Source organism: Streptomyces sp. NPDC058741 (assembly GCF_042746715.1).
In the GTDB taxonomy this organism is placed as follows: Bacteria; Actinomycetota; Actinomycetes; order Streptomycetales; family Streptomycetaceae; genus Streptomyces.
Genome location: NZ_JBHYQH010000009.1, coordinates 1 through 53331 on the forward strand (window position 1 = coordinate 1; position 53331 = coordinate 53331).

47 protein-coding genes and 5 pseudogenes are annotated in these 53331 nt (G+C 73.2%); 22 read left to right on the plus strand and 30 right to left on the minus strand.

The genetic code is table 11. The features are described from left to right. Positions 1-1815 (minus strand): FAD-dependent oxidoreductase (locus tag ACFW6P_RS09750; RefSeq protein WP_386423355.1); only part of this gene is annotated, 1815 nt, incomplete at its 3' end. 171 nt (positions 1816-1986) lie between these two features. Between ACFW6P_RS09750 and ACFW6P_RS09755 the strand changes: the two genes are divergently transcribed. Then, complete coding sequence (locus ACFW6P_RS09755) at positions 1987-2949, plus strand: LLM class F420-dependent oxidoreductase (RefSeq protein WP_386354832.1); 963 nt, start codon at positions 1987-1989, stop codon at positions 2947-2949. Positions 2950-3062: 113 nt separating this feature from the next. Beyond that, a pseudogene (locus ACFW6P_RS09760) lies at positions 3063-3369 on the plus strand (hypothetical protein); the annotation flags it as partial. Positions 3370-3455: 86 nt separating this feature from the next. Here the strand turns inward: ACFW6P_RS09760 and ACFW6P_RS09765 are convergent. Both ACFW6P_RS09765 and ACFW6P_RS09770 read right to left on the minus strand, forming a co-directional pair. Further along, positions 3456-4481 carry an SDR family oxidoreductase gene (locus tag ACFW6P_RS09765; RefSeq protein WP_386354830.1) on the minus strand — a complete coding sequence of 342 codons (1026 nt, stop codon included), beginning with the start codon at positions 4479-4481 and terminating at the stop codon, positions 3456-3458. Between the two features lie 11 nt (positions 4482-4492). After that, positions 4493-4951: a phage holin family protein gene (locus ACFW6P_RS09770; RefSeq protein ID WP_386354827.1), complete on the minus strand. Its 459-nt coding sequence runs from the start codon at positions 4949-4951 to the stop codon at positions 4493-4495. A gap of 56 nt (positions 4952-5007) precedes the next feature. Here ACFW6P_RS09770 and ACFW6P_RS09775 point away from each other — a divergent pair, with 56 nt between their 5' ends. Continuing rightward, positions 5008-5355, plus strand: coding sequence for a VOC family protein (locus tag ACFW6P_RS09775; RefSeq protein WP_386354824.1), 348 nt, complete (start codon positions 5008-5010; stop codon positions 5353-5355). Between the two features lie 18 nt (positions 5356-5373). Here the strand turns inward: ACFW6P_RS09775 and ACFW6P_RS09780 are convergent, their stop codons facing one another. From ACFW6P_RS09780 to ACFW6P_RS09820, 9 genes and pseudogenes are all read right to left on the minus strand, one after another. Beyond that, positions 5374-5934 (minus strand): GNAT family N-acetyltransferase, encoded by a 561-nt coding sequence (locus ACFW6P_RS09780; protein ID WP_386354821.1) that lies wholly within the window; start codon positions 5932-5934, stop codon positions 5374-5376. 69 nt (positions 5935-6003) lie between these two features. Then, entirely contained in the window at positions 6004-6225 is a 222-nt protein-coding gene (locus ACFW6P_RS09785) for a hypothetical protein (RefSeq protein ID WP_386354940.1), read from the minus strand. Further along, positions 6218-6583, minus strand: a pseudogene (locus tag ACFW6P_RS09790) (CocE/NonD family hydrolase); the annotation flags it as partial. The gene ACFW6P_RS09785 and the pseudogene ACFW6P_RS09790, both read right to left, overlap by 8 nt. A gap of 130 nt (positions 6584-6713) precedes the next feature. Next, complete coding sequence (locus tag ACFW6P_RS09795; protein WP_386354818.1) at positions 6714-7646, minus strand: LD-carboxypeptidase; 933 nt, start codon at positions 7644-7646, stop codon at positions 6714-6716. Next, entirely contained in the window at positions 7643-9607 is a 1965-nt protein-coding gene (locus ACFW6P_RS09800) for a S9 family peptidase (protein ID WP_386354815.1), read from the minus strand. Before ACFW6P_RS09800 ends, ACFW6P_RS09795 begins: the two co-directional genes overlap by 4 nt. Before the next feature lie 4 nt (positions 9608-9611). Then, positions 9612-10925 (minus strand): M20/M25/M40 family metallo-hydrolase, encoded by a 1314-nt coding sequence (locus tag ACFW6P_RS09805; protein WP_386354812.1) that lies wholly within the window; start codon positions 10923-10925, stop codon positions 9612-9614. Further along, positions 10918-11751, minus strand: coding sequence for a M55 family metallopeptidase (locus ACFW6P_RS09810; protein ID WP_386354809.1), 834 nt, complete (start codon positions 11749-11751; stop codon positions 10918-10920). The genes ACFW6P_RS09805 and ACFW6P_RS09810 overlap by 8 nt, the downstream gene beginning before the upstream one ends. Positions 11752-12234: 483 nt before the next feature. Further along, positions 12235-12545: pseudogene (locus ACFW6P_RS09815) on the minus strand (MFS transporter); the annotation flags it as partial. Between the two features lie 155 nt (positions 12546-12700). Next, the gene (locus ACFW6P_RS09820) at positions 12701-13144 is read right to left on the minus strand and encodes an SRPBCC family protein (RefSeq protein ID WP_386354807.1); all 444 of its coding nucleotides are present in this window, start codon (positions 13142-13144) and stop codon (positions 12701-12703) included. 534 nt (positions 13145-13678) lie between these two features. Here ACFW6P_RS09820 and ACFW6P_RS09825 point away from each other — a divergent pair. Continuing rightward, a complete protein-coding gene (locus ACFW6P_RS09825; protein ID WP_386354804.1) occupies positions 13679-14206 on the plus strand; it encodes a GNAT family N-acetyltransferase in 528 nt (175 codons plus the stop codon). A 2-nt stretch (positions 14207-14208) separates the two neighbouring features. On the opposite strand, the gene ACFW6P_RS09830 is transcribed toward ACFW6P_RS09825, so the two are convergent. Further along, complete coding sequence (locus ACFW6P_RS09830; protein WP_386354802.1) at positions 14209-14784, minus strand: adenylosuccinate lyase; 576 nt, start codon at positions 14782-14784, stop codon at positions 14209-14211. A gap of 395 nt (positions 14785-15179) precedes the next feature. On the opposite strand from ACFW6P_RS09830, the gene ACFW6P_RS09835 reads away from it, so the two are divergent. From ACFW6P_RS09835 to pssA, 9 genes are all read left to right on the plus strand, one after another. After that, entirely contained in the window at positions 15180-16985 is a 1806-nt protein-coding gene (locus ACFW6P_RS09835; RefSeq protein ID WP_386423357.1) for a 3-hydroxyacyl-CoA dehydrogenase family protein, read from the plus strand. A gap of 112 nt (positions 16986-17097) precedes the next feature. Continuing rightward, positions 17098-17925, plus strand: coding sequence for a TetR family transcriptional regulator (locus tag ACFW6P_RS09840; RefSeq protein WP_386354796.1), 828 nt, complete (start codon positions 17098-17100; stop codon positions 17923-17925). A 397-nt stretch (positions 17926-18322) separates the two neighbouring features. Then, complete coding sequence (gene ccrA / locus ACFW6P_RS09845) at positions 18323-19660, plus strand: crotonyl-CoA carboxylase/reductase (RefSeq protein WP_386354932.1); 1338 nt, start codon at positions 18323-18325, stop codon at positions 19658-19660. 18 nt (positions 19661-19678) lie between these two features. After that, positions 19679-21727: a protein meaA gene (locus ACFW6P_RS09850; protein ID WP_386354793.1), complete on the plus strand. Its 2049-nt coding sequence runs from the start codon at positions 19679-19681 to the stop codon at positions 21725-21727. Further along, positions 21724-22686, plus strand: a complete 963-nt coding sequence (locus ACFW6P_RS09855) for an HpcH/HpaI aldolase/citrate lyase family protein (protein ID WP_386354790.1) — start codon at positions 21724-21726, stop codon at positions 22684-22686. Before ACFW6P_RS09850 ends, ACFW6P_RS09855 begins: the two co-directional genes overlap by 4 nt. Before the next feature lie 16 nt (positions 22687-22702). After that, positions 22703-23215, plus strand: a complete 513-nt coding sequence (locus tag ACFW6P_RS09860) for a MaoC family dehydratase (protein WP_062930087.1) — start codon at positions 22703-22705, stop codon at positions 23213-23215. 2 nt (positions 23216-23217) lie between these two features. Next, complete coding sequence (locus tag ACFW6P_RS09865; RefSeq protein WP_386354786.1) at positions 23218-24423, plus strand: acyl-CoA dehydrogenase family protein; 1206 nt, start codon at positions 23218-23220, stop codon at positions 24421-24423. A 170-nt stretch (positions 24424-24593) separates the two neighbouring features. Further along, positions 24594-25250 carry a phosphatidylserine decarboxylase gene (locus ACFW6P_RS09870; RefSeq protein ID WP_386354783.1) on the plus strand — a complete coding sequence of 219 codons (657 nt, stop codon included), beginning with the start codon at positions 24594-24596 and terminating at the stop codon, positions 25248-25250. A 58-nt stretch (positions 25251-25308) separates the two neighbouring features. Beyond that, complete coding sequence (gene pssA, locus ACFW6P_RS09875; protein WP_386354929.1) at positions 25309-26091, plus strand: CDP-diacylglycerol--serine O-phosphatidyltransferase; 783 nt, start codon at positions 25309-25311, stop codon at positions 26089-26091. 213 nt (positions 26092-26304) lie between these two features. Here the strand turns inward: pssA and ACFW6P_RS09880 are convergent, their stop codons facing one another. Further along, positions 26305-27465: a glycerate kinase gene (locus tag ACFW6P_RS09880; RefSeq protein WP_386354780.1), complete on the minus strand. Its 1161-nt coding sequence runs from the start codon at positions 27463-27465 to the stop codon at positions 26305-26307. A gap of 153 nt (positions 27466-27618) precedes the next feature. Here ACFW6P_RS09880 and ACFW6P_RS09885 point away from each other — a divergent pair, with 153 nt between their 5' ends. Further along, complete coding sequence (locus ACFW6P_RS09885) at positions 27619-28716, plus strand: ADP-ribosylglycohydrolase family protein (protein WP_386354778.1); 1098 nt, start codon at positions 27619-27621, stop codon at positions 28714-28716. A gap of 59 nt (positions 28717-28775) precedes the next feature. Beyond that, complete coding sequence (locus ACFW6P_RS09890) at positions 28776-29132, plus strand: CU044_2847 family protein (protein ID WP_386354775.1); 357 nt, start codon at positions 28776-28778, stop codon at positions 29130-29132. Between the two features lie 174 nt (positions 29133-29306). Here the strand turns inward: ACFW6P_RS09890 and ACFW6P_RS09895 are convergent, their stop codons facing one another. Further along, positions 29307-29795, minus strand: a complete 489-nt coding sequence (locus ACFW6P_RS09895) for a methylated-DNA--[protein]-cysteine S-methyltransferase (protein ID WP_386354772.1) — start codon at positions 29793-29795, stop codon at positions 29307-29309. After that, the gene (locus tag ACFW6P_RS09900; protein ID WP_386354769.1) at positions 29792-31285 is read right to left on the minus strand and encodes a DNA-3-methyladenine glycosylase 2 family protein; all 1494 of its coding nucleotides are present in this window, start codon (positions 31283-31285) and stop codon (positions 29792-29794) included. Before ACFW6P_RS09900 ends, ACFW6P_RS09895 begins: the two co-directional genes overlap by 4 nt. Before the next feature lie 130 nt (positions 31286-31415). Here ACFW6P_RS09900 and ACFW6P_RS09905 point away from each other — a divergent pair, with 130 nt between their 5' ends. After that, on the plus strand, positions 31416-31778 hold the full coding sequence (locus ACFW6P_RS09905; protein ID WP_386354767.1) for an ArsR/SmtB family transcription factor: 363 nt from the start codon (positions 31416-31418) through the stop codon (positions 31776-31778). A gap of 71 nt (positions 31779-31849) precedes the next feature. Then, positions 31850-33323, plus strand: a pseudogene (locus ACFW6P_RS09910) (SpoIIE family protein phosphatase); the annotation flags it as partial. 82 nt (positions 33324-33405) lie between these two features. Here the strand turns inward: ACFW6P_RS09910 and ACFW6P_RS09915 are convergent. The 3 genes from ACFW6P_RS09915 to ACFW6P_RS09925 form a co-directional block, all read right to left on the minus strand. After that, positions 33406-33855: a hypothetical protein gene (locus ACFW6P_RS09915; RefSeq protein WP_386354764.1), complete on the minus strand. Its 450-nt coding sequence runs from the start codon at positions 33853-33855 to the stop codon at positions 33406-33408. Between the two features lie 69 nt (positions 33856-33924). Beyond that, positions 33925-34362 (minus strand): SHOCT domain-containing protein, encoded by a 438-nt coding sequence (locus ACFW6P_RS09920; protein ID WP_386354762.1) that lies wholly within the window; start codon positions 34360-34362, stop codon positions 33925-33927. An 81-nt stretch (positions 34363-34443) separates the two neighbouring features. Beyond that, entirely contained in the window at positions 34444-34788 is a 345-nt protein-coding gene (locus ACFW6P_RS09925) for a hypothetical protein (RefSeq protein ID WP_386354759.1), read from the minus strand. Between the two features lie 11 nt (positions 34789-34799). Between ACFW6P_RS09925 and ACFW6P_RS09930 the strand changes: the two are divergent. From ACFW6P_RS09930 to ACFW6P_RS09940, 3 genes and pseudogenes are all read left to right on the plus strand, one after another. After that, a pseudogene (locus ACFW6P_RS09930) lies at positions 34800-34970 on the plus strand (IS110 family transposase); the annotation flags it as partial. Between the two features lie 205 nt (positions 34971-35175). Beyond that, positions 35176-35784, plus strand: coding sequence for a potassium channel family protein (locus ACFW6P_RS09935; protein ID WP_386354757.1), 609 nt, complete (start codon positions 35176-35178; stop codon positions 35782-35784). Then, on the plus strand, positions 35781-37190 hold the full coding sequence (locus ACFW6P_RS09940) for a DUF2252 domain-containing protein (protein WP_386354754.1): 1410 nt from the start codon (positions 35781-35783) through the stop codon (positions 37188-37190). The genes ACFW6P_RS09935 and ACFW6P_RS09940 overlap by 4 nt, the downstream gene beginning before the upstream one ends. Positions 37191-37286: 96 nt before the next feature. On the opposite strand, the gene ACFW6P_RS09945 is transcribed toward ACFW6P_RS09940, so the two are convergent. After that, positions 37287-37496: a hypothetical protein gene (locus tag ACFW6P_RS09945; RefSeq protein ID WP_386354752.1), complete on the minus strand. Its 210-nt coding sequence runs from the start codon at positions 37494-37496 to the stop codon at positions 37287-37289. A gap of 115 nt (positions 37497-37611) precedes the next feature. After that, positions 37612-40281, minus strand: coding sequence for a LuxR C-terminal-related transcriptional regulator (locus tag ACFW6P_RS09950; protein ID WP_386423359.1), 2670 nt, complete (start codon positions 40279-40281; stop codon positions 37612-37614). Positions 40282-40826: 545 nt separating this feature from the next. Here ACFW6P_RS09950 and ACFW6P_RS09955 point away from each other — a divergent pair. Further along, positions 40827-41660 (plus strand): class II glutamine amidotransferase, encoded by an 834-nt coding sequence (locus ACFW6P_RS09955; protein ID WP_386354746.1) that lies wholly within the window; start codon positions 40827-40829, stop codon positions 41658-41660. A gap of 16 nt (positions 41661-41676) precedes the next feature. Here the strand turns inward: ACFW6P_RS09955 and ACFW6P_RS09960 are convergent, their stop codons facing one another. The 4 genes from ACFW6P_RS09960 to ACFW6P_RS09975 all read right to left on the minus strand — a co-directional run bounded on the left by ACFW6P_RS09960 (position 41677) and on the right by ACFW6P_RS09975 (position 46552). After that, positions 41677-42186 (minus strand): O-acetyl-ADP-ribose deacetylase, encoded by a 510-nt coding sequence (locus ACFW6P_RS09960; protein WP_386354743.1) that lies wholly within the window; start codon positions 42184-42186, stop codon positions 41677-41679. Next, positions 42183-43592 (minus strand): phytoene desaturase family protein, encoded by a 1410-nt coding sequence (locus tag ACFW6P_RS09965; RefSeq protein WP_386354740.1) that lies wholly within the window; start codon positions 43590-43592, stop codon positions 42183-42185. The genes ACFW6P_RS09960 and ACFW6P_RS09965 overlap by 4 nt, the downstream gene beginning before the upstream one ends. Positions 43593-43790: 198 nt before the next feature. Continuing rightward, a complete protein-coding gene (locus tag ACFW6P_RS09970) occupies positions 43791-44636 on the minus strand; it encodes an inositol monophosphatase family protein (protein WP_386423360.1) in 846 nt (281 codons plus the stop codon). A gap of 89 nt (positions 44637-44725) precedes the next feature. After that, on the minus strand, positions 44726-46552 hold the full coding sequence (locus ACFW6P_RS09975; protein WP_386423362.1) for a gamma-glutamyltransferase family protein: 1827 nt from the start codon (positions 46550-46552) through the stop codon (positions 44726-44728). 274 nt (positions 46553-46826) lie between these two features. Between ACFW6P_RS09975 and ACFW6P_RS09980 the strand changes: the two genes are divergently transcribed. Then, on the plus strand, positions 46827-47489 hold the full coding sequence (locus ACFW6P_RS09980) for a hypothetical protein (protein WP_386354732.1): 663 nt from the start codon (positions 46827-46829) through the stop codon (positions 47487-47489). A gap of 21 nt (positions 47490-47510) precedes the next feature. Here ACFW6P_RS09980 and ACFW6P_RS09985 read toward each other — a convergent pair whose 3' ends face one another. The 5 genes from ACFW6P_RS09985 to ACFW6P_RS10005 form a co-directional block, all read right to left on the minus strand. Next, complete coding sequence (locus tag ACFW6P_RS09985) at positions 47511-48530, minus strand: TIGR03842 family LLM class F420-dependent oxidoreductase (RefSeq protein WP_386354729.1); 1020 nt, start codon at positions 48528-48530, stop codon at positions 47511-47513. A gap of 11 nt (positions 48531-48541) precedes the next feature. Continuing rightward, positions 48542-49945, minus strand: a complete 1404-nt coding sequence (hydA, locus tag ACFW6P_RS09990) for a dihydropyrimidinase (RefSeq protein WP_386354726.1) — start codon at positions 49943-49945, stop codon at positions 48542-48544. Positions 49946-50122: 177 nt separating this feature from the next. Further along, complete coding sequence (locus ACFW6P_RS09995) at positions 50123-51409, minus strand: aspartate aminotransferase family protein (protein WP_386354724.1); 1287 nt, start codon at positions 51407-51409, stop codon at positions 50123-50125. Continuing rightward, on the minus strand, positions 51406-52248 hold the full coding sequence (locus tag ACFW6P_RS10000) for a nitrilase-related carbon-nitrogen hydrolase (protein ID WP_386354721.1): 843 nt from the start codon (positions 52246-52248) through the stop codon (positions 51406-51408). The genes ACFW6P_RS09995 and ACFW6P_RS10000 overlap by 4 nt, the downstream gene beginning before the upstream one ends. A gap of 172 nt (positions 52249-52420) precedes the next feature. Then, positions 52421-53098 (minus strand): hypothetical protein, encoded by a 678-nt coding sequence (locus ACFW6P_RS10005; protein WP_386423364.1) that lies wholly within the window; start codon positions 53096-53098, stop codon positions 52421-52423. Between the last annotated feature and the right edge of the window lie 233 nt (positions 53099-53331).

Sequence of the window (53331 nt, forward strand, 5' to 3'; positions counted from 1 at the left end):
GCCACCGAGATAGGTAGCCTTCTCGTTGGCTCGGAGATCTGTATAAGTGACAGTCGCAGGCTCACCACCCGGCTGGTTCTTCGCAGGCTCACCACCCGACCGGCTCCGCGCGGGCTCACCACCCGACCGGCTCCGCGCGGGCTCGCCGCCCGACCGGCCGCCGGCCTGGTCGTCCGCACCACCGTGTCCCTTGCCGGACGGGCGGGCCGGGTGGCCCTTCGCCGTGTCGGCCTCGGACGGGCGCAGCTCGGCGCCGCCCGGGCCGGGCCGCTCGCCCTCGTCTCGGGCGAGGCGGCCCTTCGCGGTGTCGGCCTCGGTCGGCCGCAGTTCCGCGGCTCCGGGTCCGGGCCGCACCTGCGTCGCCCCGGACCCGGAGTGCCCCTTCGCGGGCTCTTCTCCGGCACGGCCCCCGCCGGGCTGCCCCGTACCGGGCCCCCCGCCATGGACGTCCGCCTCGACCGCCGCGCCCGGCCCGGACCGGGCGTCGGCCCCCTCCCGTCGGCCCGGTCCGCCCGGCACCCGGGCCACCTCGGGCGACGAGGTGTCCAGCGGCACCGACCAGGACCGCACCAGCCCCAACTGCACGGCCTGGCGCGGCAGTACGGCGCCGAGGAGCCAGTCGGCGGCGACGCGGACGCGGTTGCCGGGCATCGCGGCGAGGTGGTAGCCGCGCGCGACCACACCCGCGGGCAGGCCCGACAGGGCCACGCCGAGCGGATTGGCCGCAGCCTTCGCGCCGCCCAGGTCGACGACGAAGCCCAGGTCGCGATGGCGGTAGGGCTTGCGCGCCCCGCCCAGCCCCAGCGACGCGGCGACGTTCTCGGCCGCGACCTTGCCGTGCCGCCAGGCGTGCTGCGCGGTCATCGCCGTGTAGCTGCCCGGATTCTCCAGATCGGGCACCGCCGCCACGTCACCGCACGCGAACAGCTCGGGCCGGCCCGGCACCTGCAGGTGCGGGTCGACCAGCAGCCGCCCCTTCTCCATCGGCAGCCCCAGGGACTCGACCAACGGGTCGGGCCGTACGCCCACGCACCACACGAGCGTGCGGGTGGCGACGCACTCGCCGTCGGTCAGCACGACCCCCTCGTGCGTGGCCTCCCTCACGGAGGTGCCCATCCGCACGTCCACACCCCGCTGCCGCAGTACGCGGTCGGCGGTGGCGGACAGCTTCTCGTCCATCTCGGGCAGCACGCGCGGCGCCACGTCCAGCAGCATCCAGCGCGGCCGCATGCCCTGCCGCAGCGGATGCCTGCGGACCTGCGCGTCGGTGAACATCTGCCCGTGGGCGGCGACCTCGGTCCCGGTGTAGCCGGCGCCCACCACCACGAAGGTGCAGCGCGCGGCGCAGGTGTCGCGGTCGTCGGCCCCGGCGGCCAGCTCCACCTGCCGCGTCACGTGGTCGCGCAGGTACAGCGCCTCGGGCAGGCCGCGGAACCCGTGCGCGTGCTCGGCGACGCCGGGGATGGGCAGCAGCTTGTTGACGCTGCCCGCGGCGAGCACCAGCCGGTCGTAGGCGAGCGTGCCGCCCTCGCCCTCGGGCCCGGTGTAGTGCACGGTCCGGTCGTCGAGGTCGACCCGGTCGGCCTCGCCCAGGACCAGCCTCACGTGCGGCAGCGAGGCCGACAGCGAGACCGTGACCCGGCGCGGCTCCAGGATGCCGGCGGCGACCTGGGGCAGCAGGGGGAGGTACAGGAAGTAGTCGGTCGGGTTCAGCAGGGTGATGTGGGCCCGGCCCCGGGTGAGCCGGGAGAGGGTGCGGGCCGTGCGGTATCCGGCGAAACCGGCACCGACGATCACGATGCGGGGTCGACTCACGGTTGGCTCGCCTCCGGCGCTGTCGCATGGCTCGGGAGCCTTCCGCGTCCCCCTGGCCAGGGCGCCCAAACGTCGGCGGGCGTCCGCCGGGCCGGACCCGCCGGTTTCCGGCCCGGCGGCCGGGAAACCCGGTGCGGGACACGGACCGCCCACCTCGCGGAGGCACTCCTCATGGCCGACTACGGTTACTTCCTCTCGTGCGAGCAGTACGGACCGGCCGAGCTGATCGAGCAGGCGCGGATGGCCGAACAGGCCGGGTTCCAGGCGCTGTGGATCTCCGACCACTACCACCCCTGGAACGACGAGCAGGGCCAGAGCCCGTTCGTGTGGTCGGTGATCGGGGCGCTGTCGGAGGCGGTCTCCCTGCCGATCGAGACGGCGGTGACCTGCCCGACGGTGCGGATGCACCCGGCGGTGGTGGCGCAGGCGGCGGCGACCAGCGCGGTGATGACGAACAACCGTTTCCGGCTCGGCGTCGGCTCCGGCGAGGCGCTCAACGAGCACATCCTGGGCGACCACTGGCCCCCGGCGCACGTCCGGCTGGAGATGCTGGAGGAGGCCATCCAGGTGATGCGCCGGCTGTTCTCCGGCGAGGAGGTCAACCACCGCGGTCCGCACTACACGGTGGAGAACGCCCGGCTGTACACGGTCCCGGACGAGCCGATCCCGATCGACATCTCCGGCTTCGGCCCGGCGGCGACCAAGCTCGCCGCACGGGTGGGCGACGGCTACATCTCGATCATGCCGGACGAGTCGATGGTGGAGCAGTACCGCAAGGGCGGGGGCGGCGGGAAGCTCGTCAGCGGTGGCACCAAGGTCTGCTACGGCACCGACAAGGACGAGGCCGTGGCGGCCGTGCACCGGCTCTGGGCGAACGAGCAGCTGCCGGGCGAGCTGAGCCAGGTGCTGCCCTCCCCGAAGCACTTCGAGCAGGCGCAGCAGATGGTGACCGAGGACATGGTGCGCGCGAACCGGGTGTGCGGCGACGACGTGGACGAGCACGTCGCGGAGCTGAAGCAGTTCACCGACGCCGGATTCGACCGGGTCTACGTCAACCAGATCGGGCCGGACCTGCGCGGCTTCTTCGACTTCTACCGCACGAAGGTGCTGCCGCAGCTCCAGCAGGGCGCCTGACGACTCCGGCAGGGCGCCTGACGAGGAGCAGGAGCGGGAGGCGCGGTGCCGGGTCGCCTAGAGTCGCCCGCATGTCCTTACGTCTGCGTCTGCGTGACGCCCTTCCGACCGCGATGCGAGCCCGTGACAAGGCCGCGGTGAGCGCCCTGCGGGGCACGCTGGCCGCGCTGGACAACGCCGAGGCGGTGCCCGTGGGCGAGACCGTGCCCGGTGCCGCGGCTCTGGAGGCCTCGCCGGGCCGGCGCCGGTGCGACGGAGGCGGCCCGGCGCGAGCTCGGTGAGCGCGAGACGCCGGACATCGTCCGCGCCGAGGCCGCCGAACGACTGGAGGCGGCCGATCTCCTGACCGCGCCCGCGCACGCCGAACGGGCCGCGCGGCTGCGCGCGGAAGCCGCGGTGCTGCTCCGCTTCCTCGACGCCGACGGCGACAGCGACAGCGACAGCGACAGCGACAGCGACAGGAACGAGAACGGAACCGGGAACGGGAGCGTTGTTGCGGACCGAACTCAGCGGCGGACCGCCCCGGCCGACCTGCGTACCGCGAGGGCGCCGGCCCCGGCGGTGAGGGCGGCGCCCCACCACGCCCGGTTGCGGGACATCCACTGCTGCGGGCTGTGGCTCCTGGCCTCGTCGTCGAAGCGCCCGTGCGCGCCGAAGTCCCTGCCGTGCGGCCCGTCCACGGGTGCCCACAGGTTCGCGGGTCCCTCGTGCGAGCCCGGGTCCTGCTGGGCGTCGACGTTCGTGCGGGCCAGGTAGCGGTCGAGCAGTCCGGGGGCGACCGCGTTGACGACGAGCGCGGCGGCGGTTGCGCCGCCCACCCAGTACTCGCGGCGGCGGGGGTGCGACGCGGCGTGCACGATGGCGCGGGCGGCGACCTCCGGCTGGAACACCGGCGGTACGGGGCGGGCCCGGCCCGGCATCCGGTTCAGTACCCACTCGAACTGCGGCGTGTTGACGCCGGGCAGCTGCACCATCGTCGTACGCACGCCGCTGCGGTCGTGCAGCAGCTCGCAGCGCAGGGACTCGTTGAACCCCTGGATGGCGTGCTTGGCCCCGCAGTACGCCGACTGCAGCGGGATGCCGCGGTAGGAGAGGACGGAGCCGACCTGCACGATCGCGCCGCTGTCGCGCGGCAGCATGTGCCGCAGCGCCGCCCGGGTGCCGGACACGTAGCCCAGATAGGTCACGTCGGTGACGCGGCGGAACTCCTCCGGGGAGATCTGCGGGAACGGCGCGATCACCCCGGTGAAGGCGTTGTTGACCCAGACGTCGATGTGCCCGAAGGCGTCCACGACCTGCCGGGCGGCGTCCTCGACGGCCTCGGCGTCGGACACGTCCACGCCGACGACGAGGGCCTCGCCCCCGGCGCGCCGCACGTCGTCCGCGGCGGCGGCGAGGCCCTCGCGCCCGCGTGCCAGCAGGGCGACCCTGTCGCCGCGGGCGGCGAAGGCCCGGGCCGCGGCCCGTCCGACGCCGCCGGTGGCCCCGGTCACCACGACCACGCGGCCGCGCCGCCGGGGTGCCCGGGTCACGCGCACCGGTCTCACGCCTCGCGCCGCGGTACGTCCGGGGCCCGGGCCGGCCGCGGGGGCACGGAGTCCGGGGCGGGTCCGGCGGGCGGGGCCGGCGGCACGGGCGGGTAGGGCAGACCGCCTGCCGCGGCGGCGGCCTGCCCCGCTCCCTGGTGCCCGGGGACCCCGTCGCCCGGGCGGGACGGCCGGGCCCTCGCACGCAGCACGAACGCCGCGGCACCCAGGACGGCGGCGGTGATCAGCGCCGCGGCCCAGTCGGGCGGGGCGAGGGCGAGGGCCAGGCCCACGGCGAGCGCGAGGGCGAGGCCGGCGTAGAGGGTGAGGGCACCGGAGGCGGCGTACAGCGCGGCCTTGCGGCGCTGCTTGCGCGTCTGCTCGCGCAGTTCGTCCCGCACGGTCTCGCGTGCCACCCGTGCGAGTTCGTCGACCAGGTGCCTGTCCAGGTGCTCCAGGTGCTCCAGGTGCTCCAACCGCTTCATGCCCGATCGGGTACCCTCGCCCCCTGTGCGTAACTAGGCTCGCCACCATGGAGATTCTTGGTGCGACCCTGCGCGTCTGCGTCGACGACCTCGAGACCGCGATCCCCTTCTACGAGCGGCTGGCGGGCGGCAGAGCCCAGCGCTTCGAGCGGGGCGGGGTACAGGTGGCGGCGATCGGCTGCTTCCTGCTGATGAGCGGTCCGCCGGCCGAGCTGGAGGTGCTGCGCAAGGTCGCCGCGACCATCGCCGTGTCGGACGTCGAGGAGACCCACAAGGTCCTCACCGGGCTGGGCGCCCACGTCGTGGCGGGCCCGATCGCCTCCCCGGCGGGCCGCAATCTGATCGCCCTGCATCCGGACGGTTCGGTCTACGAGTACGTCGACCGCCACGTCTGATCCCGCCCGGGGCCGGGGTCAGCGCCGCCCCGGCCCCTCGACCATCTCGCTGGTGATCGCCCAGCGCTCGTGGTCGCGCCAGGCTCCGTCGACGAAGAGCATCTTCGGCGAGAAGCCCTCCCGGCGGAACCCGCACCGGTGGGCCAGGGCGATCGACGCGGCGTTGCCCGGCTGGACGTTGATCTCCAGCCGGTGCAGCCGCATCGGGCCGAAGGCGTACCGCACGACCAGGTCCAGCCCCTCGCGCATCAGGCCCCGCCCGGCGGCGTGCGCGAAGGCGCCGTAGCCCAGGGCCCCGCACTGGAAGCCGCCCTCGACGATGTTGTTGATGTTGATGAACCCGGCGATGGCCCCGTCGCCCTTCTCGCAGACCAGGAACCCGGCGCTGGAAGGGTCGTCGATGAGCCGGCCCGCGTAGGCGGTGTAGGCCTGGGCGGTGCGGGGCGGGAAGAGCCAGGGCCGGTGCAGGTCCTCGCTCTCCCGGGCGCGGGCGGTGAACTCGGCCCCGTCCTCGTGGGTGAAGGGGCGTATGCCCACCCGGGGACCTTCGGTGAGGTGGCCGTATGCGGTGTGCGGCACCCCGCCACCATAACCGTGTGGCCCGGGTGCGTCAGCACGGGGCCGTCCGCGCGGATCCGGCGGTCCCGGTCAGGAGCCGGCGACGGGTAGCTGGAGCACGCCGGTGTTCCGCGGTCCGCTGACGACGGTGACCGGCTTGATCCCGCGGTTGCCGAAGTAGGCGTCGTCGCTCGCCGCGATCACGAAGCGCAGCCGGTGCCCCGCCTCGTAGCGGTGCACGATGCCGGGCAGCGTGACGGTGAAGCCGCGGGTGACGTCCGGCACCCGGACCGGGGCGACCAGGCGGCGCACCGAGGGAGACGAGGCAGCCGCTCCGGCCGAATCCGAGCCCCGAGTAGACGAGCGAGACGTATCCGCGCGGGGCGATGGCCTTGCCGATGGTGTCGGTCGAGCCGTCCGCCTTGCTGCCGCCGAAGCCGTTCGTCGCGAGCGCGGCGGGCGCCGGGTGGTCGCGGTCGGTGCCCGTGGGGCGGTACAGGTCGGCGTCGACCGTGCAGGTGCGCTCACCGGCCCGGACGGTGAACGCCAGCGGGGTGACGGTGTAGGCGCCGGCGGCGGTCGCGGGCGGGGTGAGGGCGAGAGGGGCGGCCAGGGCGGCGCCCAGAGCGAGAGCGAGGGGTGCGCGCAATCTGGGCACGCGTCGGGACACCGGACCTCCACGGTGAGGACAACCCGGATACCGACCAGTAGGTACCGGCCGGTTGTCATCGTGTGATACGTGCCAGAAGCCGTCCATCACCGAAACGGAGGTTCCTGACACGGTCTCAGCGGCGCCCAGCTCAGCTGAGGGCCGGTACCTCCAGGGTCAACGTGCCCGCTGCGGCGTTCAGTTCGGCCGGGACGCCGAGCGGCATCGTCAGCGCGCCCTCGCCGTGGCCGAAGCCGAACTCCTCCACGACCGGCACACCGAGCCCACCGAGCCGGTCGGCGAGGAGGGTGCGCAGCTCCTCGTAGGACCCGCAGCCGGCCCAGGAGCCGAGCGCGATGCCGGCGACCCCGTCCAGCCAGCCGGCGCGCAGGAGTTGGGTCAGGTACCGGTCCAGCCGGTAGGGGCTCTCGCCGACGTCCTCCAGCAGCAGCAGCCCGCCCCGGGCCGCGGCGTGGGCGTGCGGGGTGCCGAGGTCGCTCGCGAGCAGGCTCAGACAGCCGCCCAGGGTGACGCCCCTGGCACGGCCGGGCACGAGCGGCACTCCGCCCGGGGGCACGGCGGTGACGGTCCGCACCGACTCGGGGTCGAACAGGGTGGCCCGCAGATGCTCCTGGGCGCGGGCGTTCTGGAGGAAGTCGACGCCGGCGGCCGCGGGGCCGTAGAGGGTGACCAGCCGCAGGCGGGTGGCGAAGGCCTGGTGCAGGACCGTGATGTCGCTGAACCCGGCGAGCACCTTCGGGCCCGCCGCCCGCATCGCGTCCCAGTCGAGAAGGTCGACCATGCGCTGCGCCCCGTAGCCGCCGCGGGCGCACAGCACCGCCGAGACCGACGGGTCGCACCAGGCGTTCCGCAGGTCGGCCGCCCGCTGAGCGTCGGTGGCCGCCAGATAGCTCAACGCGCCGTGTCCGCACAGCACATGGGGCGCCACCACGGGGTCGAGGTCCCAGCCGCGCAGCACGTCGAGGCCGGCCTCCAGCCGTTCCTCGGGCACCGGGCCGCTGGGGGCGACGACGGCCACACGGGCGCCGGCAGCGAGCCGGGGCGGTCGCAGGAGCGGTCTCACGTGCTGAGCTCCAGGGTCGGGACGCCGGGCGGATCCAGCCGGAACACCTGCGCGTACAGCGAGAGTTCGGCCTCCAGGACGCGCACCACGGTCTCCGCCCTGCGGAAGCCGTGCCCCTCCCCCTCGAAGGTGAGGTAGGCGTGCGGCACCTCGCGGTCCCCCAGCCGGGCCAGGAACCGCTCGCACTGGACGGGCGGGCAGATGACGTCGTCCAGTCCCTGCAGGAGCAGGAACGGCACGTTCAGGCGGTCGGCGTGGGTGGCGGGTGAGCGTTCCGTGTAGCGCGCGGGCACCTCGGCGAGCGGGCCGATCAGGCTCTCCAGGTACCGCGACTCGAAGTCGTGGGTCTCCCCCGTGCCCCAGCCGGCGAGGTCGAGGATCGGGTACTTGATGGTGCCGCAGGCGTAGACGCCGGTCCGGGTGAGCGAGGCGGCCGCGGTCCAGCCGCCCGCGCTGCCGCCGCGCACGGCGAGCCGGTCGCGGTCGGCGGTGCCCTCGTCGGCGAGGGCCAGGGCGACCGCGGCGCAGTCCTCGACGTCCACGACGCCCCACTGCTCGCGCAGCCGCTCGCGGTAGGGGCGGCCGTAGCCGGTGGAGCCGCCGTAGTTGACCTCGGCGACGCCGATGCCGCGCGAGGTGAAGTAGGCGATCTCCAGGTCCAGCACCAGCGGGGCCCGGCCGGTGGGCCCGCCGTGCGCCCAGACGACGTACGGCGGCAGCTCGTCGCCGGGCGCGGCGCAGCCGGGGTGGTGGGGCGGGTAGACGTGGGCGTGGATGTCACGGCCGTCCGGGCCCGTGAAGGTGCGGATCTGCGGCTCGGGATAGTAGGCCGGGTCCACCGCGTCGTCGTGCTCGGCGCCGACGACGCGGGCGTGGCCGGTGCGGGTGTCGAGCTCGACGACCTCGTGGGCGCTGCGCGGGCCGGCGCCCACCGCGACGACCCGTTCCCCGTGCGCGGCGAGGGTGGGGGTGAACTCGGTCCAGGGGCCGGCCGCGTCGACGACCTCGCCCGTCTCGGGGTCCAGGACGCCGAGAGCGGTGGCGCCCCGGCCGTGCACGACGGCGATCAGTCCGCTCTCCAGCGGGGCGAACCATGCCGAACCCAGCTTCCACAGCGCCCCGCCGAACTCCTCCTCGCGCGGGCACACCGGCTCACCGTCGAGGTAGAGGTTCCACCAGCCGGTGCGGTCGTCGGCGTGCAGCAGACGGCCGTCGTGGGTGAAGTCGGCCTGGGCGACGGCCTCGCCGGGGCCGCCCGCCACGGTGCGGGCGCCGTGCAGGGTGCCGTCGGGGCGCACGTCGGCGACGACCAGCTCGGTGCCGTCCCAGGGCATGCGCGGATGGTCCCAGGCGAGCCAGGCCGCCCGCCGCCCGTCGGGCGAGAGCTTGGGGCCGGTCACGAACCGGTGCCGGTCGTCGGTGAGTTCGCGCACGGCGTCGCGGTCCTCGGCGGCGGATCCGTCCAGCGGGACGGCGGCCAGGACACGGCGTACATCGGTGGGCCCGTCGCCGGTGAACTCCTCCAGGACGCACCACACTTCCCCCCGGTCGGGCAGCGGCAGCGGCTCCGCCCAGCGCAGGCCCGCGCCCACCGGGGACACGGGCGTCAGCGGACGGGGCTCCTCGCCCGGCCGGAGGTGGTGGAGCCGCTGGTCGGCGAAGTTCACGAAGATGACCGTCGGGCCGTCAGCGCCCGGCAGGGCGGCCCAGGGACGGCCCCCGTACTCGATGACCCGGCTGCGCACGTTCCACGGCGGGGGCAGCACCGACTCCTCCCGGCCGTCCGTGTGCCGCCGCACCAGGGCGCGCCGGCCGCCCTCGGCGGGGCGCGGCGCCGTCCACCACACCTCGTCGCCGACGAAACCCACGTACTCCGGGTGCCCGTCGTGAGCGGCGGCCGTCGCCGCGTCGATCGGCGAGGGCCAGGCCCCGTACGCCAGCGTCCGCACCGTCTCCCCCACTCCCTCAGGCCGTCCGCAGGAACCGGTCGAGTACGCGGACGCCGAAGTGCAGCGCCTCGACCGGCACCCGTTCGTCGACCCCGTGGAACATGGCGGCGTAGTCGTAGCCCTCCGGGAGCCTCAGGGGCGTGAAGCCGTAGCCGGTGATACCGAGGCGCGAGAACTGCTTGGCGTCCGTGCCGCCGGACATGCAGTACGGCACGACGTGCCCCTCCGGGGCGAACTCCTCCACCGCCGCCTTCATTCGGGCGTAGGTGGCCGAGTCCACCGGCGACTCCAGGGCGACCTCGCGGTGGTGGAACTCCCACGCGACGTCCGGCCCGGTGAGCCGGTCGAGGGTCGCGCAAAACTCGTCCTCGCCGCCGGGCAGACAGCGGCCGTCCACGTAGGCCACGGCCTCCCCGGGGATCACGTTGACCTTGTAACCGGCTTCCATCATCGTGGGGTTGGCGCTGTTGCGCACGGTGGACTCGACGAGCTGCGCCGCGGGACCCAGCTTGTCCAGCAGCGCGTCCACGTCGGTCAGGTCGCTGTCGATGCCGTGCAGCGCGGCGAGTTCGGTCAGGGCCGCGCGGACGGTCGCGGTGGGCCGCAGCGGCCACTCGTGCGCGCCGATCCGGGCGATCGCGGCCGCGAGGCGGGTCACGGCGTTGTCCCGGTTCACCTTGGAGCCGTGCCCGGCGCGTCCGCGTGCGGTGAGCTTCAGCCAGGCCGTGCCGCGCTCCCCGGCCGCGATCGGGTAGATCTGCCGGCCCTCGCCGTCGTGGAAGGTGAAGGCACCCGACTCGCTGATGCCCTCGGTGCAGCCCTCGAACAGGGCGGCGTGCTCGTCGGCGAGGAATCCCGAGCCGTCCTCGGCGCTGGCCTCCTCGTCCGCGGTGAACGCGACGACGATGTCCCGGCGGGGCCGGACGCCGAGCCGGGCCCAGGCACGGACGACGGCCAGGATCATCGCGTCCATGTTCTTCATGTCGACGGCGCCGCGCCCCCAGACGACCCCGTCGCGGACCTCCCCGGAGAACGGGTGGACGCTCCAGTCGGCGGCCGCGGCGGGGACGACGTCCAGATGGCCGTGGAGCAGCAGCGCGGCGGCCTCCGGGTCGGTGCCCTCGACGCGGGCGACGACGTTGGTGCGGCCCTCGGTGCGCTCCAGCAGCGTCGGCTCGACACCGGCCTCGGCGAGCCGCGCCGCGGCGTACTCGGCGGCGGGCCGCTCCCGGCAGTCGCCGCCGCCCCGGTTGGTGGTGTCGATCCGGATCAGGTCGGACGTGAACGTCACGACCTCGTCCAGCGCCTGCTCGTCCATCAGCTCAGCCATACTGCTCCTCCACCGCGGCCGAGACGATCGTGGTGACCGCCTTGAAGGTGCGGATGCCGTCGTACATGGTGACGCTCGTGTACGCCACCTTGCGCTCCCCGATCCGGTCCACCCCGGGCACGACGGTGGCGGCCATCGCCAGGTGCTCCGCGTCGAACTCCACGGCGACGGTGAACGGCCCGCCCCGCACGGGCTCGTGACGCACCGCCAGCGACGCGGCCTCCTTCGCGGCGGCCCGGATGTCGGCCGCGGTCCGGGCGGGGGTGCGGCAGACGGCCGCGTAGCGCGACACATGGTCCTTGACGGCGACCTTCAGGGCCTCCGGCGCGTATCCGAGCGCGTCCTCGCAGGCCACGTCGTCCCCGGTGACCAGCACGACCGGCACCCCGTACTCGGCGACGACATGGGCGTTGAGCAGTCCCTCGCTCGCCCGTACGTCGTTCAGCCACACTCCGGTGACGGAGTTGGCGAGGTAGGTGTGCGCGAGGACGCCCTCCATGCCGGCGCCCGCGTGGTAGCCGACGAACGCGACGCCGTCGACGTCACCGTGCTGCACGCCCTCCACCATGGACAGCGCCTTGTGCCGGCCGGTGAGCAGCTGCGCGCGTTCGTCCAGCCGCTCCAGCAGCAGGTTGCGCATGGTCGCGTGGGCCTCGTTGATGATCACCTCGTCGGCGCCGCCGTCGTAGAAGCCGAGGGCGGCGGCGTTGACGTCGGAGGTGAACAGCGCGCGGCAGCGTTCCCACTGCGAGGCGCCCGGCAGCACGTCCTCGGGCCAGGTGACTCCGGTGGCGCCCTCCATGTCGGCGCTGACGAGGATTCTCATGACGAGCCGTCCCGGGGGAAGATCTTCATGGTTCGTCACGTTACGCGCTGTGGGCGCGACCGGCTACGAGGCGGTCACCACCGTATCGGCAGGTCGGCCAGGAACGTGGTGAGCCGGTCGGCGAGGAGCCGGTGTTCGCGGGCCGCGTAGTGCCAGTGGCAGCCCGTGAAGTGCAGGGCCGGTGGCGTCGAGGGGCCGGTAGCGGACCCCCGTGGTCGCCGGCGCCGGTGCGCTCCGCGACGACCCGCTCGACCTGGCCGGCGAAGGAGCCGGGACCGACGGCCACCAGGGTCGTGCGCGGGCCGTAGCGCGCCCGGAGCTCTCCAGGAAGCCGCCGTAGGCGCTGCGGTAGGCGGCCGCCAGGCTCTCGTCGGTCCGGGGCTCGCCCGGGCCGACGGGGGTGGAGAAGCCGTTGTTGCCGAGGTGCACGACGAGGGGCTCCGGCCGCCAGGTGCCCGGGTCGTGCCAGACGTCGCCCGGCATCTGGAAGACGCCCTTGCGGCCGTACAGGTCGCCGAGCTTGCCGTAGAGGGGCAGTCCGACGGTGGCGGTGAGCAGGTAGGCGGTGATCGCCCAGGGCATCCGGTCCAGGCCGTGCAGCTCACCGACGATCTTGGGAAGCGCGGTGGTGACGATCATCTGCTCCAGGGCGGCGAGGAGCAGGGCCGGCATGAGCCCGAGGAAGACCAACCGCACGCGCCGCGGGCTCGGTTCGGGCGGCCGGGCCGGCGGTGGGGCCGGGGTCCCGGCAGCCGCCACCGCCGGTTCGTCCTGCGCGGCGTGATCCCGCCCACCCACCGTTCCCCTCGTCGCGCCGCCACACCGTTCCCGCGTGAAAGCGACAACTACGAGCAAGCGCGACGAGTTACGGCACATGACCGGGCAGAACGGAGATCACCCGAACCGGTGAGGGACCCAACGGCCCCTGATCGTGCGCCTCTTGGCGAGGCTACTTCTCGACCTCGGCGGCGAGCCTGGCGAGCAGGGCGTCGTAGATCCGGCCGAGGCCCTTGGGGGCGAAGGTCCTCTCGAAGAAACCGCCGATGCCGCCGGCACCGGTCCAGCTGGTGGTCACCACGACCCGCGCCCTGCCCTCACCGGCCGGGGTGACCCGCCAGGTGGTGACCATGGACGAGTTGCGGTCCTTCTCGACCAGCTCGCCGTCGGTGGGCTCGGTGACCTCGAGGAGGCAGTCGCGCACCCGCTTGCTGGTGGCCTGGAGCCTCCAGTGGACGAGGGTGCCCTCGCCGTCACCGCCCTCCCGGACCTCGTACTCGCTGAACTGCTCGGGGAGCAGCTTCGCGCGCGTGCCGCTGTAGTCGGCGAGGGCGTCGAACACCGTCTCCGCGTCCGCCGCGACGATCCGCTCCGTAGTGGCCTCGACCTGCGCCATCGCATTCCTCCAGGACCTGGTTGCTCGGGGGTCGGGGCAAGCCAACCACCCCGCCGCCCGGCCGCCCAAATCGGGGTGGCCAACCCGGTCGAACCCGTTCGGAGAACACCCTCGCACGATCACGGGAACATATGTTCTATTCTGTGGTCAGTGCTATCGAGGAGGCGTCATGCGCGGGGAGAACCTCACGGCGGACTCCGAACACGGCCGGGCCGACCCACCGGGCCGGCGCAGGAGCCGCCGGCGTCCGGGCCGACACAGCTCTCGCTTCTCTAGGCGCATATAGGGGCATATGGGTGCACCCGAAGATCCGGTCGGATCGTGAGTTGCACGGAACGAGTTCTTCCGGGATCGCTTTCCGGGACGATGCCTCGAGGACGGCGACCCCGCGGCCCTTCGCCCCGCCGTCCCGGGAGGATCCATCAGAGTGAGAGCGCGCGCGGCCGCGCCTGTCGTCGCGGGCGCGCAGCCGGTCGCCGGACCGGTCGGCCCCGAGTGCCTGAGGGAGATCGAAGCGTCGGCGGTGCCGACGGGATGACCGGCCTGCGGATACGGGAGATGACCCTCGCCGACTGCGACCGCGTCGCGGAGATCCGCGTCCGCGGCTGGCAGAACGCCTACCGGGGCATGATCCCGCGGTCCTACCTGGACCGGCTCAGCGTGGCCGAGGACGCCGGGCGGCGCCGCGCGTTCCTCGCGCGGGCCGACGGTGACGTGGTCAACCTGGTCGCCGAGGACGCGGGCGGCGCGGTCGTCGGCTGGGCCTGCCACGGGCCGTACCGGGACGGCGAAGTCCTCACCGCGGACGCCGAGTTGTACGCCCTGTACGTCCACCCGGACCACATCGGCCGGGGCGCGGGACGGGCCCTGCTCGCGGAGTCGGTCGCGCGCTGCGCCGCCGCGGGCCGCGGGCGGCTCCTGCTGTGGGTGCTCGAGGACAACGGCCGGGCCCGCCGCTTCTACGAACGGGCCGGGTTCCGGGCGGACGGAGCGGAGGAGCGCTTCGAGGTGGACGGTGCCACCGTCCCCGAGGTGCGCTACGCGATGGGACTCCCCCGCTGAGCTCACCTCTGCCGGGGGATCCTGCCCAGCGCCCGCACCGCCGCCTCGGCCAGGGCCGGATGCGCCAGGGCCTCGTTGAGTACGGGTCTGGCCCGGGTGTCGCCCAGCGCGCCCAGGCCGTCCACGCAGGCGAGGGCGACGCGGCGGTACGGGTCGTACGGGCTCAGCCGGCGCCGGAGCGTGGTGATGAGTGCGGGCACCGCCTCCGGGGCGCGCAGCTCGACCAGGAGCCGCACGGGGTGCAGGGCGTAGGCGACGCGCAGTTCGTTCGTGGCGAGGGCGGCGGCGGCGCGGGCGGTGCGCGGGTCGCCGAGCCGGGCGAGCGCGAGGGCCGCGGAGGCGCAGCGCGGCGGATCACGGTGGTTGAGCAGCAGCACCAGCGCCTCGAAGGCCCTTCGGTCCCGGGCGAGTCCCAGCCGGAACGCGGCCAGTTCCCGCGCCCAGAGGGGCCGGCCGGGTTCGGTCAGCACCGCGGCCAGGGCGTCGAGGTCGCCGGTCGCCACGAGCCGCTCGAACGCGGGCGTCGCCCCCGACTCCTGCCGTAAGCGCTCCGTGAGTGATCGCAACTCTTCGTCCATGTCCGAGAGATTAGGCGGGCCGCGGGCGGCGCGGGACGTACATCACAAACAGGGGGGCTGGCGCGCTCGTTACCCACCAGTTAGGCTCAGACGAGCGAGTTACCCACTCGCGTGCTCACGGAGGTCTGGTGACGCGGCCACCGTGAGAGCAGTCGGTTCGGTACGTCAGGTACCGCAGGACGACTCGGCCCCGGGACAGGGCCGGTCGGACCGCCGATCCCCCTCGGGCGTGCTGCACGCCCGCGGAGACGGCATCCGGGCGTGTGCGCATCGCAGCCCGGCCCACACCCGCATCTCGCACGTACCCGGTGCGCCCGGGGCCCCGCTGTCGCCGGGCCGTGTCCGGCGCAGCCGGGGCGTGTTCCCCGTCGTCACCCTCATCCTGGAGTCCCGCGATGGCCACTCCCCTTTCCGCCTCGTCCCCGTCCCCGCTGCGCACCGTCGCCGTCGTCGGCCTCGGCACGATGGGCACCGGCATCGCCGAGGTCCTCGCCCAGGCCGGCCGCGAGGTCGTCGGCATCGACATCAGCGAGGCCCAGGCCGCCAGGTGCGTCGCCGCCCTGGAGGCCTCCACGGCCCGCGGCGTCAGGCGCGGACGGCTCACCGAGCAGGACCGCGCCGGCATCCTGGCACGGGTCCGCACCTCCGCCGACCTGCGGGCCGCGGCCGAAGCCGACCTGGTCATCGAGGTGGCGCCGGAGTCGTACGAGGTCAAGCAGCAGATCTTCCGGGAGCTCGACGGGATCGTGCGCCCGGAGACGATCCTGGCGACCGGCACCAACGCCCTGTCCGTGACGCGGCTGGCCGCCGACTCGGCGCGACCCGAGCGCGTGCTGGGCCTGCACTTCTTCAACCCGGCCCCGGCGATGCGCCTGGTCGAGGTCGTCTCCTCGGTGCTGACCGCACCGGCCGCCGTCAGCGCGGTCACCGACCTCGCGCTCGACCTGGGCAAGGAGCCCGTCGCGGTCGGCGACCGCCCCGGATTCGTCGCCGACGGCCTGCTGTTCGGGTACCTCAACCAGGCCGCCGCGATGTACGAGGCGAAGTACGCCTCGCGCGAGGACATCGACTCCGCGATGCGGCTGGGCTGCGGGCTGCCCATGGGCCCGCTGGCGCTGCTCGACCTGATCGGCGTGGACACCGCGCGCACGGTGCTGGAGGCCATGTACGCCGAGTCCCGCGACCGGCTGCACGCCCCCGCGCCGATCCTGAAGCAGCTGAGCGAGGCCGGTCTGACGGGCCGCAAGGCGGGGCGCGGTTTCTACACCTACGAGGAGCCCGGCAGCGGCACGGTCGTGCGGGACGCCCTGACACCGCTGGAGGGCGGCGACCTGGTCGCCGGCCGTCCCGTCGGTTCGGTGGGCGTCGCGGGCTCGGGCACCATGGCCTCGGGCATCGCCGAGGTCTTCGCCAAGGCCGGCTACCACGTCGTGCTGGCCGCCCGCAGCGAGGAGAAGGCCCGGACCGCCAGGGCGCGGATCGGCAAGTCCCTGTCCCGTTCGGTCGACAAGGGCCGGATGACCGCGGAGGCCGCCGCCGAGACCCTGGACCGCATCACGGCCACGGGCACGTACGACGACTTCGCCGGCGTCGACCTGGCCGTGGAGGCGGTCGCCGAGGACCTCGAGGTCAAGCAACAGCTGTTCGCCGCGCTGGACAAGGTGTGCAAGCCGGGCGCGATCCTGGCGACCACCACCTCGTCCCTGCCGGTCGTCGCCTGTGCCCGGGCCACCTCTCGCCCGCAGGACGTGATCGGCATGCACTTCTTCAACCCGGCGCCGGCCATGAAGCTGGTCGAGGTCGTCCGGACCGTGCTGACCGCCGACGACGTCCACGCGACGGTCCGCGAGGTGTGCGGGCGGATCCGCAAGCATCCCGTCGACTGCGGCGACCGCGCGGGCTTCATCGTGAACGCGCTGCTGTTCCCGTACCTCAACAACGCGATCAAGATGGTCCAGGAGCACTACGCCTCCCTCGACGACATCGACGCGGCGATGAAGCTGGGCGGCGGCTACCCGATGGGTCCGTTCGAACTGCTGGACGTCGTCGGGCTCGACGTCTCGCTCGCCATCGAGAAGGTCCTGCACCGCGAGTTCCGCGACCCGGGCCTCGCCCCGGCGCCTCTGCTGGAGCACCTGGTGGCCGCGGGCTGCCTCGGCCGCAAGACCGGCCGTGGCTTCCGCGAATATGCCAAGCGCTGAGCGTCCCGGCGACCGGTTCCGGTCCGGCTCCGAGTGGGGCGGCCTGCTCGGCCCGGACCGGTTCCCCCCGCCCTCCGGAGGCGGAGCACCTCATGCGCACCGAGCTGCGCACATGCAGTACGTTCAGGGCATGTCCCAGCCCGCCAAGTCCTCACGTACACCCGCCACGGCCGACGCGCCGGAGAGTGCCGCGGGCTCCCGCGCCGCCGCCCAGCGGCTCAAGATGCGCCGGGAACTGGCGGCCGCCGCGATGGAGCTGTTCGCGACCAAGGGGTACGAGGCGACCACCGTCGACGAGATCGCGGCGCAGGCCGGGGTCGCGCGCCGCACCTTCTTCCGCCACTTCCGCTCCAAGGAAGAGGCGATCTTCCCCGACCACGACGACACCCTGATCCGCGCCGAGGCGGTGCTCAACGCCGCGCCGGCGCACGAGCATCCGCTCGACACGGTGTGCCGCGGGATCAAGGAAGTGATGAAGATGTACGCGGCCCGGCCGGAGATCTCGGTCGCCCGCTACAAGCTGACGCGCGAGGTGCCCACCCTGCGCGAGGCGGAGATCGCGTCGGTGGCCCGCTACGAGCGCCTGTTCACCCGCTACCTCCTCGGCCACTTCGACGAGCGCGCGCACGCCGACGACGCCAACGACGACCCGCTGCTGGCGGAGGTCGCCGCGTCCGCGGTCGTCACCGCGCACAACCACGTCCTGCGGCGCTGGCTCCGGGCCGGCGGCCAGGGCGACGTGGAGACGCAGCTGGACCACGCCTTCGCCATCGTGCGCAAGACCTTCGGGACGGGTATCGGCGCGGGCCGCTCCACGGAGCCGCAGCCGGCCCCCGCCGCGGTCTCCGCGCAGGGCGAGGTCCTGGTCACCGTGGCCCGTACCGACGCGCCGCTGGACGAGGTCATGCGGACCATCGAGCAGGCTCTGAAGGAGCGCTGAGCGCCTCCTCCTCCCGCCTCTCCCGCTGTGATGACGGCCACCCCCCGGGGTGGCCGTTTTGGCATGTCAGGGGCCGTTTTGCAGGCCCTCGGACGGCCCGTTCGATCGATCATCGCTCACCTGTCACGTAAAGAATGCACCGGAGAGCAAGTTCTGGCACTCAGTGCCTTGCGGGGTGACACGCGGTGTCATACGTTGAAGAGGTCCGGGCGATGTCCCAGCAAGCCCAGCGCCTGCTCGCCCGGACGCCTGCGTCACAGGCACCCTCCCGCGCCACCAGCGCTGCCGAATAGCACCACCGCCGAACCGACGGCACACCCCCGACCCTCAGCAGCACCGACGTAACCATCGGCGCCCCTCCCTCAGGGCGCTCACCGCCGGAGGCAACACCGTGACCGTGAAGGACATCCTGGCCGCGATCCAGTCGCCCGACTCCACGTCGGAGGACTTCGCCGCCCTCCCGCTCCCCGAGTCGTACCGCGCGATCACCGTGCACAAGGACGAGACGGAGATGTTCGCCGGGCTCGCCACGCGCGACAAGGACCCCCGCAAGTCGATCCACCTGGACGAGGTGCCGCTGCCCGAACTCGGCCCGGGCGAGGCCCTGGTGGCCGTCATGGCCTCGTCGGTCAACTACAACTCGGTGTGGACCTCGATCTTCGAGCCGCTGTCGACGTTCGGCTTCCTGGAGCGCTACGGCCGCACCAGCGAGCTGGCCAAGCGCCACGACCTGCCGTACCACATCATCGGCTCCGACCTCGCGGGCGTCGTCCTGCGCACCGGCCCGGGCGTCAACGCCTGGCAGCCCGGTGACGAGGTCGTGGCGCACTGCCTGTCCGTCGAGCTGGAGTCCAGCGACGGCCACAACGACACGATGCTCGACCCGGAGCAGCGCATCTGGGGCTTCGAGACCAACTTCGGCGGCCTCGCCGAGATCGCCCTGGTCAAGTCCAACCAGCTGATGCCCAAGCCGGACCACCTGAGCTGGGAGGAGGCCGCGGCGCCCGGTCTGGTGAACTCCACCGCCTACCGGCAGCTGGTCTCCCGCAACGGCGCCGGGATGAAGCAGGGCGACAACGTCCTGATCTGGGGCGCGAGCGGCGGACTCGGCAGCTACGCCACCCAGTTCGCGCTGGCCGGCGGCGCCACCCCCATCTGTGTGGTGTCCTCGCCGCAGAAGGCGGAGATCTGCCGGGCGATGGGCGCCGAGGCGATCATCGACCGCAACGCCGAGGACTACAAGTTCTGGAAGGACGAGAACACCCAGGACCCCAGGGAGTGGAAGCGCTTCGGCAAGCGCATCCGCGAGCTCACCGGCGGCGAGGACATCGACATCGTCTTCGAGCACCCCGGACGCGAGACCTTCGGCGCGAGCGTCTTCGTCACCCGCAAGGGCGGCACCATCACCACCTGCGCCTCCACCTCGGGCTACATGCACGAGTACGACAACCGCTACCTGTGGATGTCCCTGAAGCGGATCATCGGCTCGCACTTCGCCAACTACCGCGAGGCCTGGGAGGCCAACCGGCTCATCGCCAAGGGCAAGATCCACCCGACCCTGTCGAAGGCGTACTCCCTGGAGGACACCGGCCAGGCCACGTACGACGTGCACCGCAACCTCCACCAGGGCAAGGTCGGCGTGCTGTGCATGGCCCCCGAGGAGGGGCTGGGCGTGCGCGACGCGGAGAAGCGCGCGAAGCACATCGACGCGATCAACCGCTTCCGGAACGTCTGAAGGCAGCGGAGGCCATAGATGACTGAGCGTCAGCCCGCCGAGGGCAAGCGGGAGAAGGACCGGCCGTGGCTCATGCGGACCTACGCCGGGCACTCCACGGCCGAGGCGTCCAACGAGCTGTACCGGCGCAACCTCGCCAAGGGCCAGACGGGTCTGTCGGTGGCGTTCGACCTGCCGACGCAGACCGGCTACGACTCCGACCACATCCTCGCGCGCGGCGAGGTGGGCCGGGTCGGCGTGCCGATCGCGCACGTCGGTGACATGCGCCGGCTGTTCCAGGACATCCCCCTGGAGCAGATGAACACCTCGATGACCATCAACGCCACGGCCATGTGGCTGCTGGCGCTCTACCAGGTCGTCGCCGAGGAGCAGGGTGCCGACATCACCAAGCTCCAGGGCACGACCCAGAACGACATCGTCAAGGAGTACCTGTCCCGGGGGACGCACGTCTTCCCGCCCGGGCCCTCGCTCCGCCTGACGACGGACATGATCGCGTACACGGTCTCCCGCATGCCGAAGTGGAACCCGATCAACATCTGCAGCTACCACCTGCAGGAGGCGGGCGCCACGCCGGTCCAGGAGATCGCGTACGCGATGTCCACCGCCATCGCCGTCCTGGACGCCGTGCGCGACTCCGGCCAGGTGCCGCCGGAGCGCATGGGTGACGTGGTGGCCCGTATCTCCTTCTTCGTGAACGCGGGCGTCCGCTTCGTCGAGGAGATGTGCAAGATGCGGGCGTTCGGCCGCATCTGGGACCGGATCACCCGCGAGCGCTACGGCATCGAGAACCCCAAGCAGCGCCGCTTCCGCTACGGCGTCCAGGTCAACTCCCTGGGCCTGACGGAGGCGCAGCCGGAGAACAACGTCCAGCGGATCGTGCTGGAGATGCTGGCCGTGACGCTCTCCAAGGACGCCCGCGCCCGCGCCGTGCAACTGCCCGCCTGGAACGAGGCCCTCGGCCTGCCCCGCCCCTGGGACCAGCAGTGGTCGCTGCGCATCCAGCAGGTGCTGGCGTACGAGAGCGACCTGCTGGAGTACGAGGACATCTTCGAGGGCTCGAAGGTGATCGAGGAGAAGGTGCAGGGCCTGGTCGAGGCGTCGCTCGCCGAGATGGAACGCATCGAGGAGATGGGCGGCGCGATGGCGGCCGTCGAGTCCGGCTACCTCAAGTCGCAGCTGGTCGCCTCGCACGCCGAGCGCCGGGGCCGGATCGAGTCCGGCCGGGAGAAGATCGTCGGCGTCAACATCTTCGAGGGCACCGAGCCCAACCCGCTCACCGCCGACCTGGACACCGCGATCCAGACGGTGGACCCGGCGGTCGAGGCCCGCGTCATCGACGCGCTGCAGCGCTGGCGCGACAGCCGCTACCAGCCTCCCTTCAACCACCCGCGGCCCTGCAAGGCCCTGGAGCGGCTGAAGGAGGCCGCGCGCGGCAACGAGAACCTCATGGAGGCCACCCTGGAGTGCGCCCGCGCCGGCGCCACGACCGGCGAGTGGGCGGGGGCGCTGCGCGAGGTGTTCGGCGAGTTCCGTGCGCCCACGGGCGTCTCGTCCGCGCCGGTGGCCGTCCCGGTCGAGGAGGGCAGCACGCTGGCCCTGGTCCGCCGGAAGGTGGATCTCACCGCCGGGGACCTGGGCGTGGGCAAGCTGCGCTTCCTGGTCGGCAAGCCGGGCCTGGACGGGCACTCCAACGGCGCCGAGCAGATCGCGGTGCGCGCGCGGGACGCCGGCTTCGAGGTGGTCTACCAGGGCATCCGGCTGACGCCGGAGCAGATCGTGGACGCGGCCCTCGCGGAGGACGTGCACGCGGTCGGCCTGTCCATCCTGTCCGGCTCGCACGCCCAGCTGGTCCCGGACGTCCTCGAACGGCTCCGTGTGGCCGGTGCCACAGATATACCGGTGATCGCCGGTGGCATCATCCCGAATGGTGACGCCGAGCAGCTCAGGGAAGCCGGAGTGGCCGCGGTCTTCACCCCGAAGGACTTCGACATCACCGGAATCATCGGCCGCATCGTCGACGAGATCCGGAAAGCGAACAAGCTCGACCCCCTGGAGGTCCCCGCATGACCACGGTCAACCGCCTTCGCCCCCGGCGTTCCTGCCTGGCGGTACCGGGCTCGAACCCGCGCTTCCTGGAGAAGGCCCAGGGCCTCCCGGCCGACCAGGTCTTCCTCGACCTGGAGGACGCCTGCGCCCCGCTGGCCAAGCCCGAGGCGCGGCACACCATCGTCAAGTTCCTGAACGAGGGCGACTGGACGGGCAAGACGCGCGTGGTCCGGGTCAACGACTGGACGACCGAGTGGACGTACCGCGACGTCGTCACGGTCGTCGAGGGCGCCGGCCCCAACCTCGACTGCATCATGCTGCCGAAGGTCCAGGACGCCCGGCAGATCGTCGCCCTGGACCTGCTGCTGACGCAGATCGAGAAGACGATGGGCTTCGAGGTCGGCCGCATCGGCATCGAGGCGCAGATCGAGAACGCGCAGGGCCTGAACAACGTCAACGAGATCGCGCAGGCCAGCCCGCGTGTCGAGACCATCATCTTCGGCCCGGCCGACTTCATGGCCTCCATCAACATGAAGTCGCTGGTCGTCGGCGAGCAGCCGCCCGGCTACCCGGCGGACGCCTACCACTACATCCTGATGAAGATCCTGATGGCCGCCCGCGCCAACAACCTCCAGGCGATCGACGGTCCCTACCTGCAGATCCGCAACGTGGAGGGCTACCGCGAGGTCGCGCAGCGCGCCGCCGCCCTGGGCTTCGACGGCAAGTGGGTGCTGCACCCGGGCCAGGTCGAGGCGTCGAACGAGATCTTCTCGCCGTCGCAGGAGGACTACGACCACGCCGAGCTGATCCTGGACGCGTACGACTACTACACGTCCGAGGCGGGCGGCAAGAAGGGCTCGGCGATGCTCGGCGACGAGATGATCGACGAGGCCAGCCGCAAGATGGCCCTGGTCGTCTCCGGCAAGGGACGCGCCGCCGGCATGCAGCGCACCAGCAAGTTCGAGATCCCCACCGACTAGAGAGGCGCTGAGCGCGATGCAGTTCGGGCGCACCTACGAGGAGTTCGAGGTCGGGGCGACGTACAAGCACTGGCCGGGCAAGACGGTCACGGAGTACGACGACCACCTGTTCTGTCTCCTCACCATGAACCACCACCCGCTCCACATGGACACGAACTATGCGGAGAAGACGACGGACTTCGGCAAGAACGTCGTCGTCGGGAACTACATCTACTCCCTCCTGCTCGGCATGTCCGTGCCGGACATCTCCGGCAAGGCCATCGCCAACCTGGAGATCGAGTCGCTCAAGCACGTGGCGCCGACCTTCCACGGCGACACGGTCTACGGCCAGACGACCGTGCTCGACAAGTGGCCCTCGAAGTCGAAGAACGACCGCGGCATCGTCTACGTCGAGACCAAGGGCTACAAGCAGGACGGCACGCTGGTCTGCGTGTTCCGCCGCAAGGTGATGGTGCCGACCGAGACGTACATCAAGGAGCGCGGCGGCGAGCAGCCCGGCCGCCCGGAGCTGCGAGAGCAGGAGAAGTAGTCATGGCGCGACTCGCCCAGACCGCCGGTCTGACGGACGTCCAGCAGGAGATCCTGTCCACCGTCCGGGACTTCGTGGACAAGGAGATCATCCCGGTCGCCACGGAACTGGAGCACCGCGACGAGTACCCGCAGCAGATCGTCGACGGGCTGAAGGAGTTGGGCCTGTTCGGCCTGATGATCCCCGAGGAGTACGGGGGCCTCGGCGAGTCGCTCCTGACGTACGCGCTGTGCGTGGAGGAGATCGCCCGCGGGTGGATGTCGGTGTCCGGCATCATCAACACCCACTTCATCGTGGCGTACATGCTCAAGCAGCACGGCACGCAGGAGCAGAAGGACCACTTCCTGCCGCGGATGGCGGCCGGCGACATCCGGGGCGCGTTCTCCATGTCGGAGCCGGCCCTCGGCTCCGACGTGTCGGCGATCACCTCGAAGGCGGTGAAGGACGGCGACGAGTACGTCCTGAACGGCCAGAAGATGTGGCTGACGAACGGCGGGACGTCGTCCCTCGTGGCCGTTCTGGTCAGAAGTGACGAAGGTCACCCCGAGGGCACCGCACCCCACAGGTCGATGACGACCTTCCTCGTCGAGAAGGAGCCAGGCTTCGGCGAGGTCCGTCCCGGCCTCACCATCCCCGGGAAGATCGACAAGATGGGCTACAAGGGTGTCGACACCACCGAGCTCATCATGGATGGCCTGCGCATTCCCGCGGATCGCGTGCTCGGCGGGGTCACCGGGCGCGGCTTCTACCAGATGATGGACGGCGTCGAGGTCGGCCGTGTCAACGTCGCCGCGCGTGGCTGCGGCGTCGCTCAGCGTGCGTTCGAACTGGGGGTCCAGTACGCCCAGCAGCGCCACACCTTCGGCAAGCCGATCGCCCAGCACCAGGCGATCCAGTTCAAGCTGGCCGAGATGGCTACCAAGGTCGAGGCCGCTCATGCCATGATGGTGAACGCTGCACGCAAAAAGGACTCCGGGGAGCGAAACGACCTCGAGGCCGGGATGGCGAAGTACCTCGCCTCCGAGTACTGCAAGGAGGTCGTCGAGGACGCCTTCCGGATCCACGGCGGCTACGGCTTCTCCAAGGAGTACGAGATCGAGCGCCTCTACCGTGAGGCGCCGATGCTGCTGATCGGTGAAGGCACTGCCGAGATCCAGAAAATGATCATCGGCAGGCGACTGCTCGAAGAGTATCGATTCCAGGGCTAGATGTCCGGATACGGGGTGTTTTCTTGGAGAAGAAGATCACACCCCGTTCGCACTCCTCGGCGTCCGACTCGGTTGCCTGGCTTACCCAGTTAGGGCTCCGAGCCGCTACGATCGCCGGAAAGCCGCCGTCCCCCGTCAGAGTGCGGCATCATCCGCTACGAAGGTCATCCATGCCCCACAGCCAAACCTCTGCATCTCGCGACAGCCGGGCCGGCGTACGCCTCGCGCGCGGAGCATCGCCGTGGCTCCTTCCGACCGTCGCCACCGCAGCCCTCAGCCTGGCCCGCGCCCGCCGCTCCGGCGCGGCGAAGGCCGTAGCCGTTCCCGCCACCGCGCTCGCGGCGGGGATGCTGTGGTTCTTCCGCGACCCCGAGCGCGAGATCGCCCAGGGCCGGGTCATCTCGCCCGCCGACGGTGTGGTGCAGAGCATCATGCCGTGGAAGGACGGCCGCACCCGCGTCGCGATCTTCATGAGCCCGCTCAACGTCCACGTCAACCGCGCGCCGCTGGCCGGCACGGTGACGTCGGTCGAGCACATCCCCGGTGGCTTCGTTCCCGCTTTCAACAAGGAGAGCGAGAACAACGAGCGTGTCGTGTGGCACTTCGACACGGAGCTCGGTGACATCGAGATGATCCAGATCGCCGGCGCGGTCGCCCGCCGCATCGTCCCCTACGTGCCCGAGGGCACCAAGGTCGAGCAGGGGGAGCGGATCGGTCTGATCCGCTTCGGCTCGCGTGTCGACCTCTACCTGCCCGAAGGCGTGGAGGTGGCAGTCGAGGTCGGTCAGAAGACCGTGGCTGGGGTGACTCGCATTGACCGTGACTGATCCGGATACCAAGGCCGGCTGGGGGCCGGACGCCGACGAGGTCGACGAAGAAGAGGAGATGCCCCTCTCGCTGCGCCTGTCGATAGCGGACACTCTGACGCTCGGCAACGCCACGTGCGGCTTCATGGCGGTGTACTTCACCACCACGGGCATCCTGATCCCGCACCTCACGGGCAGCCAGGAGACCGGCATGGCCCGCCACAGCGCGGCCACCGCGGTCATCCTGATGCTCTGCGCGGCGGTATTCGACCTGTTCGACGGCCTGGTGGCGCGCAAGCTGCGCTCCTCCCCCATGGGCGCCGAGCTGGACAACCTGTCCGACCTGATCAGCTTCGGCCTGGCGCCGGCCTACTTCGTGCTCGTCTACGGCATGGTCGCCGACGACGCGCACCAGCGGGTGGCCGCGGTCGGGGCGATCGTGGTGCTGCTGGCGGTGGTGCTGCGGCTTGCCCGGTTCTCGTGCGTCACGGTCAAGGACGGCACCTTCCAGGGCATGCCGTCGCCGTTCGGCGCGCTGACGGTGGTGTCGATCGTGCTGCTGGAGCTGCCCTTCGTGGCGACGCTCCTGGCGATCCTGGGGACGGCGTGGCTCATGGTGAGCCGCGTGGAGTACCCCAAGCCGCGGGGGCGGCTCGCGATCGCGATGCTGTCGTGGATCGTGCTGAGCATGGGCCTGCTGGCGGCCTGGGCCTTCGAAGCGCCGAGCGGGCAGTTGCTGCTCCAGACGGGCTGCGCGCTGCAGCTGGTCATGGGGGCCGTGATCCCGCTGTTCGCGACGGCCCGGCGGGTGAACAACTTCCGCGGCAACCGGCGGGAGGCACGGGCAGCCCAGCTGCCGTGACCTCGCCGTATCCCTGACGGGTGTGGCCCGGGCCTTCACGGCCCGGGCCACACCCGTTTCGCGTTCAAGAGCACCCTCTCCGCGACGCGCATCCCGCCGAGCAGCCGGTCTGGTGCCCGATCCTCTCGCGGCCCTTCGCCCATGGGAGAAGAGTCCGTGGGCCGAACCCGGGCGCGGTGGTGCGGTGCACCCACCGGGGGCCGCCCGGCCGGTTCAGGTCAGGAAGTCCCGCGCGATCCGCTCCGCGACGCGTTCCAGGATCGGGCCCGCCTCCGCGATGCACTTCGCCACGTCCGGCTCGGCGTCCGTCAGGGGGTAGGCGCGGCGGAATCCGGCCCGGCCGAGCGTCTCGGGGGGCAGGGCGAGGCGGCCGCAGACCGCGACGACGTCCTTGCCCGCGGCGCGGGCCGCCGCGGCGACGCCCGCCGGGGCCTTGCCGTGCAGGGTCTGCCCGTCGAGCGAGCCCTCGCCGGTGATGACCAGGTCGGCGCGGTCCAGGGCCGGGGCGAAGCCCAGCACGTCGAGCATCACCTCGATGCCGGGGCGGAACCGCGCGCCCAGCAGCAGCGCGCCGTAGCCGACGCCGCCGGCGGCTCCCGCGCCCGGCGCCTCGGCGTACTCGGCGGCCTGCGGGCCGACCGCGTCCTCCAGCACCTCGGCGAAGTGCGTGAGGGCGGCGTCCAGGGCCGCCACGTCGTCCGGAGAGGCGCCCTTCTGCGGCCCGTACACCGCCGGGGCGCCCTTCGGGCCGGTCAGCGGGTTGTCCACGTCGCTCGCGAGCACCAGCTCGACCTCGGTCAGGCGCGGGTCGAGACCGGACAGATCCGCGCTGGCCAGTGCGGCGAGGCCGCCGCCGCCCGGGGGCACCGGCTCCCCGTCCGCGCCCAGGAACCTCGCGCCCAGCGCCGACAGCATCCCGGCGCCGCCGTCCGTGGTGGCACTGCCGCCGACCCCGAAGACGATCATGCGGGCGCCCGCGTCCAGAGCGGCCCGCAGCACCTCGCCGGAGCCGTACGTGGAGGCGGTGAGCGGTGCGAGGACGCCGGCGGGCAGCCGCTGGAGTCCGCTGGCCTCGGCCATCTCCACGACCGCGGTGCCCTCGCGCAGCGCGTACGCCGCCGTCACCTCGTCCCCGAGGGGGCCGGCGACCCGGACCTCACGGCGTTCGAACCCGGCCGCGACCGCCGCGGCCACGGTCCCGTCGCCGCCGTCGGCCACGGGCAGCGCCTCGACCTCCAGGGCCGGCAGGACCCGGCGCAGCCCGGACATCACCCGCTCGGCGACCTCCACGGCCGTCAGGGACCCCTTGAACTTGTCCGCGGCGACGAGCACCCGCTGTGACTTCCGGGCCCCGCTCACTGCAGCGTCCGCCACTTGCACTCCCCTTGCTCTCCGGGCCCTCACGCATGTCAGGGCCAGTCGCGCCGCTGTGACCTTAACCGGAGGACGCCCCCGCGTCAGCCCGCGCCCACCCCGTGGACCGGTGCCGCCGGGAGGCTCACGCCGCGAAACGGGTACGCCGTAACCATGACCCTCGCACGCACCGGGACAGACCTCGCGGACCGCATCCTCGGCGGCTGGCAGGGCCGCATCGCGGGAAACATGCTCGGCAAGCCCGTGGAGCAGGGCGAGGTCTGGACGCGCGACCGCATCGACCGCTATCTGCGGCAGGCCGCGGCCCTCCCCCTGACCGACTACCTGCCGGAGCCGCTCACCGAGAGTGACCGCTTCGAGCTGCGCCCCGAGTGGCGCCAGTGCGTGCGCGGCCGCATCCACGGCAGCTGCCGTGACGACGACGTCGACTACGCGGTCCTCGGCCTCGACCTGCTGGAGACGCACGGTTTCGGCTTCAGCACGGAGCAGGTCGGAGACCTGTGGCTGCTGCGGCTGCCGTATCTGCAGACCTTCACGGCGGAGCGGGCCGCGTACCGCAACCTCGCGAACGGGCTGAAGCCGCCGCTGACCGCCACGTACGACAACCCCTGCCAGGAGTGGATCGGCGCGCTCATCCGCGCCGACGTCCACGGCTGGACCTCCCCGGGCGCCCCGCGGCGCGCCGCCTCGCTGGCCCGCCGGGACGCGGTGCTGTCGCACACCGGCAACGGGGTGTACGGCGCGATGTGGGCGGCGGCGCTGATCGCGGCGGCGTTCACGGCGCCCACCGTGCGGCACGCCGTCGACGAGGCCCTCGCCGTGATCCCGGCGAGCAGCCGCCTGGCCCGCACGGTCCGCCGGGTGGTGTCGCTGCACGACACCCGCATGTCCTGGGAGGACACTCTCGGCACGGTCGCCGAGGAGACGGCCGGCACGGGGTGGATCCACACCGTCCCGAACGCGGCCGTGCTGACCGCCGGTCTGCTCTGGGGCGACGGCGACTTCACCCGCACCATCACGCTGACGGTCCGCGGCGGTCTGGACACCGATTCCAACGGCGCGACCGCCGGCTCGGTGGCGGGGGTGTTCGGCGGGGCGGCGGCCATCCCGGACCAGTGGACCCGGCCGCTGGAGGACACGGTGCGCAGCGCGGTGTTCGGCTTCGACGGGGTGCGGATCAGCGAGCTGGCGGAGCGGACGGTGCGGCTGGCGGAGTCGGACGCGTGGACCCGCCTCCCGCGGCGCCGGTGACCGACGCGAATCCACCGCAAACGCCACCGGCGCGGGGTCTTGATCGGCACAACGAGTTCATGCCCGAGTACGTGGAACTCGACCTGGCCGAAGCCACCGTCCGTGTGGAACTGGCCGATTTCGGCGAGCCGTTGACGCCATCCGGCCTGCCCGAGCAGTTCGGCTCCCCGAGCGCGGCGGCGTCCGGGTCGGGCCGTGTGACCTCGCTCGCCGCCGACGGCCTGCGCCCGCTCCGGCCGCTCCTCGACGAGGTGCACACGGCGGTCTCCGGCGCCCAGGAACCGCCCGAGTCGTTCACCGTCGAGTTCGGCGTGGAGGTGCGCAAGGACCTCAAGCTCGGCATCGTGAGCGCGGGTGGCAAAGCCACGATGACGGTGTCGGCCACCTGGCGGCTGCCCGGTTCCGCCGGAGCGTAGGTGAGCTGGTTCAGACGGGCCCAGGGGCCCCCGCCGGTCGTGTCCGTGCACGCGCGCGGCCGCCCGTCGGCACGGCCCCGCCGGAGCTGCTGCGCGGTCTCACGGGTCAGGAGCGGCCGGCGGGGCCTTCGGGCGGCTGAGGGGGTTCCGGGCGGGGGTGCCGCGGGGTGGCTCTCAGGACGGGAAGAGTGTCGCTCCCCGTTCGAAGTCCAGCAGGCGCTGCTTGCGCTCCAGGCCGCCGCCGTAGCCCGTGAGGCCGCCGTTCGCTCCGATGACGCGGTGGCAGGGGACGATGATGCCGACGGGGTTGCGTCCGTTGGCGAGGCCGACCGCGCGGGAGGCGGTGGGGGTGCCGAGGGCGTCGGCCAGCCGGCCGTAGGTGCGGGTCTCGCCGTAGGGGATGCGGCGGAGTTCGTCCCAGACGGCGCGCTGGAACGGGGTGCCGTGCAGGCGCAGTGCGACGGTGAACTCCGTGAGGTCGCCGGCGAAGTAGGCCTCGAGCTGCTCCTCGGCCTCCGCGAAGAGGGTGTCGTCGCGCGGGCCGAAGGCCTCCTCCGGCGGGCGGTGGCGCTGGCCGGTCATGTAGAGGCCGCACAGCACCCCGTCGTCGGCGACGAGGGTGAGGGGGCCGTAGGGGCTGTCGGTCACGGTGTGCTGCTTCATGAACGTCCTCGGACGGGAAGGAAGTTGATCGGGTGGCTGTCGGTCGCCCACAGGTACTGGACCGCGTAGGCCCGCCAGGGGCGCCAGGGCGCCGCGCGGGCGGTGAGCGCGGCCGGGGTCGAGGGCAGGTCCAGTGCGCGGGCGGCACGGCGGACGCCGAGGTCGGTGGGCAGGAAGGCGTCGGGGTCGCCGAGGGCGCGCATGGCGATGACGTCGGCGGTCCAGGGACCGAAGCCGGGCAGGGCGAGGAGCCGGGCGCGCGTCCGCGGCCAGTCGCTCTCCACGCCCAGGTGCAGATCGCCCTCGGCGAGGGCGCGGACCAGGGTGGTGAAGGTGGCGCGGCGGGTGCGGGGCATCGCCAGGGACGCGGGGTCGAGGGCGGCGAGGGCCGCGGGGGCCGGGAAGAGGTGGGTGAGGCCGCCCTCGGGGTCGTCGACCGGTTCGCCGTGCGCGGTGACCAGGCGGGCCGCGTGGGTGCGGGCGGCGGCGGTGGAGACCTGCTGGCCGAGCACCGCCCGGACGGCGAACTCCGCCTCGTCCACCGTGCGCGGCACCCGCCGCCCGGGCGCCTTGCCGACCAGCGGCGCCAGCGCGGGGTCCGTGCGCAGCTGGTCGTCGACGGCGACCGGGTCGGCGTCCAGGTCGAGCAGCCGGCGGCAGCGGCTGATGGCGACGGTCAGGTCGCGCAGGTCGCTCAGGGTGAGGCGGCAGGCGATGTGGTCGGGGCGCGGGGTGAGGGCCGCGATGCCGTGGCCGTAGGGGAGGCGCAGCGTGCGCCGGTAGGAGCCGTCCCGCCACTCCTCCACGCCGGGGACGGCCGTCGCGGCGAGGTGGCCGAAGAGGTTGTCGGGGTTGAGCGGGGCGCGGAACGGCAGTCGCAGGGTGAGCGCCCCGGGGGTGCTCGCGCCCTGCCGCTTCGGGGCGCGGGCGCGCAGCTCGCTCGGCGAGAGGGCGAAGACCTCGCGGACGGTGTCGTTGAAGGTGCGGATGGAGGAGAAGCCGGCGGCGAAGGCGATGCGCGCCATCGGCAGGGAGGTCGTCTCGATGAGCAGCCGGGCGGTCCGGGAGCGCTGGGCGCGGGCGAGCGCGAGGGGCCCCGCGCCCAGTTCGGCCTGGAGCTGGCGCTCGATCTGCCGGGTGCTGTAGCCGAGCCGGGCGGCGAGTGCGGGCACGCCCTCGCGGTCCACGACGCCGTCGGCGATCAGCCGCATGGCGCGGGCCACCAGGTCGGCGCGCTGGCTCCACTCCGGGGAGCCGGGGCTGGTGTCGGGCCGGCAGCGCTTGCAGGCCCGGAACCCGGCCTGCTGGCAGGCCGCCGCGCTCGGGTGGAAGACCATGTTCTGCGGCTTGGGCGGCACGACCGGGCAGCTCGGACGGCAGTAGACGCCGGTCGTCAGGACGGCCGTGAAGAACCATCCGTCGAACCGTGCGTCCTTGGACTGAACAGCACGCACGCAGCGCTCGGTGTCGGTGTGCATTCCCGTCTGCATGGCTCCAGCATCGGGCAGGGGGCGGCGCGGGGCTGGCGAGAATCCGACAGGGACGTCCCGGGCCCCGCCGCCCCGCCGGGACAGATGAAGAATCATTCATCTGTTCGTGCGGGCCCGGTACGATGACGCCATGGGTCATGGAGCCGTCACCCCCGCGCAGGACGCCGCCGAGCGCGTACGCCTGGACGCGGGCAACGTCGCGAAGGTCGCCACCACGCTCCAGGCCCTGTCCACACCGTCCCGGCTGCTGATTCTCGCGCGGCTGCGGGAAGGGCCGCTGCCGGCGACGGAGCTGGCCACCGAGGTGGGCATGGAGCAGTCGGCCTGCTCGCACCAGCTGCGCCTGCTGCGCAACCTGGGCCTGGTGGTCGGCGAACGCCGGGGCCGGTCGGTGGTGTACGCGCTGCACGACCACCATGTCGCCGAGCTGCTCGACCAGGCGGTGTACCACGTGGAGCACCTGCGTCTGGGCCTCAGCGACGCCGCCGGCTGAGCGGCGGCGCTGCCTTGAGCGCCGTTGGCGCTACTCGGTGGCCGTGGACCGTCGTGAGGCCTCCATTGGCGGCCATCGAGTCGCGGATGCGGCGCGTCCTGGAGACCGGCAGGCCCCTGCTCGACCAGCAGACCACCGGCCGTACGGCCGGTGGCGTGCGGGACCGGGCCTACTCGGAGTCGTACCACCGCATCGAGGACACCGAGGGGCGGGTGCTGGGCCTGGCCATGGCCGTCCTGGACGTCACCGAGCGCCAGCACGCCGCCGCCGAGGTCGCGCAGGCGCGCCGGCACCTGTCGGTGATCGCCGACGCGGAGGTCCGGATCGGCACCACGCTGGACCTGGGGCAGACCGCCCGGGAACTGACCGACGTGGTCGTGCCGCACCTGGCGGACCTGGCCGCCGTGGACGTGCTGGAGTCGGTCGTGGCGCACGGCACGATCGCGCCCGTGTCGGGCGGCGCCCCCGCCGAGTTCCGGGCCCCGGCCGTCGCGGCCGGCTACCCCACCGACGCCCTGCACGCCGCCGACCCGGTGGGCGAGCTGGCCTCGTACGACTCGTCGCGGGTCATCACGCAGTGCGTCCGCAGTGCCCGCCCGGTCAAGATCGAGCGGGTGGACGCCGCGATGCTGCGTCGCCTGGCCCGGGACGAGCCCGCCGCCCGGGCCCTGCACGAGGCCGGGGCGCACTCCTACCTGGCACTGCCGCTGGTGGCCCGGGGCAAGGTGCTGGGCACGCTCTCGTTGTTCCGCACCGTCAACGAGCGCCCCTTCGACGACCAGGACCGGGTTCTCGCCTCGGAGCTCGCCGCGCGCCGCGATCTGCATCGACAACGCCCGCCTCTACGGGCGGGAACGCGGCACCGCCCTGACCCTGCAGCGCAGTCTGCTGCCCTCCGCGCCCGCCGAGCAGGACGGGCTCGACATCGCCGCACGGTACCGCCCGGCCCTCAGCGAGGTCGGCGGCGACTGGTACGACGTGCTGCCACTGGGCCCGGGACGCACCGGGCTCGTCGTGGGGGACGTCATGGGCAAGGGCGTCCAGGCCGCGGCGATCATGGGGCAGCTGAGCACGGCCACCCGGGCACTGGCCCGCCTCGACCTGCCGCCCGCCGAGCTGCTGCGGCACCTCGACGACATCACCGGCTCGCTCGGCGACACGATCGCCACATGTGTGTACGCGGTGTGCGACCTGCGGCGCGGCACCTGCGCGCTGTCCAGCGCCGGGCATCTGCCGCCGGTGCTGGCCGGGGCGGACGGCGGCGCCCGGCTCGTCGACGTGCCCGGCGGCGTCCCGCTGGGGGTGGGCGGCGTGGAGTTCGCCACCGTGGAGGTGGGCCTCACCCCGGGCTCCCTGCTCGCGCTGTACACCGACGGCCTGGTCGAGAGCCGCCGGGAGCCGCTCGACACCGGCCTCGCCACGCTGACCGCCCTCCTGGAGAGGGCCGGTCCCGATCTGCAGCGGACCGCCGACAGCCTGCTCGGCACCCTGAGCCCGGAGCCCGACGACGACGTGGCCCTGCTGCTGGTGCGCACCCGGAGGTGAACGGCCCGCAGCCCCGGGGCCGTGCCCGCACGGTGGCGGGTACGGCCCCGGGGCGCGGCTCAGGGCCGGAACGGGACCGGTCTCACGGGTTGCCCGGGGTCTGTTCGAAGGGTTGCCAGGCGTCCTCCTTGCGCACGGTGCACAGGGCCCAGATGACGAACCCGGAGATCGCGATCATCACGATCGCCCAGACCGGGTAGTACGGCAGGAAGAGGAAGTTGGCGATGATGACGAGGGCTGCGATGGCGACGCCGGCGACGCGCGCCCAGGTCGACGCCTGGAGCAGCCCGACACTGACGATCACGGCGACCACGCCCAGGGCCAGGTGGACCCAGCCCCAGCCGGTGAGGTCGAACTCGAAGACGTAGTTGGGTGTCGAGACGTAGACGTTGTCCTCGACGATGGCCGAGATGCCGCGCAGCACGCCCAGGATCCCGGCGATCATGAGCATGACGGCGGCGAAGGCCATCAGGCCGACGGCCCATTCGCGCTGCGCCCTGGAGGGCGTGTGCGTGGGATGTGTGGCGGTCATCCTGCTGCCTCGATTCTTCGGTGTCCGGCGCGCACCGCGGCCGGGGGTGCGGGTGAGGGGGTCGGAGGGTCAGGAGGTGGGTCCGGAACCGCTCAGCACCAGCTCCTTCGCCCTGCGGTACTCCTCGTCCGTGATGTCGCCGCGGGCGCGGATCTCGGACAGCCTGGCGAGTTCGTCGACACTGCTCGACCCCGTGCCGCCGCCCTTGGCGGTCTCCCGGATGTAGGTGTCGAGCGCGTCCTGCTGTGCGCGGGCCTGGGCGGTCTCGCGCCGGCCCATGTCCTTGCCGCGGGCGATGACGTAGACGAACACGCCCAGGAACGGCAGGACGATGCAGAACACCAGCCAGCCGGCCTTGCCCCAGCCGCTCAGGGTGTCGTCGCGGAAGATGTCGAAGACGACCCGGAAGAGCAGCACGAACCACATGATCCAGAGGAAGAACCACAGCATCGCCCAGAAGGCGCTCAGCAGCGGAAAGTCATAGGCCAGATAGGTCTGTGCGGTCATCTCACTCCTCCCGTCCCGGGCAGCCGCCCGGCCGTGGTTTCCCCGGCACCTCCAGCCTGCGCGGCACCCGCCCCGGCTGCTTCACCCGGGGCGGGTGAGCGTGGTGTCGGCGGCGGCCGTGGCGGTGGCGGCGAGGATCTCCAGGACGGTCAGCGCGAGCAGCGCCAGGCCGGCGACGAGGGCGACCGCGGCGACCGTGGTGTGGTTCCACAGGACGAGAGCGAGGGCGCCCACGCCGATGACGACGCCCGTGGTCCAGGAGCGGTGCTCCGCCAGGCCGCGTCCGGCGGCTCCGGTGCGCACGCCCGCCCGGGCCAGGCCGCGCCGGCGGCCGCGGTGCAAACGCCGGACGAACCCGCGCACGGCGCGGGCCGCCCGGCCGGGTCCGTAGAGGTACGCGGCCAGGGCGGTGATCACGGCGACCACGAGGAGGGTGCATCATCCGCGAGGGACCGAACCGGGACTTCTACCTCAAGAAGCGCGGCGAAGGCTGCAGACATGTCCAGGCCGTCATTGCCCTGGCGCGGCGTCGGGCGAGCGTTCTGTGGGCTCTCTTGCGCGACAACAGGGTGTTCACCCCGGAGCTGCCGGTCACGCAGGCGGCTTGACTTCGTCATCGAGGCTCCTGGAGGGCGGCGGCTCCCGGAGCGTCCCGGGGCGGCTCCCGACCCTCGGACCAGCGTCGCCGCGGCCGTCGTCCGCCGGGTCACCCTCGGCGGGTGATCCGTGACGGAGCCCGGGGCGGTGAGGTGGTGGCCAGAGCACACCGGGTGCCCGCGGGTCGGGCACAGGAAGGACCGAGAGACGCGAGAGATGAAGCCTCCAGCTGGCGCCCGCACCGGACAGGACCCCACGTCGCTCCGCCGGCGGCCGGGAGCGCGGCGGCGCGCGGCCGTCGTCGCGCTGGCGCGTCCCGCGCTCATCGCGGCCGGACTCGTCACCGTGTACTACCTGCTCCCCCTGGACGGGCATCACCTGACCCCCGGCGACACGACGGTGCTCGGGTGCGGGCTGCTGCTGGTCGTCGTGCTCTTCTGGTGGGAGGTGCGGGCCATCGTCGAGTCGCCCTATCCGCGCCTGAAGGCCGCCGAGGCCCTGGCCACGACGCTGTCGCTGTTCCTGCTGCTGTTCGCCAGCTCCTACTTCCTGGTGGAGCACACCACCCCGGGTTCCTTCAGCGAGCCGCTGAGCAAGACGGACTCCCTGTACTTCACCCTCACCACGTTCGCCACCGTCGGCTACGGCGACATCGTGGCCCGCTCCCAGACCGGGCGGGTGCTGGCGATGGTGCAGATGGCGGGCGGCCTGATGCTCGTCGGCGTCGCCGCGAAGATCCTCGCCGGCGCGGTGCAGGCGGGTCTGCGCCGGCAGGGCCGGCACCCGGACGACGACCCCCCACCCGGGCGGAGGAGCGAACCATGACCGCAGCCAGCCCCGGTACCGGCTTCCTGTCCCCCGCCGAGCGGGCCGCCGAGGGCCGCAACGCACGGCGGCGCTCCCCGCGCTCGTCGCACGGCGGCTTCGATCCGGGGCCGGGCCGGTTCGACCCGGTGGAGCTGGTGGAGCGCCAGTCGGCCACGCGCGTGGCCGAGCTGGTGCCGATCCGCTACGGCCGCATGCTCGAATCCCCGTTCCGTTTCTACCGGGGCGCGGCGGCGATCATGGCGGCGGACCTCGGAGCCCGCGCCGACACGGGACTGCGCGTGCAGCTCTGCGGGGACGCCCATCTGCTGAACTTCCGGCTGCTGGCCTCGCCCGAGCGCCATCTGGTCTTCGACATCAACGACTTCGACGAGACCCTGCCCGGGCCCTTCGAATGGGACGTGAAACGGCTCGCGGCCAGTTTCGCCATCGCGGGACGGGCCGCCGGCCTCCCGCAGGAGGACCAGGACCGGGCGGTGCGGACCTGCGTCCAGGCGTACCGGCGGCGGATGCGGGAGTTCGCGGGCATGCGCACGCTGGACATCTGGTACGCGCAGGACGACGCCGACCGCATGCGGGAGCTGATGGCCGCGTCGATGACCAAGGAGGTCAGGCGCCGCACCGCCGAGGCGACCGCGAAGGCCCGGACCCGCACCCATCTGCAGGCCTTCGCGAAACTCACGGCCGCCACCCCGGGCGGCCGGCTGATCGCGCCGGACCCGCCGCTGATCACCCCGCTGCGCGACCTTCTGACCGGCTCCGCGTCACACGAGCAGGAGCGGGAACTGCAGAGGGTCCTGGAGGGCTACGCCCGCTCCCTGTCGTCGGAGCGGCGGCATCTGCTGCACCGGTTCCGGCTGGTGGACATCGCCCGCAAGGTCGTCGGCGTCGGCAGCGTCGGCACCCGCTGCTGGATCGTGCTCCTGCTCGGCAGGGACGACGACGATCCGCTGCTGCTCCAGGCCAAGGAGGCCCAGGAGTCGGTGCTCGCGCCCCACACCGGCGGCAGCCGCTACGACAACGAGGGTCGCCGCGTGGTCGCGGGGCAGCGGCTGATCCAGACGACCAGCGACATCCTGCTGGGCTGGACGCACGCCGTCGGCCTCGACGGACGCGAGCGGGACTTCTACGTGCGGCAGTTGCGCGACTGGAAGGGGATCGCCCGCCCGGAGACGATGGACCCCGGCATGCTCCGGCTGTTCGCGCGGCTGTGCGGGGCGAGCCTGGCCCGGGCCCACGCCCGCTCCGGGGACCCCATCGCCATCGCGGCCTACCTGGGCGGCGGCGACCGCTTCGACCGGGCGCTCACGATGTTCGCCCAGGCCTACGCCGACCAGAACGAGCGGGACTTCGAGGCCCTCGGCGCCGCGGCGCGCTCCGGCAGGATCCCCACGGCGACGATGTGAGGGCCCCGCCCGGCGGCTACGTGAGGGCCATGGCCAGCGGCGACGTGACGGCCCGCCCGGCGAAGACGTGACGGCCGGGCCGGTCGCCGTGCCGGTTCACCGGGTGTTCCCATCCGGCAGTTGCCGCATCTCCACGACCCTCAGGCCCAGCGACTGGAAGCGGGCCAGCAGCTCGTACAGGTGGGCCGAGTCGACGACCGGGCCGAACAGCACCGTCTGACCGGCCATCACCACGTGGTCCAGCTCCGGGAAGGCCTTTGCCAGGGTGTCCGACATCTGTCCGTCGACGCGGATCTCGTAGTGCATGTGCTGCTCCCCCCAGGACGGCCCGGGGCGGGCGGTGCGCGCGCCCTCTCCCCGATGGTGCGCCCCGGGCCGCCGCGGGGCCCTCACCCGGAGCAGGTGAACCTCACCGCCGCGCTCACAGCAGGCGCAGGTCGCGGGCGCGGCGGACGGCGTCGGCGCGGCGGCTCACCGCGAGCTTGCGGTAGATGCTCTTGAGGTGGGTCTTCACCGTGTTCACGGACACGTGGAGATCGGCGGCGATCTCCTCGGTCGACATCATCTCGGCCAGAGCCATGAGGACGTCGCGCTCCCGCGCGCTCAGCTCCTCGACGGCGATGCCCTGGGCCCGCTCGGGCGGGGCGGCCACCGTGGCGCGGGACCGGTCCGGGCCGAGCGGGAGCCAGCCGCCTGCCAGCTCCCGCAGCCGGCCGGTGCCGAGCAGGGGGCGGAGCCAGGGGCCGGCCTCCTTGAACGGCCGCCGCAGCTGCTCGCGGCGTCCGTCCAGGAGCGCGCGGGCCACCAGGCGGCGGGCGAGGGCCTCTTCCCCGGTGTCGTGCGCCGCCTGGGCGTGGACGAGCGTGGCGCGGACGGTCACGGCGGGGCCGGGCCGGTCGTCCTCCGGCAGGCCGGCGACGATCGCGAGCGCCTCACGGGGACGGCCCTGGGCGAGCCGGGCCCGGGCCGCCTGGACCGCACCGGCCGTCCGGTGGCAAGCCAGCCGCTCCACCGCCTCGGCGGCCGGGCCGGGACGGCCCTGGGCCAGATGGGCCGCGGAGGCGAGCAGGGCGCTCTGGTCCCGCGCCCAGGGTGAGCTCACGGTGGCCGGGACGGGCGCGCTCACCGCGGCCAGCGCGGCCCGGGCGTCCCCACGGGCGAGCAGCAGCCGTGCCCTGGTCAGGGCCCGGCCCGCCGCCGTCACCGGGTCCTCGGCGGGGCGGGCCGCAGCCGCCTCGTCGAGGAGGGCCTGTGCCGTGTCGAGTTCGTCGCGGTCGATGTGGACGGCGGCCAGGACCAGGGGCCCGAGTCCGGCCCCGGACCGGCGGGGCAGGCTGAAGCGCTCCGCCTGGACGGCGGCGGCCAGGGCCTTGTGCTCGGCCCGGCCGGGCCAGCCGTTGAGCTGGTCGATCAGGGCCAGGTGACCGAGGGCCTCCCAGCGGGGCAGTGCCATCGCCGCTCCGCCCGGGCGCCCGGCGACCGCCGCCAGGGCGGCACGGGCCTGGTCGAACCGCCCGGCCCACAGGCGGGCGGAGCCCAGATGGGTGAGGAGGAGGGCGGTGAGTTCCGGGTGCTCGTCGAGGAGCCGCGCGGGGATGTCCTGCCGCAGCAGCCGGGCCTGCTCGGCGGCCAGCTCCGCGCGGGCCGGGGAGCCGGTCAGCCGGGCGGCCAGGGCTTCCAGCAGGGCGCAGCCGAGCCGGACCGGCGCGGCTTCCGTGCCGTCCCGGGCCAGTCGCTCCTCGGCCCGGCGCAGATGGGGCAGGCCGTGTTCGAGGTCGCGTCGGGCCAGTTCGCGGGCGGCGCGGACCAGGTCGGGTGCCGGGCCGGCGGCCTCGGGGCTCATCCGCGCGAAGAGGTTGCCCAGGTCCTCGCAGCGCAGGCCGGTGAAGAGCTGCCCGAGGGCGAGGTCGTCGACGAGGGCGCGGGCGGTGAACTCCCAGTCGTCCGCCGCGGCGCCCTGCACGAGCGCGTCGCGCAGGGCGCCGGAACGCCGCAGCCAGCGGGCGGCCCGGCCGCGCAGCTCGGGCTCCAGGCCGGGCGAGCGCTCCCGCAGGTGGGCGCGGAGGATCTCCGCGAACAGCGGGTGCAGGCTGTACCACGACCGCCCGAGGTAGTGGACGAACGCGTTGTCGCGGTGCAGCGCGGCGAGGACGGTCTCGGCGTCGTCGCGCAGGGTCAGCGCGTTCACCAGGTCGGGGCAGAAGCGTTCCAGGACGCTGATGCGCAGCAGCAGGTCCTGGGTGTCCGGAGTCTGCCGGGCGAGCACCTCGGCCAGCAGGAAGTCGGCCACGGTGCTGTGGCCGGCCTCGAACTGCTTGACGTAGGCGTCGGGGTCGGTGCGCTCCGCGGCGGCGAGCGCGCACAGCCGCAGACCGGCGGCCCAGCCGCGGGTCCGCTCGACCAGGGCCCGTACGGCGCCGGCGTGCAGGTGCAGACCGTGGCGCGACAGCAGTTCGTGGGCCTCCTCGCCGGTGAAGGCCAGCTCCGCGTCCCGGATCTCCGTCATCTCGCCCGACGCCCGGTAGCGGTGCAGCGGCAGCAGGGGTTCGGTGCGGGTGACCAGGACCAGGCGCAGGCCCCGCCCGGCGTGGTGCAGGACGAACTCCAGCTGCTCCGTGATCTCGGGGGAGGTCACCCGGTCGAACTCGTCGAGCACGACGACGGTGGCGTGGTCGCGGCTCTCCAGGGCGGCGGCGAGGCAGGTCAGGGTCCGCCGGTCGACGCGGCTGCCCTCGGCGGGGCAGCCGACCTCGTGGGGCACGGGGACGCCGGCGGTGCGCAGTGCCTCCAGCAGGTACGCCCAGAAGACGCCGGGCGCCTGGTCGGCGGTGTCGGCCGTGAGCCAGGTGACGGGCTCGCGCAGTCCTGCCGCCCAGTCGGCGACCAGCAGTGTCTTGCCCGCGCCGGCCGACCCGTTGACCATCGTCAGGGGTGTGCCGAGCGCCTGGTCCAGGTGCCGGGCCAGGCGCGCTCTGCGTACGAAGGTGCACGGGCGCTTCGGCAACGCGAAACGCGTGCGCAGCAAGGGATCACCCACAGGGTCGACGCCCGCCGAGGCCGGCTCCACGTCGATCTCCCCGATCGCGGCCATAGGCTCACCACCGCCCACCGTTCGCCGGAACACGAACAACGCTCGTCCTCAGGTTCTCAGCCCGCACGCACGAACGCATGTCCGGACCGGTCCCCCCGCCCATGGGCCCTGACGGGGCGGTGGGGGTGGGCCGGTAGGCGGACCGGAGGCCCGGGCGGACCGGTGGGGCCGGAGACCCGGGCGGACCGGTGGGCGGGCCAGTCGTCCGGCCGGTGGGCTGGAGACCCGGGCAGGCCGCTGTGCAGGCGGGCGGGCAGGCGGGAGGCCCGGGCCCGCGGGCAGACCGGTGGGGCAGAGGCCCGGGCACGGCAGCGAGTGGGCCGCCGGGCGGGAGGCCCCGGCAGGCGCCCGGCGCGCCGCGCACGGGGACCGGGCCGGGGACGGGCCACCGCGGGTGACCACCCGTGGCGGGCGATGCGGTCGCCCGCGCGGCGGGGGTTCGCTGGGGGCGTACGCGTCGTCCTCCCGGCGGCGTGTGGGAGACCGCCATCGCTCACGGAGCCGCACGGCATCGGCCGAGGCGGCTCGGAACAGGGGAACCGATCATGTGCCGCTGGCTCGCCTACTCGGGCACCCCCGTCCTGCTCGACGACATCCTCTACCGCCCGAAGCACTCGCTGATCGACCAGAGCCTGCACGCGCGGATGGGGGTGGAGACCACCAACGGCGACGGCTTCGGCGTCGGCTGGTACGCCTGGCACCTGCGCACCCCGGCCGTCGTCCGCGACACGGGTCCGGCGTGGAGCAACCGCAACCTCCGCGAGATCGCCGACCACGTCCGCTCACCGCTGTTCTTCGCGCATGTGCGCGCCTCGACCGGCACGGCCGTGCAGCAGACCAACTGCCACCCCTTCCGCCACGGGCACTGGATGTGGATGCACAACGGGTCGATCAGCGGCTACGCCGCCCTGCGCCGGGACCTCATGATGGCCGTGGACCCGGCCCTGTTCTCCTCGCTGGAGGGCACGACGGACTCCGAGGTGATGTTCCACGTGGCCCTGACGTTCGGCCTGGACGGCGACCCGCCGGGCGCGGTGGCCCGGATGGCGGGGCTCGTCGAGCGGCTCGGGCAGGAGCACGGCGAGCCGGCCCCGCTGCAGATGACGATCGCGGTGACCGACGGCGAACGGGTGTGGTTCTTCCGGTACTCCAGCGGCGGGGAGCCGCGGACGCTGTACTACAGCAGCCGGGTCGAGGACGTCCGGGCCCTCCACCCCGACGTCGCGTTCCTGCAGCACATCTCCGACGAGACCCGGCTGATCGTGTCCGAGCCGCTGGGCGAACTCCCCGGCGTGTGGAACGCCGTGCCGGAGAATAGTTACGGCGTCGTCCAGCCCGGCCGGGACGTGCTGCAGCACTTCGAGCCCGAGCCCGTCTGAGCCCACCCCGGGTGCCTCAGCCGATGCGCCCGGCGAAGACCTCGTACGCCCGGCGGTCGAGGAGCACGAACCTGACCTTCCCGACCGCCGTGTCCGCCGCCCGTACGGTCTCCACCGCGATGCGGGCGCCGTCGTCCATCGGCCGGCGGTAGACGCCGGTGGAGATCGCGGGGAAGGCGACGGTGCGGGGGCCGAGTTCGTCGGCGACGCGCAGGGACTCGCGGTAGCAGGAGGCGAGCAGGTCCGAGCGGTCCTCGGTGGCGCTGTACACGGGGCCGACCGTGTGGACGACCCAGCGGGCGACCAGGTCGCCGGCGGTGGTGGCGACCGCACGGCCGGTGGGCAGGCCCCTGCCGTACTGGGAGGCGCTCGGCTCGCGGCAGGCGTCGAGGATCGCGGGGCCGCCGCGCCGGTGGATCGCCCCGTCGACCCCTCCGCCGCCCGGCAGCGAGGAGTTGGCGGCGTTGACGATCACGTCGACGCTCTCGCGCGTGATGTCGCCCTGGACCGCCCCGATCGTGGTCACGTCTGCCTCAGCCGCTTCCATACGGCCTTCGCCGCGTTGTGCCCGGACATGCCGTGCACACCGGGGCCCGGCGGGGTCGCCGACGAGCAGATGAACACGGCCGGGTGGGGTGTGTGGTACGGGAACAGCGTGATCTTCGGGCGCAGCAGGAGCTGGAGCCCGGAGACCGCTCCGGAGGCGATGTCGCCGCCGACGTAGTTGGCGTTGCGGGCGGCGAGTTCGGGCGGTCCGGCCGTGGCGCGGGCCAGGACGCGGTCGCGGAACCCCGGGGCGAACCGCTCCAGCTGACGTTCGACGGCGTCGGTCAGGTCCCCCGTCCAGCCGTTCGGCACGTGCCCGTACGCCCAGAAGACGTGCTTGCCCCGCGGGGCCCGGGTCGGGTCGACGACGCTCGGCTGTACCGTGATGAGGAACGGCCGGTCGGGGGCCCGGCCCTGCCGGGAGGCGGCGTTCAGGGCCGCGCCGATCTCCGCCCGGTCGGCTCCGACCTGCACGGTGCCGGCGGCACGGGCCTCCCTCGCGGTCCAGGGCACCGGTCCGTCGAGCGCGTAGTCGATCTTGAACACGCCCGGCCCGTAGCGGTAGCCGGCGTAGTGGTCGCCGAAGCCCGCGATCCGGGCCAGGGCCGTGGGCGAGGTGTCGAAGACGTACGCCCGGGCCGGCGGCAGGTCGTCGAGGCGCTTGACCTCGAAGTCCGTGTGGACGCTGCCGCCGAGGTCGCGCAGATGGGCGGTGAGGGCGTCGGAGATCGCCTGGGAGCCGCCGCGGGCGACGGGCCAGCCGCGGGCGTGCGCCGCCAGGGCGAAGACCAGGCCGACGGCGCCGGTGGCGAACCCGCCGAGCGGTGCCATGACGTGGGCGACGAGCCCGGAGAACAGCGCCCTGGCCGGTTCGTCGCGGAAGCGGCGCATCAGCCAGGTCGAGGGCGGCAGGCCGGCGAGGCCGAAGCGGGCGAGGGTGACCGGGTCGCGGGGCAGCGCGGTGAGCGGCAGGGACATGAAGTCCCGGGCGAGCACGTCCCACTTGTGCAGGAAGGGCTCGACCAGCCTGCGGTACGCGCCCGCGTCGCGCGGCCCGAAGGAGGCGGCCGTCTCGCCGACCGACCGGGAGAGCACGGCGGCCGTGCCGTCCGGGAAGGGGTGCGCCATCGGCAGGTCCGCGTGCAGCCACTCCAGGCCGTACCGCTGCAGGGGCAGGGCGCGGAACGCCGGGGAGTTGACGGCGAGCGGATGGGCCGCGGCGCACGGGTCGTGCCGGAAGCCGGGCAGGGTGAGCTCCTCCGTGCGGGACCCGCCGCCCACGGTGCCCTGGGCCTCGAAGACGGCGACGGAGAAGCCGCGGCGGGCCAGTTCCACGGCCGCGGTCAGTCCGTTCGGCCCCGCACCCACCACGACGGCATCGAGCATCGACGGCACCTTGGGACCCCTTCGTCAGCCGACGGCCACTGATGGTCAGGATATGCCCGGGGGCGGGCCGTCACCGGCGGCGGGGGACGGCCGTGGCGGGGAGCGGCCGGCCGGGGGTGCCGGCCACCGGGCACGCGCGCCGGGTGGCCGACCGGGTGCGGCCGCGCCCGCCGGGGCGGGGCTCCGCCCTCCGCGGGGTCACGCCCCGCCCGCCAGCAGCGCCGCCACCCGGCGGGCGGTGGCCGCGTCGCGGGCCGCCGTGAACGGCAGGGCGTTGTCGCCCGTGATGCGGAACGGCTCGCCCGTGCGGGTCAGATGGGCACCGCCCGCCTCCTCGACCAGGAGCAGACCGGCCGCGTGGTCCCAGGCCGCCTCCCAGCTGAAACCGGTGGCGTCGGACTCGCCCCGGGCGATGGCGAGGTACTCCAGTCCGGCCGAGCCGCACGGGCGCGGTGCCACGCCCGGTGTGCGCAGGCCGAGCAGGGCGTGCTTCTGCTCGTCCGTCGTGTAGTCGGGGTGGGAGGTGGCCACGCGGAGGTCCCGGCCGGGCTCGGGCACACCGGCGGACAGCCGCTCCCCGTCGAGGTGGGCGCCCCTGCCGCGCCGGGCGGTGGCGAGCAGGTCGTGGACGGGCGCGTAGGTCCAGGACGCGAGCACGGTGCCGCCGAGGGCGAGGGCGACCAGGGTGCAGAACCCGTCCTCGCCGCGCACGAACTGCCGGGTGCCGTCGACCGGGTCGACGATCCAGACGGGGGCGTCGCCGCGTATCGCCTCGTACGACGCCGGGTCGGCGTGGACGGCCTCCTCGCCGACGACGACCGAACCGGGCAGCAGGGCGACCAGGGCCTCTGCCAGGAACAGCTCGGCCCTGCGGTCGGCGTCGGTCACCAGGTCGTGCGGTCCGCTCTTCTGGTCGATCTCGTGCGTGGCGAGCCGGCGCCAGCGCGGCATGATCTCGGCGGCGGCCGCCTTGCGGACCGCCTCTTCCACGTCGCGGGCGCGCCGGTCGAGAAACTCTTCGATGGTTTCGTTGCTGTCGATCACCCCTCCATGACAACACGCGCCACTGACAGGCCCCACCCGCCGGGTGCATCGCGGGCGGCGGCGCGGTGAACAGCCGCCTCGGGGGCCGGTCAGCGGCCGACCGCGTAGCCCTGCATGCCGCGCGGGTTGGCCGCCGCCGACAGCACGCCGGTCCCGGGGTCGCGGGCGACCGCGCACAGGCGGCCCTCGGACCAGGCGGCGCCGACGGTCACGTCGTGGCCACGCCGCCGCAGCCCGGCGACGACCTCCGGGTCCGTGCGGGCCTCCACGGTGATGCTCCCCGGGCGCATGCCGCGCGGGAAGAAGGAGCCCGGGAAGCTGTCGTTGTGCCAGTTCGGGGCGTCGATCGCGCCCTGGAGGTCGAGGCCGCCGCGCACCGGGCCGCGCAGCGCGACCGCCAGGAGGAAGTGCAGCTGCCACTGGTCCTGCTGGTCCCCTCCGGGCGTGCCGAACGCCAGGACGGGCACGCCCCCGCGCAGCGCGATCGACGGGGACAGGGTGCTGCGGGGACGCCGGCCGGGGGTGAGGGAGCTGGGCAGGCCCTCCTCCAGCCATGTCATCTGCAGCCGGGTGCCGAGCGGGAAGCCGAGTTCGGGCACGACCGGGTTGGACTGGAGCCAGCCGCCGCTGGGTGTGGCCGAGACCATGGTGCCCCAGCGGTCGACGACGTCGAGGTGGCAGGTGTCGCCCCGGGTGGTGCCGTCGGGGAGGATCTCCGGCTCGCCGGGCACGGGGGACGTCGGCGGCTTTGCGACGGTCGGTTCGCCCGCGCCCGGGGCGTGGAGGCGTTCCAGGGCGTCGGCCGCCGCGTGCGCGTGCGCGGACAGGCGCGGGGTGCGCCCGCCGGGGCTGCCGGGGCGCAGGCCGTAATCCGCCCGCTCGCCGACGAGGGCGCGGCGGGCGGCGTTGTACGCGTCGGACAGCAGGTCGTCGAGGGGCACGGCGGCGGCGTCGCCGTACCAGGCCTCCCGGTCGGCCATGGCGAGCTTGCAGTTCTCGACCAGGAGGTGGACGTAGTCGGCCGAGCCGTACGGGGGCAGCTCGGGCGGGAGCAGGGCGAGCTGCTGCAGCAGGACCGGGCCCTGGCTCCAGGAGCCCGGTTTGCAGACGGTCCAGCCGTTCCAGTCGTACGTGACCGGCGTCTCCCAGGTCGCGGACCAGGCGGCGAGGTCGTCGGCCGTGAGGGTGCCGGTGTGGTGGGTGCCGCTGGTGTCCAGGGTGGGGCGTGCGGCCTGCCGGACGAGGGCCTCGGCGATGAATCCGGTGCGCCACACCCGCCGGGCGGCCTCGATCCGCGCCTCCCGGTCGCCGGACCCGGCGGTCTCGGCGAGCAGCCGCTTCCAGGTGGCCGCGAGCGCGGGGTTGCGGAAGAGCTCGCCGGGGCGGGGGGCCTTCCCACCCGGCAGGTAGACCTCGGCGGACGAGGTCCACTCCGTCTCGAACAGTTCCCGCACGGTCTCGACGGTCTCGCCGACGCGCTCCACGGGGGCGTGGCCGTGCTCGGCGTAGCCCACGGCGTACTTCAGGACGTCGTCGAGGGACTTGGTGCCGTGGTCGCGCAGCAGCAGCATCCAGGCGTCGAAGGCACCGGGCACGGCGGCGGCGAGCGGGCCGGTGCCGGGGACGAGGTCCAGGCCGAGACCGCGGTAGTGCGCGACGCTCGCCCCGGCCGGGGCGACGCCCTGGCCGCACAGCACCCGCACCGGGCCGTCGGCCGGCGCGAGGAGGATCGGCACCTCTCCGGCGGGGCCGTTGAGGTGCGGCTCGACGACGTGCAGCACGAAGGCGCCCGCGACGGCCGCGTCACAGGCGTTGCCGCCGTCCTCCAGGACCGCCATCGCCGACTGTGCGGCGAGCCAGTGGGTGGACGACACCATGCCGAAGGTGCCCTGGAGGGTGGGGCGGGACGTGAACATCGCGGTCTGTCACCTCTCGTCGTCGTACGCCACGGGTCCCCCTGCCCCTGTCACGGTCACGGCAAAACCTCCGGGGGTGCCCGGCCCGGACGGGCGCAAAGCGCCCACGCACCGCCCAACCAGCCGAAACCACGGCCGTCGTCGGTGAGGCACCGTCACCGCGCGGGCACGGAGCGAGTTCGCCCTTCCGCCCCACCGGGAGTCGTGTGAAACTGTCGTCCCGTCCGCCGTGCGGACCCGTTCCGCACCGTCCGTCCCCCATCTGAAGGGCGCCGTGCGTTCCCTATCCCTGGCTCTGACCGCCCGCCTGTCCCCGGTGGCCGTGCTCGCCGTGGCGGGCTGGGCCCTGTCGTCCGGTCCGCTCGCCGCGCAGCAGGCCGCCGAGCACAAGCCGGCGCAGGAGAAGACCGAGACGCAGTCGGCGTCCGCCCCGTCGACGGCGGCGGTGTCCAAGACGTACAAGGCCGCGCCCGCCCCCTGCGAGAGCGTCGCCGGGAAGACGATCGAGTCGCTGGTGCCGGGTGCGAAGACGGCCGGCAAGGAGATCCCGTCCACGGACGAGCAGGTGCGCCGCACCTGCTCGTGGAACGCGCTCAAGGGGTACGACTACCGCTGGCTCGACGTGTCCTACGAGGTGATGGCCTCGGACGAGGCGGCCGGGACGTCGTACGAGAGGCGCGTGGAGGAGGAGAGCGGCGGCGGGGACGTGCCCGGTCTGGGCGACAGCGCCTACTCGGTCGTGAACCTCACCACCGAGGACAAGCAGCAGACCCGCGAGGGCATGGTGATCGTCCGCGCCTCGAACACGCTGGTCGTCGTCACGTACAACGGCAGCGACTTCGAGTCGAAGAAGGCCCCCGACACGGACACCGTCAACAAGGGCGCCATCAAGGCCGCGAAGGAAGCGGTGGCGGCACTGGAGGCCGGCCGGGACTGACCGCCCGGCCCCCGGAGCGGGTCAGCCGTTGACGGCCGGGATCACCCGGGACCCGTAGGCGTCGATCACGGCCTCCTGCGCGTCGTGCATGTCGTAGACGGCGAACTGGTCCACGCCGAGCGCGCGCAGCGCGTTCAGCTTCTCGATGTGCCGCTCGACCGGGCCGATCAGGCAGAACCGGTCGACGATCTCGTCGGGCACGAACGCGGTGTCCGGGTTGCCGGCGCGGCCGTGGTGGGAGTAGTCGTAGCCCTGGCGCGCCTTGACGTAGTCGGTGAGTTCGTCGGGGACGGCGGCCGAGTGCTCACCGTACCTGGACACCAGGTCGGCCACGTGGTTGCCGACCATGCCGCCGAACCAGCGGCACTGCTCACGGGCGTGGGCGAGCGCCGCGGGCGAGTCGTCCTCGGTGACGTAGGCCGGGGCGGCCACGCAGACCGTCACCTGCGAGGGGTCGCGCCCGGCGGCGACGGCCGCGTCCTTCACGGCCTTGACCATGTACTCGGTGAGGTACAGGTCGGCCAGCTGGAGGATGAAACCGTCCGCCTCCTCGCCGGCCATCCTCAGCGCCCTGGGGCCGTACGCCGCCATCCACACGGGCAGTTCGGCGTCCGGTCCGATCCACGGGAACCGCACGACGGTGCCGCCGAGATCGGCCTCCCGACCGCCGGCGAGGGCCCGGATGACCCGCATGGCCTCGCTGATCCGGGCCAGCGTGTTGGGCTTGCGTCCGGCGACGCGCATCGCGGAGTCGCCGCGGCCGATGCCGCAGACGGTGCGGTTGCCGAACATGTCGTTGAGGGTGGCGAAGGCGGAGGCGGTGACCTCCCAGGTGCGGGTACCCGGGTTGGTCACCATCGTCCCGACCTTCAGGGTGGTGGTGTGGGCCAGGATCTGGCTGTAGATCACGAACGGCTCCTGCCACAGCACGGCGGAGTCGAAGGTCCAGCCATGGGAGAAACCGTTGCGTTCCGCCCGCTTCATCAGGCTGATCACCCGCGAGGCCGGCGGGTCGGTCTGCAGGACGAGTCCGAAGTCCATCCGCACCGCTCCTAGTTGAGGTACTGACAGGTGGAACGCGGGGTGAAGACGCCGTGTCCGGCGTGCCCGGTGTACTCCCGCTCGGTGATCACGGGCACGCCGCGCGAGAGCACCGTCTCGACCCGGCCGGTGACGCGCCTTCCCTCGTACGCCGAGTAGTCGACGTTCATGTGGTGGGTCCCGGCCGAGAGGACCTGCTCGGCGCGCGGGTCGTAGATCACGACGTCGGCGTCGGCGCCCGGCGCGATCGTGCCCTTCTTCGGGTAGAGGCCGAACATCCGCGCCGGGGTGGCGCAGGCGATCTCGATCCAGCGGCGGCGGGAGATGTGCCCGTCGAGGACGGCCTGGTGCAGGAGGTCCATACGGTTCTCCACGCCCGGCAGACCGTTGGGGATCTTGGAGAAGTCGCCGCGGCCGAGGTCCTTCTGCCCGACGAAGCAGAAGGGGCAGTGGTCGGTGGAGACGACCTGGAGGTCGTTGGTGCGCAGCCCCTGCCAGAGTTTGGCCTGGTGCTCGCGGGGCCGCAGCGGGGTGCTGCACACGTACTTGGCGCCCTCGAAGTCCGGTTCGGCGAGGTTGTCGGTGGACAGGAACAGGTACTGCGGGCAGGTCTCGCCGAAGACGGGCAGCCCTTCGTCGCGGGCCCGGGCCAGCTCGGCGACCGCCTCCATCGCCGAGACGTGCACGACGTACAGGGGCGCCCCGGCGACCTGGGCCAGCCTGATGGCGCGGTGGGTGGCCTCGGCCTCCAGCAGGGCCTTGCGGACCTCGCCGTGGTGGCGCGGGTCGGTCTCGCCGCGGGCCAGGGCCTGTTCGACCAGGACGTCGATCGCGATGCCGTTCTCGGCGTGCATCATGATCAGCCCGCCGTTGCCGGCGGAGCGCTGCATGGCGCGCAGGATCTGGCCGTCGTCGCTGTAGAAGACGCCCGGGTAGGCCATGAACTGCTTGAAGGAGGTGATGCCCTCCTCCACCAGGTGGTCCATCTCCTTGAGCGTGTGCTCGTCGACGTCGGAGACGATCATGTGGAAGCCGTAGTCGACGGCGCACTTGCCGTCGGCCTTGGCGTGCCAGGTGTCGAGGCCCTCGCGCAGGCTGTGCCCGACGCTCTGCACGGCGAAGTCGATGATCGTCGTCGTGCCGCCCCAGGCGGCGGCGCGGGTGCCGGTCTCGAAGGTGTCGGAGGCGAAGGTGCCGCCGAAGGGCAGCTCCATGTGGGTGTGGGCGTCGACGCCGCCGGGGATCACGTACTTCCCGGTGGCGTCGATCGTGCGGTCCGCCGTGAAGCTGCCTGCGGCGGGTGTTCCGGTGGCGGCGAGGGCGGCGATGCGGCCGTCCTCGATCAGGATGTCGGCGTGCAGTTCGTCGGAGGCGGTGATGACGAGGCCACCGCGGACGACGGTACGGCTGCTCATGTCGTGGTCGCTCCTCGCTGTGGGTCGGTGCGGGCGGTGTGCGGCTGGTCGCGCTGTTCCCCGTGCCCCCGGGGCCGCTTCCCTCGAGGGCGTTCCGGGGTGCGGTCGGTGGCCCGTGCGCCTTCCGCCCGGTCCGGGTGGAAGGCGCTGAAGACGCTGAGGGCACTGAGGACGCCGCTACCGGACGCTCCGCAGGGCCTCCTCCAGGATCGCGGCGCCCTCCTCGGCCTCCGCGACGCTGAGGGACAGCGGCGGGGCGACGCGCAGTGAACTGGTGTTGTGGCCGCCGCCCTTGCCGATCAGCAGACCGCCCGCGCGGGCCGCCTCCTGGACGGCCGCCGCCGTCTCGGGGTCGGCCTCGTCGGTGCCGGGCCGGGTGATCTCGATGCCGATCATCAGCCCGCGCCCGCGCACCTCCCGGACGGCCGGGGCCCGGGCGGCGGCGGACCGCAGCCGCTCGATGAGCAGACCGCCGACGCGCCGGGCGTTGCCCTGCAGGTCGTGTTCCAGCAGGTAGGTCAGGTTGGCGAGGCCCGCCGCCATGGTGATCTGGGTGCCGCCGAAGGTGGAGATGCTGTTGGCGTCCAGGCAGTTCATGATCTCGGCGCGGGCGACGACCCCGCCGACGGACATGCCGTTGCCGATGCCCTTGGCGAAGGTCATGATGTCCGGCGGCCCGTTCTGCCCGTGTGCCTGCCAGCCCCAGAAGTGCTCGCCGGTGCGGCCCCAGCCGGTCTGCACCTCGTCGGAGATCCACAGGATGCCGCGCTCCCGCAGCACGTCGCGGAAGGCGGCGTACAGCCCGTCGGGCGGGGAGGTGAAGCCGCCGACGCCCTGGATGGGCTCGGCGATCAGGGCGGCCGGCGGGCGGGTGTGGCCCAGCAGGTCCTTGAGGTCGTCGACGCAGGCGTCGACGAACGCACCGTCGCCGAGGGCCGCGTAGGGCCCGCGGGTGCGTACGCCGCCGTGGACGTACAGCGTCTGCAGCGGGGACAGCGAGGTCGGGGACCAGCCCTTGTTGCCGGTGATGCCGACGGCGCTGAAGGAGCGGCCGTGGTAGCTGTTGCGCATCGCCAGGATCGTGTTGCTGCGCCGGTACGTCGTGGCCAGCAGCAGGGCGGTGTCGTTGGCCTCGGTGCCGGAGGTCGTGAAGAACACCCGGGCGTCCGGGATGCCGCTCAACTGCGCGATGCGCTCCGCCAGTTCGACCATCGGCCGGTTGAGGTAGAGGGTCGAGGAGTGGATGATCCGCCCTGCCTGCTCGCTCACCGCCTTGGTGACCACGGGCAGCGCGTGGGCGGTCATGGTGGTGAGGATGCCGCCGAAGAAGTCCAGGTACCGGTTGCCCTGCGCGTCCCAGACGTGCCGGCCCTCGCCGTGGGTGATCTCGATCGGCTCCTCGTAGAAGAGGGCGAGCCAGTCCGGGAGCACGGCCCGGTGGCGGCCCAGCAGGTCGCCGGTCACGGCCGCACCAGCCCTTCGTAGGCGTCGGGCCGGCGGTCGCGGTAGAAGGCCCACTGCCGCCGCACCTCTTCGATGAGGTCGAAGTCGAGGTCCCGGACCAGCAGTTCCTCCTTGCTGTCGCTGGCGACGTCGCCGACGAACTGGCCGCGGGGGTCCACGAAGTACGACGTCCCGTAGAAGTCGTTGTCCCCGTACTCCTCCTGGCCCACGCGGTTGATCGCGGCGACGTAGTACTCGTTGGCGACGGCCGCCGCCGGCTGCTCCAGCCGCCACAGGTGGGAGGACAGTCCCCGGTGCGTGGCGGAGGGGTTGTAGACCAGCTGGGCGCCGGCCAGGCCGAGCTGCCGCCAGCCCTCCGGGAAGTGCCGGTCGTAGCAGATGTACACCCCGACCCGGCCGACGGACGTGTCGAAGACGGGCCAGCCGAGATTGCCGGGCTTGAAGTAGTACTTCTCCCAGAAGCCCTTGACCTGCGGGATGTGGTGCTTGCGGTACTTGCCGAGGTAGCTGCCGTCGGCGTCGATGACGGCGGCGGTGTTGTAGTAGAAGCCGGACTGCTCGATCTCGAAGAGCGGCACGACGATCACCATGCCCGTCTCGCGGGCCAGGGCCCGCATCCGGCGCACGGTCGGGCCGTCGGGCACGGGCTCGGCCCAGCGGTAGTGCTCGGGCTCCTGGACCTGGCAGAAATAGGGGCTGTTGAAGACCTCCTGGAAACCGATGATCCTCGCGCCCCGGCGGGCCGCCTCGCGGGCGTGCTCCTCGTGTTTCGCCACCATGGACTCGGTGTCGCCGGTCCAGGTGGCCTGGACCAGAGCGGCACGTACGACGTTGGCCATGAGCTGCTCCTTCGACGCGACGTCAGCGCCTCTACGCCCGTAGAAGCGGGACGTGGAGCCACGAACGTAAGCCTCCCGCCCGGGCTTGCCAAGACCATCGTCGCCAACCCGCGGGGCCGGACGCCACAGGCACTCCTGTGGGTGAGTCGCCGGGGCGCCGCGCAGGGGCCGGTCAGGCTGCGTGTCCGGCGACGCGCAGGGCGTGCACGAGATCCCGGCGGAGTTCGTCCGAAACGGCCCGCGCGGCCTGAAGGAGCAGCGGTACGAGGCGCTGCGGGTCGGGTTCGACGCTGCGGGCGGCCTCCTCGGGGGCGCGGGCCCGGACGTAGGCGTCGAGCAGCACGCGCACCTCGCGCTCCCGCGCCTCGGCGACCAGCCCGAGCACGGCCCGGCCGACCTCGCCCGGGGGCCGGGCCACGCCCTGCCGCAGCATCTGCCGCCCGTCACCGGCGCGCCCGGCCGCGACCAGCGCGTCGGCGGCGGCGACCAGCCGGGCCGTGGGCAGCGAGGCTGCCTCCCAGAGCAGCGTCTGCCAGTCCGCGTCCAGTCCGGCGCGCCCGAGCTCCTCCGCGAGCAGGGGGAGACGGGCGGGCTCCCAGGACGCGGCCTCCGCCAGCAGGACGTGCGCCTCTCCGCCGCGGCCCTCGCCCCGCAGCCGAGCGAGCGCCTCCACGGTCCGTGCGACCTCGGCCCGGTCCGGAGCACCGACGGTCTCGGCCGCCGGGGCGGTCCCCTCCCCCGCCGCGTCCTCGGCGGCACCGGCGAAGCGGGCACCGCGCGGGGTGCGGCCGGTGGTGGGGGCCGGGGACGGCAGCGCGGGCACGGCCGCTGGCGGCACCTCGACGGGCACGGCCTCCTGCTCTTCGACCGCCCCGGCGAAACGCGCCCCTCCACGGCGGCGCTTGCGCAGCTTGGCGCTGGAGGGGGTGGGGGTAGGGGTCCTTCGGCTTCGGGGAGCCTGTTCGGGGGTGGGGGTACTTCGGGGGGCCTGTTCGGGGGTGGGCGCGGCGTGCGGCTCGGCCGGGGCTGGGGCCGGGGCCGGAGCGGGACGAACGGCTGGAGTCCAGGGCGTCGGCGTGGCCG

Coding starts and splice junctions, on each gene's coding strand:
- ACFW6P_RS09920 (WP_386354762.1), bottom strand. CDS start 34,362: ATGACCGCACAGACCTATCTGGCCTATGACTTTCCGCTGCTGAGCGCC.
- ACFW6P_RS09905 (WP_386354767.1), top strand. CDS start 31,416: ATGGGTCATGGAGCCGTCACCCCCGCGCAGGACGCCGCCGAGCGCGTA.
- ACFW6P_RS09840 (WP_386354796.1), top strand. CDS start 17,098: ATGCAGTACGTTCAGGGCATGTCCCAGCCCGCCAAGTCCTCACGTACA.
- ACFW6P_RS09895 (WP_386354772.1), bottom strand. CDS start 29,795: ATGAAGCAGCACACCGTGACCGACAGCCCCTACGGCCCCCTCACCCTC.
- ACFW6P_RS09850 (WP_386354793.1), top strand. CDS start 19,679: ATGACTGAGCGTCAGCCCGCCGAGGGCAAGCGGGAGAAGGACCGGCCG.
- pssA (WP_386354929.1), top strand. CDS start 25,309: ATGCCCCTCTCGCTGCGCCTGTCGATAGCGGACACTCTGACGCTCGGC.
- ACFW6P_RS09940 (WP_386354754.1), top strand. CDS start 35,781: ATGACCGCAGCCAGCCCCGGTACCGGCTTCCTGTCCCCCGCCGAGCGG.
- ACFW6P_RS09755 (WP_386354832.1), top strand. CDS start 1,987: ATGGCCGACTACGGTTACTTCCTCTCGTGCGAGCAGTACGGACCGGCC.
- ACFW6P_RS09890 (WP_386354775.1), top strand. CDS start 28,776: ATGCCCGAGTACGTGGAACTCGACCTGGCCGAAGCCACCGTCCGTGTG.
- ACFW6P_RS09855 (WP_386354790.1), top strand. CDS start 21,724: ATGACCACGGTCAACCGCCTTCGCCCCCGGCGTTCCTGCCTGGCGGTA.
- ACFW6P_RS09885 (WP_386354778.1), top strand. CDS start 27,619: ATGACCCTCGCACGCACCGGGACAGACCTCGCGGACCGCATCCTCGGC.
- ACFW6P_RS09915 (WP_386354764.1), bottom strand. CDS start 33,855: ATGACCGCCACACATCCCACGCACACGCCCTCCAGGGCGCAGCGCGAA.
- ACFW6P_RS09820 (WP_386354807.1), bottom strand. CDS start 13,144: ATGGCGCAGGTCGAGGCCACTACGGAGCGGATCGTCGCGGCGGACGCG.
- ACFW6P_RS09860 (WP_062930087.1), top strand. CDS start 22,703: ATGCAGTTCGGGCGCACCTACGAGGAGTTCGAGGTCGGGGCGACGTAC.
- ACFW6P_RS09965 (WP_386354740.1), bottom strand. CDS start 43,592: ATGCTCGATGCCGTCGTGGTGGGTGCGGGGCCGAACGGACTGACCGCG.
- ACFW6P_RS10000 (WP_386354721.1), bottom strand. CDS start 52,248: ATGGCCAACGTCGTACGTGCCGCTCTGGTCCAGGCCACCTGGACCGGC.
- ACFW6P_RS09900 (WP_386354769.1), bottom strand. CDS start 31,285: ATGCAGACGGGAATGCACACCGACACCGAGCGCTGCGTGCGTGCTGTT.
- ACFW6P_RS09825 (WP_386354804.1), top strand. CDS start 13,679: ATGACCGGCCTGCGGATACGGGAGATGACCCTCGCCGACTGCGACCGC.
- ACFW6P_RS09810 (WP_386354809.1), bottom strand. CDS start 11,751: ATGAGAATCCTCGTCAGCGCCGACATGGAGGGCGCCACCGGAGTCACC.
- ACFW6P_RS09865 (WP_386354786.1), top strand. CDS start 23,218: ATGGCGCGACTCGCCCAGACCGCCGGTCTGACGGACGTCCAGCAGGAG.
- ACFW6P_RS09775 (WP_386354824.1), top strand. CDS start 5,008: ATGGAGATTCTTGGTGCGACCCTGCGCGTCTGCGTCGACGACCTCGAG.
- ACFW6P_RS09835 (WP_386423357.1), top strand. CDS start 15,180: ATGGCCACTCCCCTTTCCGCCTCGTCCCCGTCCCCGCTGCGCACCGTC.
- ACFW6P_RS09945 (WP_386354752.1), bottom strand. CDS start 37,496: ATGCACTACGAGATCCGCGTCGACGGACAGATGTCGGACACCCTGGCA.
- ACFW6P_RS09950 (WP_386423359.1), bottom strand. CDS start 40,281: ATGGCCGCGATCGGGGAGATCGACGTGGAGCCGGCCTCGGCGGGCGTC.
- ACFW6P_RS09830 (WP_386354802.1), bottom strand. CDS start 14,784: ATGGACGAAGAGTTGCGATCACTCACGGAGCGCTTACGGCAGGAGTCG.
- ACFW6P_RS09935 (WP_386354757.1), top strand. CDS start 35,176: ATGAAGCCTCCAGCTGGCGCCCGCACCGGACAGGACCCCACGTCGCTC.
- ACFW6P_RS09805 (WP_386354812.1), bottom strand. CDS start 10,925: ATGGCTGAGCTGATGGACGAGCAGGCGCTGGACGAGGTCGTGACGTTC.
- ACFW6P_RS09870 (WP_386354783.1), top strand. CDS start 24,594: ATGCCCCACAGCCAAACCTCTGCATCTCGCGACAGCCGGGCCGGCGTA.
- ACFW6P_RS09955 (WP_386354746.1), top strand. CDS start 40,827: ATGTGCCGCTGGCTCGCCTACTCGGGCACCCCCGTCCTGCTCGACGAC.
- hydA (WP_386354726.1), bottom strand. CDS start 49,945: ATGAGCAGCCGTACCGTCGTCCGCGGTGGCCTCGTCATCACCGCCTCC.
- ACFW6P_RS09985 (WP_386354729.1), bottom strand. CDS start 48,530: ATGGACTTCGGACTCGTCCTGCAGACCGACCCGCCGGCCTCGCGGGTG.
- ACFW6P_RS09975 (WP_386423362.1), bottom strand. CDS start 46,552: ATGTTCACGTCCCGCCCCACCCTCCAGGGCACCTTCGGCATGGTGTCG.